The 57,671-nt window shown below is 34.1% G+C and carries 44 protein-coding genes and 2 tRNA genes (1 of these 46 running past the window's edge); 20 read left to right on the forward strand and 26 right to left on the reverse strand.

The genetic code is table 11. From position 1 onward, the window contains the following. A protein-coding gene (gene typA, locus ABTV69_RS22615) for a translational GTPase TypA (protein ID WP_091492101.1) crosses the window boundary here: on the reverse strand, positions 1–740 show its start. The gene continues 1,057 nt to the left of window position 1, outside the view; the window shows 740 of its 1,797 coding nt (coding positions 1–740); it begins with the start codon at positions 738–740; its stop codon lies beyond the left edge, outside the window. Between the two features lie 168 nt (positions 741–908). On the opposite strand from typA, the gene ABTV69_RS22620 reads away from it, so the two are divergent. Further along, positions 909–2,618: a PAS domain-containing sensor histidine kinase gene (locus ABTV69_RS22620; protein ID WP_433832927.1), complete on the forward strand. Its 1,710-nt coding sequence runs from the start codon at positions 909–911 to the stop codon at positions 2,616–2,618. A gap of 5 nt (positions 2,619–2,623) precedes the next feature. Further along, complete coding sequence (locus ABTV69_RS22625; protein WP_433832929.1) at positions 2,624–3,031, forward strand: response regulator; 408 nt, start codon at positions 2,624–2,626, stop codon at positions 3,029–3,031. A 210-nt stretch (positions 3,032–3,241) separates the two neighbouring features. Here the strand turns inward: ABTV69_RS22625 and rpsT are convergent, their stop codons facing one another. The 4 genes from rpsT to proS all read right to left on the reverse strand — a co-directional run bounded on the left by rpsT (position 3,242) and on the right by proS (position 5,391). Further along, on the reverse strand, positions 3,242–3,493 hold the full coding sequence (gene rpsT, locus ABTV69_RS22630; protein WP_073417115.1) for a 30S ribosomal protein S20: 252 nt from the start codon (positions 3,491–3,493) through the stop codon (positions 3,242–3,244). A 152-nt stretch (positions 3,494–3,645) separates the two neighbouring features. Continuing rightward, positions 3,646–3,717 (reverse strand) — tRNA-Glu (locus ABTV69_RS22635). Between the two features lie 45 nt (positions 3,718–3,762). After that, positions 3,763–3,834 (reverse strand) — tRNA-Glu (locus ABTV69_RS22640). 78 nt (positions 3,835–3,912) lie between these two features. After that, positions 3,913–5,391, reverse strand: coding sequence for a proline--tRNA ligase (gene proS, locus ABTV69_RS22645; RefSeq protein ID WP_433832931.1), 1,479 nt, complete (start codon positions 5,389–5,391; stop codon positions 3,913–3,915). 102 nt (positions 5,392–5,493) lie between these two features. On the opposite strand from proS, the gene ABTV69_RS22650 reads away from it, so the two are divergent. From ABTV69_RS22650 to ABTV69_RS22670, 5 genes are all read left to right on the forward strand, one after another. Further along, positions 5,494–6,483: a hypothetical protein gene (locus tag ABTV69_RS22650; protein WP_433832933.1), complete on the forward strand. Its 990-nt coding sequence runs from the start codon at positions 5,494–5,496 to the stop codon at positions 6,481–6,483. Positions 6,484–6,524: 41 nt separating this feature from the next. Then, a complete protein-coding gene (locus tag ABTV69_RS22655) occupies positions 6,525–8,051 on the forward strand; it encodes an OmpP1/FadL family transporter (protein WP_433832935.1) in 1,527 nt (508 codons plus the stop codon). Between the two features lie 209 nt (positions 8,052–8,260). Then, positions 8,261–9,574: a 30S ribosomal protein S12 methylthiotransferase RimO gene (rimO, locus tag ABTV69_RS22660; RefSeq protein WP_111289008.1), complete on the forward strand. Its 1,314-nt coding sequence runs from the start codon at positions 8,261–8,263 to the stop codon at positions 9,572–9,574. 41 nt (positions 9,575–9,615) lie between these two features. Further along, positions 9,616–10,173 carry a hypothetical protein gene (locus ABTV69_RS22665; protein ID WP_433832938.1) on the forward strand — a complete coding sequence of 186 codons (558 nt, stop codon included), beginning with the start codon at positions 9,616–9,618 and terminating at the stop codon, positions 10,171–10,173. A gap of 28 nt (positions 10,174–10,201) precedes the next feature. Next, on the forward strand, positions 10,202–11,107 hold the full coding sequence (locus tag ABTV69_RS22670; protein WP_433832940.1) for an N-acetylmuramoyl-L-alanine amidase: 906 nt from the start codon (positions 10,202–10,204) through the stop codon (positions 11,105–11,107). A 393-nt stretch (positions 11,108–11,500) separates the two neighbouring features. Here ABTV69_RS22670 and ABTV69_RS22675 read toward each other — a convergent pair whose 3' ends face one another. The 8 genes from ABTV69_RS22675 to ABTV69_RS22710 all read right to left on the reverse strand — a co-directional run bounded on the left by ABTV69_RS22675 (position 11,501) and on the right by ABTV69_RS22710 (position 23,855). Next, on the reverse strand, positions 11,501–12,589 hold the full coding sequence (locus ABTV69_RS22675) for an outer membrane beta-barrel protein (protein ID WP_433832942.1): 1,089 nt from the start codon (positions 12,587–12,589) through the stop codon (positions 11,501–11,503). 608 nt (positions 12,590–13,197) lie between these two features. Further along, a complete protein-coding gene (locus ABTV69_RS22680) occupies positions 13,198–14,163 on the reverse strand; it encodes a glycoside hydrolase family 5 protein (RefSeq protein WP_433832944.1) in 966 nt (321 codons plus the stop codon). 12 nt (positions 14,164–14,175) lie between these two features. Beyond that, positions 14,176–15,408 (reverse strand): glycoside hydrolase family 27 protein, encoded by a 1,233-nt coding sequence (locus ABTV69_RS22685; RefSeq protein WP_433832946.1) that lies wholly within the window; start codon positions 15,406–15,408, stop codon positions 14,176–14,178. A gap of 80 nt (positions 15,409–15,488) precedes the next feature. Beyond that, positions 15,489–16,748, reverse strand: coding sequence for a fasciclin domain-containing protein (locus ABTV69_RS22690; RefSeq protein WP_433832948.1), 1,260 nt, complete (start codon positions 16,746–16,748; stop codon positions 15,489–15,491). A gap of 82 nt (positions 16,749–16,830) precedes the next feature. Further along, positions 16,831–17,901: an IPT/TIG domain-containing protein gene (locus tag ABTV69_RS22695; protein WP_433832950.1), complete on the reverse strand. Its 1,071-nt coding sequence runs from the start codon at positions 17,899–17,901 to the stop codon at positions 16,831–16,833. Between the two features lie 20 nt (positions 17,902–17,921). Continuing rightward, positions 17,922–19,484: a RagB/SusD family nutrient uptake outer membrane protein gene (locus ABTV69_RS22700; RefSeq protein ID WP_433832952.1), complete on the reverse strand. Its 1,563-nt coding sequence runs from the start codon at positions 19,482–19,484 to the stop codon at positions 17,922–17,924. A gap of 11 nt (positions 19,485–19,495) precedes the next feature. Then, positions 19,496–22,663 (reverse strand): SusC/RagA family TonB-linked outer membrane protein, encoded by a 3,168-nt coding sequence (locus tag ABTV69_RS22705; RefSeq protein WP_433832954.1) that lies wholly within the window; start codon positions 22,661–22,663, stop codon positions 19,496–19,498. A gap of 313 nt (positions 22,664–22,976) precedes the next feature. Beyond that, positions 22,977–23,855 carry an AraC family transcriptional regulator gene (locus tag ABTV69_RS22710; protein ID WP_433832956.1) on the reverse strand — a complete coding sequence of 293 codons (879 nt, stop codon included), beginning with the start codon at positions 23,853–23,855 and terminating at the stop codon, positions 22,977–22,979. A 307-nt stretch (positions 23,856–24,162) separates the two neighbouring features. Between ABTV69_RS22710 and ABTV69_RS22715 the strand changes: the two genes are divergently transcribed. From ABTV69_RS22715 to ABTV69_RS22740, 6 genes are all read left to right on the forward strand, one after another. After that, positions 24,163–25,299: a glycoside hydrolase family 26 protein gene (locus tag ABTV69_RS22715; RefSeq protein ID WP_433832958.1), complete on the forward strand. Its 1,137-nt coding sequence runs from the start codon at positions 24,163–24,165 to the stop codon at positions 25,297–25,299. Between the two features lie 37 nt (positions 25,300–25,336). Then, positions 25,337–26,722, forward strand: coding sequence for an MFS transporter (locus ABTV69_RS22720; RefSeq protein ID WP_433832960.1), 1,386 nt, complete (start codon positions 25,337–25,339; stop codon positions 26,720–26,722). Positions 26,723–26,749: 27 nt separating this feature from the next. Next, positions 26,750–27,940: a glycoside hydrolase family 130 protein gene (locus ABTV69_RS22725; protein WP_433832962.1), complete on the forward strand. Its 1,191-nt coding sequence runs from the start codon at positions 26,750–26,752 to the stop codon at positions 27,938–27,940. A gap of 6 nt (positions 27,941–27,946) precedes the next feature. Beyond that, the gene (locus ABTV69_RS22730) at positions 27,947–29,137 is read left to right on the forward strand and encodes an AGE family epimerase/isomerase (protein WP_433832964.1); all 1,191 of its coding nucleotides are present in this window, start codon (positions 27,947–27,949) and stop codon (positions 29,135–29,137) included. Positions 29,138–29,275: 138 nt separating this feature from the next. Then, complete coding sequence (locus ABTV69_RS22735; RefSeq protein ID WP_433832966.1) at positions 29,276–30,562, forward strand: glycoside hydrolase 5 family protein; 1,287 nt, start codon at positions 29,276–29,278, stop codon at positions 30,560–30,562. Between the two features lie 139 nt (positions 30,563–30,701). Continuing rightward, the gene (locus tag ABTV69_RS22740) at positions 30,702–32,681 is read left to right on the forward strand and encodes a glycoside hydrolase family 97 protein (RefSeq protein ID WP_433832968.1); all 1,980 of its coding nucleotides are present in this window, start codon (positions 30,702–30,704) and stop codon (positions 32,679–32,681) included. 193 nt (positions 32,682–32,874) lie between these two features. Here the strand turns inward: ABTV69_RS22740 and mgrA are convergent, their stop codons facing one another. Both mgrA and ABTV69_RS22750 read right to left on the reverse strand, forming a co-directional pair. Further along, the gene (gene mgrA, locus ABTV69_RS22745) at positions 32,875–33,831 is read right to left on the reverse strand and encodes an L-glyceraldehyde 3-phosphate reductase (RefSeq protein ID WP_433832970.1); all 957 of its coding nucleotides are present in this window, start codon (positions 33,829–33,831) and stop codon (positions 32,875–32,877) included. 185 nt (positions 33,832–34,016) lie between these two features. After that, a complete protein-coding gene (locus ABTV69_RS22750; RefSeq protein ID WP_433832972.1) occupies positions 34,017–34,589 on the reverse strand; it encodes an HdeD family acid-resistance protein in 573 nt (190 codons plus the stop codon). Between the two features lie 441 nt (positions 34,590–35,030). On the opposite strand from ABTV69_RS22750, the gene ABTV69_RS22755 reads away from it, so the two are divergent. Beyond that, positions 35,031–35,261, forward strand: a complete 231-nt coding sequence (locus ABTV69_RS22755) for a DUF433 domain-containing protein (RefSeq protein WP_276381522.1) — start codon at positions 35,031–35,033, stop codon at positions 35,259–35,261. 67 nt (positions 35,262–35,328) lie between these two features. After that, positions 35,329–35,592 carry a DUF5615 family PIN-like protein gene (locus ABTV69_RS22760; protein WP_433832974.1) on the forward strand — a complete coding sequence of 88 codons (264 nt, stop codon included), beginning with the start codon at positions 35,329–35,331 and terminating at the stop codon, positions 35,590–35,592. Between the two features lie 272 nt (positions 35,593–35,864). On the opposite strand, the gene bglX is transcribed toward ABTV69_RS22760, so the two are convergent. The 3 genes from bglX to ABTV69_RS22775 form a co-directional block, all read right to left on the reverse strand. Then, positions 35,865–38,159: a beta-glucosidase BglX gene (gene bglX / locus ABTV69_RS22765; protein ID WP_433832976.1), complete on the reverse strand. Its 2,295-nt coding sequence runs from the start codon at positions 38,157–38,159 to the stop codon at positions 35,865–35,867. A gap of 173 nt (positions 38,160–38,332) precedes the next feature. Continuing rightward, a complete protein-coding gene (locus tag ABTV69_RS22770; protein WP_433832978.1) occupies positions 38,333–39,715 on the reverse strand; it encodes a sialate O-acetylesterase in 1,383 nt (460 codons plus the stop codon). Further along, positions 39,705–40,805, reverse strand: a complete 1,101-nt coding sequence (locus ABTV69_RS22775; protein WP_433832980.1) for a GDSL-type esterase/lipase family protein — start codon at positions 40,803–40,805, stop codon at positions 39,705–39,707. The genes ABTV69_RS22770 and ABTV69_RS22775 overlap by 11 nt, the downstream gene beginning before the upstream one ends. A 216-nt stretch (positions 40,806–41,021) precedes the next feature. Between ABTV69_RS22775 and ABTV69_RS22780 the strand changes: the two genes are divergently transcribed. Next, positions 41,022–41,531, forward strand: a complete 510-nt coding sequence (locus ABTV69_RS22780; protein ID WP_433832982.1) for a C40 family peptidase — start codon at positions 41,022–41,024, stop codon at positions 41,529–41,531. Between the two features lie 164 nt (positions 41,532–41,695). Here the strand turns inward: ABTV69_RS22780 and ABTV69_RS22785 are convergent, their stop codons facing one another. Together ABTV69_RS22785 and ABTV69_RS22790 are read right to left on the reverse strand one after the other, a co-directional pair. Next, positions 41,696–43,276, reverse strand: a complete 1,581-nt coding sequence (locus tag ABTV69_RS22785; protein WP_433832984.1) for a L,D-transpeptidase family protein — start codon at positions 43,274–43,276, stop codon at positions 41,696–41,698. 167 nt (positions 43,277–43,443) lie between these two features. Next, positions 43,444–43,860 carry a DUF1573 domain-containing protein gene (locus ABTV69_RS22790; protein WP_433832986.1) on the reverse strand — a complete coding sequence of 139 codons (417 nt, stop codon included), beginning with the start codon at positions 43,858–43,860 and terminating at the stop codon, positions 43,444–43,446. A 164-nt stretch (positions 43,861–44,024) separates the two neighbouring features. Here ABTV69_RS22790 and ABTV69_RS22795 point away from each other — a divergent pair, with 164 nt between their 5' ends. Both ABTV69_RS22795 and ABTV69_RS22800 read left to right on the forward strand, forming a co-directional pair. Beyond that, positions 44,025–45,290, forward strand: a complete 1,266-nt coding sequence (locus ABTV69_RS22795; RefSeq protein WP_433832988.1) for a sensor histidine kinase — start codon at positions 44,025–44,027, stop codon at positions 45,288–45,290. Next, complete coding sequence (locus tag ABTV69_RS22800) at positions 45,287–45,973, forward strand: response regulator transcription factor (protein ID WP_433832990.1); 687 nt, start codon at positions 45,287–45,289, stop codon at positions 45,971–45,973. Before ABTV69_RS22795 ends, ABTV69_RS22800 begins: the two co-directional genes overlap by 4 nt. A gap of 208 nt (positions 45,974–46,181) precedes the next feature. On the opposite strand, the gene ABTV69_RS22805 is transcribed toward ABTV69_RS22800, so the two are convergent. Beyond that, positions 46,182–46,487, reverse strand: a complete 306-nt coding sequence (locus tag ABTV69_RS22805) for a GIY-YIG nuclease family protein (protein WP_433832992.1) — start codon at positions 46,485–46,487, stop codon at positions 46,182–46,184. Between the two features lie 94 nt (positions 46,488–46,581). Between ABTV69_RS22805 and ABTV69_RS22810 the strand changes: the two genes are divergently transcribed. Beyond that, positions 46,582–47,346, forward strand: a complete 765-nt coding sequence (locus tag ABTV69_RS22810; RefSeq protein ID WP_433832994.1) for an MBL fold metallo-hydrolase — start codon at positions 46,582–46,584, stop codon at positions 47,344–47,346. Here the strand turns inward: ABTV69_RS22810 and ABTV69_RS22815 are convergent. Then, the gene (locus ABTV69_RS22815; protein WP_433832996.1) at positions 47,343–49,544 is read right to left on the reverse strand and encodes a B12-binding domain-containing radical SAM protein; all 2,202 of its coding nucleotides are present in this window, start codon (positions 49,542–49,544) and stop codon (positions 47,343–47,345) included. The two genes, ABTV69_RS22810 and ABTV69_RS22815, sit on opposite strands and share 4 nt — an antisense overlap. A gap of 135 nt (positions 49,545–49,679) precedes the next feature. Between ABTV69_RS22815 and ABTV69_RS22820 the strand changes: the two genes are divergently transcribed. After that, positions 49,680–53,735: a T9SS type B sorting domain-containing protein gene (locus ABTV69_RS22820; protein WP_433832998.1), complete on the forward strand. Its 4,056-nt coding sequence runs from the start codon at positions 49,680–49,682 to the stop codon at positions 53,733–53,735. Between the two features lie 72 nt (positions 53,736–53,807). On the opposite strand, the gene ABTV69_RS22825 is transcribed toward ABTV69_RS22820, so the two are convergent. The 4 genes from ABTV69_RS22825 to ABTV69_RS22840 form a co-directional block, all read right to left on the reverse strand. Then, entirely contained in the window at positions 53,808–55,169 is a 1,362-nt protein-coding gene (locus ABTV69_RS22825; protein WP_433833000.1) for an alpha/beta hydrolase family protein, read from the reverse strand. Between the two features lie 23 nt (positions 55,170–55,192). Beyond that, the gene (locus tag ABTV69_RS22830) at positions 55,193–55,846 is read right to left on the reverse strand and encodes an SdpI family protein (protein ID WP_433833002.1); all 654 of its coding nucleotides are present in this window, start codon (positions 55,844–55,846) and stop codon (positions 55,193–55,195) included. Between the two features lie 3 nt (positions 55,847–55,849). Then, positions 55,850–56,104, reverse strand: coding sequence for an autorepressor SdpR family transcription factor (locus tag ABTV69_RS22835; protein ID WP_111378348.1), 255 nt, complete (start codon positions 56,102–56,104; stop codon positions 55,850–55,852). A gap of 104 nt (positions 56,105–56,208) precedes the next feature. Then, positions 56,209–57,486: an MFS transporter gene (locus ABTV69_RS22840; protein WP_433833004.1), complete on the reverse strand. Its 1,278-nt coding sequence runs from the start codon at positions 57,484–57,486 to the stop codon at positions 56,209–56,211. Between the last annotated feature and the right edge of the window lie 185 nt (positions 57,487–57,671).

Consider the following 57,671-nt stretch of genomic DNA (forward strand, 5'->3'; position numbering starts at 1 on the left):
GATTTGATGATTTTTCCATCTCTTTTTACCAAAGAGATCGGCATTCCCTCTTTCAAAGTACCTCTTTCAAGACGTCCGATAGCGATACGACCTGTAAAAGAAGAGAAATCCAAAGAAGTAATCAACATTTGTGGAGTTCCTTCAGAAACTTTTGGAGCAGGAACATTAGCAATAACCATATCCAATAATGGCTCAATGTTTTGCGTTTGCACTTTCCAATCATCTGACATCCAGTTATTTTTAGCAGAACCGTAAACCGCTGGGAAATCCAACTGTTCTTCCGTAGCTCCTAATTCAAACATTAGGTCAAAAACTTTCTCGTGAACTTCTTCAGGAGTACAGTTTTCTTTATCTACTTTATTGATAACTACGCAAGGTTTCAATCCTAAATCAATCGCTTTTTGCAAAACGAAACGAGTTTGTGGCATTGGACCTTCGAAAGCATCAACTAATAAACATACACCATCGGCCATGTTCAATACACGTTCTACTTCTCCTCCAAAATCGGCGTGGCCTGGAGTATCGATAATATTGATTTTTGTTCCTTTATATTGAACAGAAACGTTCTTAGAAGTAATTGTAATACCTCTCTCACGCTCTAAATCGTTATTATCTAAGATTAAATCACCTGTATTTTCGTTTTCACGAAATAATTGACAGTGATACATAATTTTATCAACCAAAGTGGTTTTACCGTGATCGACGTGGGCAATAATTGCAATGTTTCTAATAGATTCCATCTGTGATTTTTAATGGGCGCAAAGGTACACTTTATTTTCTAAAAAAAAACGTTTCTGTCATAGTTTGCGTATATACAATCAATTAGTTAATATAAAACATCAAAATATAGGCTTCAAAATGATATTAACATACGTTTAGTTATAGTTAAATTAACTATATTTGAGGTGATGAAAAGTAAAACCCTCCAAATTACTCTTATTTATACCATCATCTCGATAATTATGGCGTTCTTATGTCATAAATTACTCACAACCTACTTTTCTTCATCAGAATATTTATATCTCTCCTTGGTAAAAGATGTTATATTTATTCTTATAACAGTAATGGTTTTCAGCTTAATACTTTCAAAGAATGAAAAAAGAAACATAACCATCTTTGAAAAATTAAACAAAACCAATGAAGAAATAAAAGAATCCAACGAGAAGTATGACATAGTAGCAAAAGCTACTAGTGATACCATTTGGGATTGGAAAATTCAAGAAGACAGCATTAATTGGAACAAAGGAATAGAAGGTGTTTTCGGTTATGACCCACAAGAAGTTGGCAAAACTTCTAAATGGTGGTTCGACAAAATTCATCCCGAGGACAGCATCCGAATGTCAATAAAGCTATATTCCTTTATTGAACAAAAAACGGAGAAATGGCAAGACCAATACCGCTTCAGATGTGCAGACGGATCCTATAAATATGTATTGGACCGAGGTTTTTTATTAAAAGATGAAAATGGAAGAGCCATCAGAATGATTGGTGCTATTCAAGACATCACAAAACAGAAAGAAGAAGAACAACGATTAAAACTTTTAGAAACAGTAATTACACAATCTAAAGATTCGATTTTAATTACCGAAGCCAATTCTACTCAGAGAAAAATACCGAAAATAGTTTACGTGAATCCTGCATTTTCCCAAATGTCTGGCTACCAATCAAACGAAATCATCGGAAAATCGCCAAATATTTTCAAAGGACCTAAATCGGATTCAGACGAGTTAAAAAAACTCTTAAGAGCTATAAAAAATGAAGAAGAATGCTTAATCGAAACCATCAGCTATACCAAAAGTAAAGAGGAGTATTGGGTGCGTTTTTCCATGATCCCTATTTTCAACAATGAAGGAGTGATCTCACATTGGATTTCGATACAAAGAGACATTACAGACGAGAAAAAACTAGAAACGGAAAAAGAACATTTAATTCGAGAATTAACACAAAACAATAAGGATTTAAAACAATTCTCCTACATAACATCACACAATCTTAGAGCTCCACTTTCCAACTTAATCGGACTATTAAATCTAATAGAAGATATCCCGATAGAAAATGAAGAGTTACAAGAAATACTTGCCGGATTTACAAAATCGACGCACTTGCTAAACGAAACCATCAATGATTTGGTAAAAGTCATTATCATTAAAGATAATCCGTCCATGCAAAAAGAAGAAGTGTCTTTAAAAGAAGTTTTTGAAAATGTTTTTAGTCAGCTTTCTTTTCAAATAGAATTACACAAGCCAATAATTAAGCTTAAATTTGACAAAGTGCCTGAACTTATTACAAATAAAGCCTACATAGAAAGCATTTTATTAAATCTGCTCACCAATTCTATAAAATACAAATCAGAAAATAGAAAACTAAAAATATCCATAATAGCCGAACAAATAGAACAAAGAACTATTCTAACTTTTAAAGACAACGGAATAGGAATCGACTTGGAAAGAAATCGCGACAAAGTGTTTGGACTTTATCAAAGATTCCATAATTACCCTGACAGCAAAGGACTAGGCTTATACCTTGTAAAATCACAGGTAGAAACAATGGGAGGAACAATCTCTATCGATAGCGAAGTCAATAAAGGAACTACATTTACAATAACATTTAAAAATTAACCATTATGCTTGAGCAGATTCTATGCATCGATGATGACCCTATCACCTTGATGTTATGCAAAAAAGTAATTTCAAAATCTTCATTTTCACATGAAGTTGTTACAGCTCAAAACGGAGAAGAAGCGCTTCATCATTTCAATATTTTAAAATACACCAACGATAAAGCAAAAAAAAGACCCGAATTAATTTTTTTAGACTTGAATATGCCTATTATGGGCGGATGGGAGTTCTTAGATCATTTCACTTCTCCAGATTATAATGAATTCAACACCGTTCCTGTAATCGTATTATCATCTACTATTGACCCAGAAGATCTCGCAAAAGCAAAAAAATACCCCATTATCATAGATTTTCTTTCCAAACCTATTACGCAACCCATGTTGGAATATCTCAAAAAGAAAATAGACCTTTAGATTAAATTCCAATATTAAAAATTCCAAATTATAAGCGAGTAGATTCAAACACTCTGGATCCCGTAAAAGCAAAATCCAAATCCCAATATCTAAAAGATTGGTATTTGGATTTTTTTTATTGGACTTTTACATTCAGAATTTCTTTAAAATTACGGCATAAAAAAAGTCCTCTAAAAAAGAGGACTTTTGTATATCTAACAAATTGTATAATTACAATTTAGCAACGTGTTTCGTTAATTTAGACTTCAAGTTAGAAGCTTTATTATCGTGAATGATGTTCTTTTTAGCTAATTTATCAATCATAGAGATTACAGTTGATAATTTTGCAGTAGCATCAGCTTTATCAGTAGCTAATCTTAACGCTTTAATAGCATTACGAGTAGTTTTATGCTGATATCTGTTAAGAACTCTTCTTTTTTCGTTACTTCTGATTCTTTTTAATGCTGACTTATGATTTGCCATTTTCTTTTAATTTTAGATGTAATAATTATTATAAATACTAGTTAAAAAAGAAAAACCTCCCACAATTATAACAATCACTTTGGTTTTAACTAATAAAACAAAAACCGAGACACCAATTTTTGTTTTACAAAACTTATTTACAACTAATTTTGTAGTCCGTAGGGGAATCGAACCCCTGTTACCAGGATGAAAACCTGGCGTCCTAACCCCTAGACGAACGGACCTTAATTCTCCTAAGTTGGAAACTTTTCAATATGTAATATAACTTGTAGTCCGTGGGGGAATCGAACCCCCCTTACCAGGATGAAAACCTGGCGTCCTAACCGATAGACGAACGGACCGTGCTTCTGTATTGCGGATGCAAAGATACATCTATTTTTTATTTGCGCAACACCTAATGCAAAAAAAACTATATTTTTTTAATAAGCCTTAGCAAAAAGCACTCTTTTAGAAGAAGGTTTCCCAGTAAATACACAGGCTCCCGCCTCTTCTACAGCATCTAAAGGAATGCAACGAATCGTTGCTTTTGTCAATTCTTTTATCTTTTCTTCTGTCTCAGCAGTTCCGTCCCAATGAGCAGATAAAAACCCTCCTTTTCCTTCTAAAACTTCTTTAAACTCCTCAAAATTATTCACTTCCGTAATATGAGTATTACGATAGTCAAGCGCTTTTGTAAATAAGTCCGTTTGAATTTTTTCTAAAAGATCATTTACGTGTTCAACGATTTTTTCGCCAGCAACAACCTCTTTTGTCAAATTATCACGTCTTGCAACCTCAAAAGTTCCATTTTCTAAATCTTTTGGACCGACAGCAATTCGAACAGGAACTCCTTTCAATTCCCATTCTGCAAATTTAAATCCTGGCTTTTGCGTTGTTCTATCATCAAACTTAACAGTGATTCTTAATTTTCTCAGTTTAGTAGTCAATTCATTAACTGCCGCCGTAATTTGAGCCAATTGTTCATCTGTCTTATATATAGGTACAATTACAACTTGTATTGGAGCTAAATTTGGAGGCAATACCAATCCTTGATCATCAGAGTGCGTCATAATTAAAGCTCCCATCAAACGGGTAGATACTCCCCAAGATGTTCCCCATACATGTTCTTGTTTTCCTTCAGCATTGGCAAATTTAACATCAAATGCTTTTGCGAAATTTTGCCCTAAGAAGTGAGACGTACCAGCTTGCAAAGCTTTTCCGTCTTGCATTAATGCTTCTATACAATACGTTTCATCAGCACCTGCAAAACGTTCTGTTTCAGTTTTAAAACCTTTCACTACCGGAATTGCCATGAAGTTTTCTGCAAAATCAGCATAAACATTCATCATTTTCTCAGATTCTTCAATAGCTTCGTCTTTTGTAGCATGAGCTGTATGCCCTTCTTGCCACAAAAATTCAGCAGTTCTTAAGAATAAACGCGTACGCATTTCCCAACGAACCACATTGGCCCATTGATTAATTAATAAAGGTAAATCTCTATAAGATTGCACCCATCCTTTATAAGTAGACCAAATAATAGCTTCACTTGTTGGACGAACAATAAGCTCCTCCTCTAATCTTGCATTTGGATCAACCATTAATTTCCCAGGTCTTTCCTCGTCATTTTTCAATCTATAATGCGTTACAACCGCACATTCTTTTGCAAATCCCTCCGCATTCTTCTCCTCTGCTTCAAACATGCTTTTCGGCACAAACAAAGGAAAATACGCATTTTGATGTCCAGTTTCTTTGAACATACGATCTAACTCAGCTTGCATTTTTTCCCAAATAGCATATCCGTATGGTTTTATTACCATACATCCTCTAACTCCTGAATTTTCAGCTAGATCTGCCTTTACAACCAGTTCGTTATACCATTTCGAATAATCTTCTGATCTTGTAGTGAGGTTCTTACTCATATTATATATTTTGGCACAAATTTTGTTTTAAATAATTTTAACTAAATAGTTTGACAAAACTAACTAATTTTGTAATGTGCAACAATAAAAAACACCACAGATATGAAAACTTCACTTTCACTCCGCCAAAACTCTAATCATTTTTACTTAATCGGATTATTGAGTTTATTGCTAGCATCATGTGGTTCTTACCAAAATTCCTCTTATTACGACAATGATGGGGTTTATGGTGGTACATCTGTTAAATATGTAACAACCGGAACAAACAACCAATACAAGGAATATTTCAGATCATTGCAAGACGACAATCAGCCAACTGAGATATTTACTGACGTTGATAATTACACCAATTATTCAGACAGCACGCAAACTGCCTCAGTAGGTTATCCTGCATGGGGAAGCAGTAGCTCTGAAGTTTCTGTAAATGTTTACTCTACTCCAGCATGGTCTTTTGGCTTTGGATGGGGTTATCCTTATTATGGCTATGGCTATTATGGATGGGGATACCCTTACTACGGTTGGGGATATCCAGGATGGGGATACCCTGGCTGGGGTTATCCAGGTTGGGGATATCCATATTATGGCTACAACTACTCTTATAACTATGGAAGAAGAGGTTCTGCAGCATATTATGGCGACAGAAACTATGCTTACAACCGAAATTACAGCACCGGTAGAGGATACACCACTAGTAGAGGTTATGCTACTGACAGAAACTACACTACCAACAGAGGAAATTATACAACAAATAGAAATTATACCACAAATAGATCTAATAGCTATACAGACTTTAGAAGAACTTCTACATTAAACAGAGGCACTACTAGCCCAACATTTACAAACAGAAGATCTTACAACACTACCTCTGACTACAGCAACAGCAATAGAAGATCTTACAATAACAGTGGTACTACCACAAATAGAACCTACACGCCAAGCAACAACAGCGGTTCATCTAGAAACTACACGCCTAGCAATAGCAGCTCATCAAGAAGCTATACTCCTAGCGGTGGCGGCGGCTCTAGATCGTACGGCGGCGGTGGCGGCGGCGGAATGAGATCTGGCGGCGGTGGCGGTGGAGGAAGAAGATAATTTTTCCTCAACTCACTAAATTCAAACTAAAACTCATCAAAATGAAAAAAATATTTTTCCTATTTATAACAGGACTAACTGTCAGCGCGTCATATTCACAAGAAGTTTCAGACGCCCTACGTTATTCTCAAGAAAATCTTACTGGAACCGCACGATACAGAGCAATGAGTGGTGCTTTTGGAGCTGTTGGAGGAGATATATCTGCCTTAAGTGTTAACCCTGCAGGATCTGCGATTTTTAATAGCAATCAAGTTGGGGTTACATTTAGTAATCAAAATATTAAAAACAATTCTAATTACTTTGGCACTCAGACTTCCGATAAAGAAAACTCTTTCATCTTAAATCAGGCTGGGGGCGTTTTCGTATTTAAAAATCATAACCCTAACGTAGGATGGAATAAAATATCAATTGGAGCAACTTACGAAAACACAAATAATTTCAACAATCAAGTTTTCTCAGCTGGAACAAATCCGACTAATTCTATCGATGGCTATTTTCTAGCTTATGCAAATGGAGAACCAGGGAAAAACAACGGAGTTCCATTGGGAGTAATAAAAAATGTCGATTATCGAGATCAATTTTATACAGAACAACAGGCATATTTTGGATACAGAGGCTATGTCATAAATCCAGTAAATCCTTTAGACGACAATAACACTGCATATACAACAAACGTTCCTGCAGGAGGAAACTATCATCAGCAAAATGAAATTTACACCAACGGATACAACAGCAAAGTAAGCTTCAATATAGCAACCTCTTACAAAGACAGGCTTTTTCTTGGAGCTAATTTAAATGTTCACGTTACAGATTACAGAAAATCTTCAAGCTTCTACGAATACAATAACAACCCTCTAGAAACGCGTGAAACAATTTCTGATGTTCGTTTCAACAATGACATTTACACCTATGGAAATGGTTTTTCTTTTCAACTTGGAGCAATTGGCAAAGTTACAGATGCTTTCAGACTTGGAATAGCATACGAATCAAATACCTGGTACGAACTTTACGATGAAGTATCGCAAAGTTTATATTCTACAACAGAAACTAGTGCAGGTGAAACTTTCAACAACTCTATAAATCCAAACGTAGTAAATGTATACCCTTCCTACACAATACAAACTCCTGATAAATGGACCTTTAGTGCCGCATATGTATTTGGAAAATCTGGCTTATTAAGTATTGACTATGGTATCAAAAACTATGGAAATAGCAAATTCAAACCTACGAGCGATCAAGGCTTCCGAGAACTTAATGACGATATAAGCAACACTTTAACCAGTACAGGCGAACTTCGTATTGGTGGAGAATACAAAATCAAACAATTGAGCTTAAGAGCTGGATACCGCTATGAAGGAAGCCCATACAAAAACGGAATTACAGTTGGAGATTTAAATAGCTATTCTGGCGGTTTAGGTTATAATTTCGGATCTACTAAATTAGATTTGGCTTATTCTTACTTAGAAAGAAAATCAAATCAAGGTTTTTTCACCAGAGGATTTACTGATGGCGCTAACATTACTTCAAAATTGAACAATGTTACCATGACCTTATTATTTGAATTGTAATTAAAAATCAAAATAGATGATTTAAAATTCCATCAGGTTTAGGCTTGGTGGATTTTTTTTATCCTTTAAAAACTATTATTTTTTTAATTCAAATTTAAGATTATTAAGACATAAGCAGTGATAGCTTCACAAAAAACAGCTAAAACAAACTGCAAACTAGTGCTGTTTGAATAAAAAAAGTGTAATTTTGCACTCCAATTTATAAAAGTATGAGAACCAAGTCTTTAAAAAAGAACAAAATTAACGTAATCACTCTTGGGTGTTCAAAAAATGTTTATGATAGTGAAGTCCTTATGGGACAGCTGCGTGCAAATGGAAAAGAAGTTGAACATGAAGCTCCAGCAGAAAAAGAAGGAAACATTATTGTAATTAACACTTGCGGATTTATTGATAATGCAAAAGCAGAATCGGTAAATATGATTTTGGAATATGCAGATAAAAAAGACAGAGGACTTGTAGACAAGGTTTTTGTAACAGGATGTTTGTCTGAGCGTTACAGACCAGATTTAGAAAAAGAAATTCCTAATGTTGACCAATACTTTGGAACAACAGAATTACCTCAATTATTAAAAGCTTTAGGAGCTGATTATAAACATGAGTTGCTTGGAGAACGCTTAACTACAACTCCAAAAAATTATGCTTATTTAAAAATTGCTGAAGGATGCGATAGGCCTTGCAGTTTTTGCGCAATCCCATTAATGAGAGGCTCTCACGTTTCTCAGCCAATTGAAAAATTAGTTAAAGAAGCTCAAGGACTTGCTAAAAACGGAGTAAAAGAATTGATCTTAATTGCTCAAGACTTAACGTATTACGGACTTGATCTTTATAAAAAAAGAAATTTAGCCGAATTGCTAGAAGCTCTTGCAGCTGTTGAAGGAATTGAGTGGATTCGTCTGCATTATGCTTACCCTACCGGTTTCCCAATGGATGTTTTAGAGTTAATGAAACGTGAACCAAAAATCTGTAATTATATAGATATTCCGTTACAGCATATTTCAGATTCTATTTTAAAATCTATGCGTCGCGGTACAACTCAAGCTAAAACAACTCAATTATTAAAAGATTTCCGCGCTGCAGTTCCAGGAATGGCCATTAGAACGACTTTAATTGTTGGTTACCCAGGTGAAACTCAGGAAGATTTTGAAATTTTGAAAGATTTTGTTCAAGAAATGAAATTTGACAGAATGGGATGTTTTGCTTATTCTCATGAAGAAAATACTCATGCTTATTTATTAGAAGACGATGTTCCAGATGATGTAAAGCAAGCAAGAGCTAATGAAATTATGGAATTACAGTCTCAAATTTCTTGGGATTTGAACCAAGAAAAAGTAGGTAAAGTTTTCAGATGTATTATTGACAGAAAAGAAGGCGCTCATTTTGTAGGACGTACAGAGTTTGATAGCCCTGATGTTGACAATGAGGTTTTAATAGACGCTTCTAAACATTATGTAAAAACTGGTGAATTTGTTAATATAAAAATAATTGAAGCAACAGAATTTGATTTATACGGAGAACCTGCTTAAATTTACACTGCACTATTGCAAACATTAGACAAAATACTTTTATGAAACCTACATTAAATTTAATTCTTTTCGTTTTTACTTTATTCTGTTTCAACACTGTTTCTGCTCAATATGGAGGATATAACAATGGTTATGGCAATGGCTATGGTGGCGGCTACGGAAGAGGTGGCGGAATGGGCATGGATAGAAGTATGATGGCCGGACAGGGTCAAGGCACACCTAGCAAACCTAAAGAAACTCCTCCTGAAGAAATTGCTGGAATGATCATAGAACAAATGAAACCACAAGTAAACTTGGATGAATTACAAGCAATTGCAATTTCAAATGTTTTAACTGAAAGCATTAGAGAACAAGGTATTTTATTAAAAAACGAAAGCAGTAGCCAAGATCAAAAAATCGAGCAGATTAAAGCTTTAAAAGAGAGTACTGATAAAAAAATTAGCGCTTTTTTAAATCCTGATCAAATTGAAAAATATAAGACTTTCATGGACACTTTCAAAGACATGAAAAAGTCTAAATCTAAAAAGAAAAAAGATAAAGACTCTAAAGAAGATTCAAAAGAAGTAAAAGACGCCCCAGATACGAAAATTTCAGAATAATCGTTATTAACTTATAAAACAACGAATTATGACAAAAAAACTTTTTTGTTACCTGATTTTAGCTATTATAATCAGCTCTTGTTCTACGAACCCTTACAAGAAAACCGAAAAAGCTTACGATCAGCAGCTGAAAACTTTAGAGAACCAAATAACCAGCAAAGAAGCTAAACCAATTCCTGCAGTCGCACCTCTTGCAATTGACACTTCTTATGCGCAACAATTGGGAATCGTAAAAGATTCTTTATCTAAAACAGGCTCTACTTATTTGGTAAACGGAATTAATACAGAATGGGTTGGTACCGTAAATTTCAATTTAAGAAAACCAAGCTTCGTTATTATTCACCATACGGCTCAAGATTCGCTGCAGCAGACAATTAACACGTTTACAAAAACCAAAACTCAAGTAAGCGCGCACTATATTATTTCTGAAAACGGAAAAGTAGTACAAATGCTTAATGACTATCTAAGAGCTTGGCATGCCGGAAATTCGACTTGGGGAAAAACAACAGATTTAAATTCTTGTTCTATTGGTATTGAATTAGACAATAATGGTTTTAAACCTTTTACAGAGGCACAAATCAGTAGCTTGGTAGCTTTATTAACCAAATTGAAAAAGGATTATAACATTCCGACGCAAAACTTTTTAGGTCATGCCGATATCGCACCGGGAAGAAAACAAGATCCTAGCGCATTGTTTCCTTGGAAAACTTTAGCAGAAAAAGGATTCGGAATTTGGCCCGATGAAGTATTAGAGCCAGCTCCATTTGATTTTAAAATCGAGCCTGCTCTGAGAATAATCGGTTACAATACCAAAAATTTAAGTGCGGCCATTCAAGCTTTTAAATTGCATTACATTCAAACTGATGCTACATCGGTTTTGGATAGAAAAACAATCGATGCGATTTATTCGATATATAAAAAACAGGTTCAATAAAACCTCATCAATTAAAACAAAATAGGCGTTTCTAAATACAGAAACGCCTATTTTATTTCTTATAAATACTGCTTGTATTTCTTGCTTTTTAATACTCGATAATCAGACGTTCCTACGGAACTTTTAATCGCGCCGCAACATAACAATATAAACCCAATTCTACCGACCGACCATTCCTAACGGATTCTACCTACCAAACATTCCTAACGGAATGACTTATTGCATCTTAAATTTTATAATGCCAAATTTCAAAACTCCCAAATATTAAAGATCAAACCTTCAAGCTCAAACTTGAAACTTGAAACCTGAAACCTGAAACAAATAAAAAAGCTGCCAAAACATTAGAATGTTTCGACAGCTCCAAAAAAAAAAAAAAAATATCAATCTTTATCTCTAGAAAGAGTATGTTGTTGCAATTAAAGCGTAGAAACTTCCGCCTGTTGGTAATGCATCTTTATCTAAGAATATATCTTCAGATGCCGCATCGTATCTTAGCTCAGGAATTATAGTCAATTTCCCAACTTTGTAGTTCAGAGAAACTGTATTAGCAAACACATTAGACCCTGCTAAAGTTCCTAAACTTGGAGCTGCATCTTTAGCATCAAAATATTCCATTCTGTAAGCTAAAAGCAATGCTGGATTAAAGGTGTAAGTAGCATATCCTACTACAGAAAACCAATCTCCGTCTAAATTACTATCAAAATCATTTGTTGTTTTAGCATAAGTCGCATTTAATCCAAGTGCAAAACTATCGCTAATTGTTTTAGATGCTGTCAAATCAAACTGCGTTTTATTTTCATCTGAAACTGGAATTATACTTCCTGGAATTGGATTAGTACTTCCTGTTGTAAAATTCAAATAAGCACTCCCTGTATCACCAATATACCCTACTTGTCCAATGAACGTTTTTTGATAAGAACCTGCATCCATAGCCGATTTAAAATCTGTTGGGTTGGTTAATCCTAACATAGCAGTAAATTTACCGGAAGTATATTGCGCTTTAACCCCAGTATTAAAAAATGGTCCGTAAGAAAACGCATAAGACATACTGTAGTTTTTGTTATCAACCGCATCTAGCACCTCATATCCGATATGAGTTCCGAAACTACCTGCTACTACTTTAAACTCTTCAGTTAAATTGTATGTAAAAAATAATTGTTTAATCATAAATTTTGCGCTTGCATCTTTATCTGGCGTCTCATTATATGAAAATTCTGCTGCTCTTTTTCCAAAACCTAAGTCTACAAAAACAGACGCTTTTCCAAAAGTATGCCCCGCTTCAATCGATGCCATTCCTAATTCGAATGAATTCTGTGAGTTGGTAAAGCTCGTTAATCCATTCATTTGTTTTGAAAAATCATATTTATAGTACGCATCTGCAGAACCTCCCCATGTGGTTGCTGGAGCAGCTGCTTCCTCTTCTTGGGCAAAGGCAAAAGAACTTGTTAACATCGCGGCTAAAATGTGAAATGCTTTTTTCATGTTTTAATTTGGTTTTTAGTTATTAAATTGATTCTGGTTAGTTAATCTTTTATATATCTACTTAATAGTATAGTCATTTCTAAAACCTCTCATGCGCCCTTCAAATCATCATCATTTTCATTAGCGAATTTATTAACTTTTGTATGAGTAGAATAATCCAAAACTGCTTTTTTGACGTTTTAGACGAAGAATTACGGATTACAAAAATTAAATCGCCAATAATCAATATTTGATATTTATAGATATTTGTTTTTGAAAATTCAACAAAACAATTTTATACAAAAATTCACTTTTAAACAGGTATTTTAGAAATACAACAGATAAAAACTACAAAACAAAACATTAAAATGCTTTTAAAAACAACATACCCCCTAAAATTTTAGGGGTACAATCAAAAATTAAAAAATTTAGTAGATTTTCAAAACTAAAAAAACACGTTACTAAAACAAGTAAAATGAGAAAAATTATTCCTACAAAATCAAACCTACTTTTCATCATAAACACTCCTTAACTATAGTTTCTTTTTTTTAGAAAAAAAAGAAAGTAAAAAACAAAAAAGCCTGCTCCTATTGGAGCAGGCTTCCTTCTATTTTAATCTAACAAACTATTTATTCTTCTTTATTGTATTTCCTTAAATATTCTCGGACTTTAATTCCCGATTCTTTTAAATCTTCGTCTTTCCATTTTCCTTCCGATTTAGCTGATTTCTTTAAAATCGAACAAGTTTCGTCTTTATCGGATACTGACCATGTAATCCAGCTTAATTTTCGAGCTTCCATCCAATCTATATATTCTTGCCAAGCTTTGTAATTTATCGGTCCATCTCCAGAGGCTTCCATTCCTGCCGATTCTGAAATAAAAACTGGCAAACCGCTTTTGATAGCTCTATCGGTTCTTTCTCTTAATTCTTTACCATGAGTTGCGGCATAAAAGTGCATCGTATACATTATATTGGTATAACCTCTTATGGGATCTTCGGCAGCAAGATCGATATCTTGATCCCAATGCGGACAGCCAACTAAAATTATATTATTAGGATCGTTTTCTCGAATGACTTTAATAACTTCTTCTGCGTAGTTTTTTACTTCCCACCAAGTTTCATAATCTGGCTCGTTAAATACTTCATATATTATATTAGGATACTTGGCATACTTTTTTGACATCTCTGCAAAGAATTCTTTTGCTTCTTTAAGGTTTATATTGTGGCTGTGCCAATCTATAATTACATAAATGTCAGATTTTATAGCTCCGTTAACAACGGCTTCTATTTTTTCTTTAGAAAACTGCGGATCTTTTATATAGGAGTATTCTCCAAGTTCGATTCCCATTGCGGCGCGAACCACATTGCAATTAAAATCTTTTTTCAACCAGCTTACTGCTTTTTCATTATAAAATCTTGGCCACATGCTATGCCACCCAAAACTGAGCCCACGGAGCACAATCGGATTGTTTTCTTTATCTACGAGCTGAGTTCCAAGAATACTTAATTGCCCATGTTTTTTCACAAATTGTGCTTTTGAAACATTTACAAATAGCAAAAGAAAAAAAGCAGCATACCAAAACTTTGATTTCATACTATATTTAATTTAAGGAATTAATTTTAAGGTAATAACATCATGAGAAGCTATTTCGGCTGTAAAAGCTTTCTTGGTATTTCCGATTTCTTTGTTTTTCCAAAGATCTTTTATTTTGAAAGTTGTTTTATTGAAATCAGCGTCGTATCCGAAATCGGCGTCTTTGATATTGTTTTTCTTCCAATCGAAATTGACTTTTTTTGAAGTTTCGGTTCTATTTACAAAACTTAAAGCCCAAACTCCATCAGAAAGTGGTTTTACCCACACTTCTACTCCGTCTAAAATTACATATTTAAACCCTTGAATTCCAAGTTTATCTTGATTAACCGCAAGCAATTCTTTATTGGTCAAAATCGCTAAAGTTTCTTTAGACATTTTACGATAGTCGTTTCCTGTGAATAAAGGCGACGAAAGCATACACCACATGGCAAAATGCGTTTTATCTTCGGTATCGTTCATTTCATTTCCAACTTCCATCATATCAAAATCATTCCAATGATCTGGACCAGAATATTTACGAATGTCTTTTCGCATATCCGCAATTTTCATAAATCCCCAAGACGACCAATTTTCTGGATGTTTGAATTCGCAGTCAAAACAAGGATAAATATCTCCAGAAATTCTCCAAAGATTTCCAATTGGTTTCCCCCATTCCCACGGCTGATTGTCTCCCCATTCACAAAGACTAAAAACAATTGGTCTTCCAGCTGTTTTTAATGCATTACTCATCGTTGTATACGCTTCCTTTGCTGTAATGCCTTCTGTATTACACCAATCATATTTTAAGAAATCTACACCCAATTTTGCATAAAATCTCGCATCTTGATATTCATAACCTCTTGTTCCTGGATAACCTGCACAGGTTTTAGTTCCTGCACAATTATACAATCCGAATTTCAGACCTTTGCTGTGCACATAATCGATAAGCGCTTTCATTCCGCTTGGAAATTTTGTCGGATCTGGAACTAAATCGCCGTTTGCATCACGCTCGTGCGTCATCCATCCATCATCTAAAACAATATAATTATAACCAGCCGCGGCTAAACCAGAAGAAACCATGATGTCAGCCGTTTCTTTTACTAATTTTTCGTCAATATTGGTTGCAAAAGTATTCCACGAATTCCACCCCATTGGCGGTGTCATCGCAAGACCATCAAATTTTCCACCTTGCTGTTTATGCGTATTTCCTTGGCTGAATACAAAACTCGAAATACTCAGCAGAGATCCTAAAATTATTTTTTTCATTCTTTATCTATTTTAAAAAAGATATTCCCTAATTTCTCAATTAGGGAATACCTCAAACTAACTCATAACAAATATTATTTTTATAAAAATCCTATATCGTCTATATAAAGAATGCTAGACGGAGTAATTGTTCCTCCAGAAAATTCTTGAATAAACACACTATCAAAATTTCCATCAGTCAAAAGTTCAGGATGCAAAGCTGAAATAGGAATTGAAATATTATTCCATTGTCCCGGCACTAAAGTAACTGTAGTACCTTTAGCAGAATCACCCGTGTCACTATTTATGGTAACCATAATTTTAGTGCTTTCTGTTGGGAATATAGACATTTTAACGAATTGATAATCTGAAGCTTTTAGGAGCAAATCTGAGTGCATAAAAAGTCCGCTCCAAGCTTCTGCCACTTTTTTAATCGCATAAGTTCCTCTGCTCACTTTTTCTGTGCTTTCCCAGGTTATATCTCCTCCCCAGCCCCAGCCCCATCCTTTCAATGAGTCTTCGTATAATAAGTATTTAAGACCAATACCGCTTGGAGCAGAAACTCCAAACTCTGTCTCTACAACAATAAGAGCATAGGAATCAAAATCTGCTGGAACAGTTGCTTTTATTTCTGTCTTAGACACTGTAGTAAATGTAGCGGCAGTAGATCCGAATTTTACGCTTTTCACCTTTACAAAGTTCTGACCTGTAATGGTGATTACATCTCCAGGAGAAGCTAAGACTTGCGACAAGCTTGTAATTGAAGGCGCTGGAGGAGTTAATTCTATCACATTACTCAAAACATTTACAAAACCATTTGTTCCGTAATAATCCAATCCAGGCGCTTCTTTATCAGATCCATTAACCTTTAAAACATTATTGGTTACATTAATGCTTAACAGATATAGATCAGGATTCAACGCATTTGCCATTGTTGCATAATCTCCGGTTGTCAAATAATCAGCTTCAACACCTTCAAGTTTAGCAACTCTTTTCTTCACGCCTTTAATAACATGGCTCAAAACCAATTGTTTCAAATCTGCTACAGGTACCAAATTAATATCTGGATATCCTAAATCGTTTACATAACCATTGGCTACCAAATAAGCATCGAAAGTAGCATCGTTTGGAACAAAATAAGTATAATTATCAGCTGTATCTAACGTCGATTCTAAACCAGCTAATTTTATTGCTTTTACAAACGTCGTTAAGTTACTATTTGCTTGAATTAAACCATATGCTGTATTGTAATTTTGCTGTGCTCCTCCAATATCTTCAATTTCGTTATCGCAGGAAGAAGCTGCAACAACCAAAAAGACACTTAGAGCAATATGTTTTACTTTATTATATATATTTTTCATAAATTCTCTTTTAGTTTTTTAATTATGGTTCAGATTAATAGACTACACTTTTGCTGCAATCTATTTTTTTGAATCCTAACAATTATTTAAGCACCAATCCGATATCATCTAGATAGATCACATTTCCGCCGAAGCCACCAAACTCTTGATATCCAATTTGAGATAATTCAGTTGGATTACCCAGTGAACTATATGGCACCTCAACATACGTCCAAGAAGTTCTGACATCAACTATCACAATATTCTTTTCAGCATCTCCATTAGCAAAAAACTTCACTTTTCCTGCTTTTTCACCTTTAGCCCAAAATCTTACCGCTTTAAATTTACCTGTATCATGATAAGACCAATTGTTAATACCAATAACATATCCGTCCCATTCTCCAGCTTTCCATTGAATACACTTAGTACCTTGCTGAACATCTTTAGCGTAAGCGGCATCAAACTCATTAGTTCCATCCCAAAGAGATTGCCAGCCCCAAATATTAGTGAAAACGTCATCATAAATTTCAGAACCTATTACTTGCGAAGCCACTGTTGTTCCCGATACATTGGTTACTGACAAGGTTTTTAGGTAACTTCCTTCAGGAACTTTAACCACAATCTCTGTTAATGTAGAAGAAATTGGCTCTACTTGAATATCTCCAAAATTCACTTTAGGACGCAAGAAATACTCACCTGTAATAGTAATAACATCTCCTGGATTTGAATTAACAGGAAATCCTGTAATATTAGGATTTGGAGGTCTTATCGCTATTTTATAACTTAAAGTTCCTTTGTTTGTAACGATTTTCATCTCATCCATTTCATTATAGTATGGTGTTTTTGCATCGACCAAGACCACAATAGCATTATCTGTTACGAATGTTGGATTAAAATAAGACTCCAATCCATTAAATGATATTGATTTTAATGTCGCAAAACCAGATCCTCTAATGATATAATAATTTCCTGCATTAATAACATCTGTAAGGACATCTACTTCTCTATCCCCATCAACCAAAGGATCATCAACAACAGATTTACTGACACTTGTTACTTCAAGCTTTCCAGAAGAACCGTTCGAATCATCATTTGAACAAGAAGTCAACAGCAAAATTGAAATCGAAGCCAAAAAACACAACTTCAATATCATTTTATTTTTTATATTTTTCATAGTGATTTACTTTTAAAAAATTATTTGAAAGTGTAAGGAACTGGCGCCTCTTTCAATTTTGGATTTTTTCTAACTTCGATATCTGGTTTTGGATAAATAAAATCTGTTGGAGTTGGCGTATAATGCATTACCCCTTGAGAATCAAAACCTCTATCTTGCTGAGAAATGATATTAATTGCTTCCTGACGTGGCAATCTTCCTAAATCGAACCAAAATTCTCCTTCAAAAGCAAATTCAACTCTACGCTCATGAAATAAAGCTGCTTTCGTTAAAGGCACATTAGCCCCTAAAATTCCAAGACCCGCTCTAAATCTCACTTTATTATAAGACTCTTTTGCTGCAGCATTAGTTGTTTCATCAGCTCCAGCCATAATTGCCTCAGCGTGAATTAATAAAAGATCAGCATAACGCATAATATAATTACAGTTATTCATTCCTCCCCATCCATCAGCCGGACCTGTCTCGCTAGTAACTTGGCCTACAACATATTTCTTAACAGCAGCTCCTGTATTACCTAATGCATCTGGATATTTTGTTTTGTCCATAACAAAACCTACGACACCATCTCCTTTAAGGTTAGGATAAGAATCTCCATAAATCATAAATGACTCTTTTCTTCTTAAATCTCCAATTTCAAAAGCATCCTGAACATCATTACTTGGAACATAAGTAGCACCGTATGAAGCATTATCATTCAAAATATCTAAACCATATTGAATATTAGAGAAGTTTCCTCCTCCGTAAGTGTTTATAGCACCAGACCATTGCCAAGAATAAATAGATTCTTCGTTGTTATTTTTACTTGTCAAAAACAAATCTGCAAAATTTGGCAGTAACCCAAACTCCCCAGAGTTAATCACTTTTTCAGCCATTGCTTTAGAGTCTGCATATTTCTTTTCATACAAATACACTTTAGCTAAAAATGCTTCAGCAGAACCTTGAGTTACAAAAATATTGTCTCCACTAGCAGATCTAGATCTTATTTTTGATTTTAGATTTGTTGCTGCATATTTCAAATCGTTTTCTATAAACGTATAAACATCCTCAATTCTGTTTGTATTCACCATTGGATCTTTTGCCAAAGCCAAATTATCTTCTATAATTGGCACTGGCCCATACAAACGAACCAAATAAAAATAGGCTATAGCTCTAAAAAAATGCGCTTCAGCAATTGTGTTTTTAATTACTGCTTTACTTACATCTCCAGTAGCATTTTTTTCAATATTATTAATTAAGTTATTGGACTGTGCCACAATTGCAAAACAAGCTCTCCAAGGATCTAGCAAAATTGGGCTGTCAGATGTCAATTTAAACTGAATCAATTCTGGTCCATCAGCATACGCTAAACAATTCCCCGATGATAGTTCCGACAATGCATAAAAGTTCTTAGTATAATAAGGAGCCCACATTGCACCATACATTCCGTACGTAGTTCTTGCAACCTGTTCATCCGTATTATAAAATTGATCACTGCTGTAACTATCTTCAGATGGGCGATCCAAAAAATCTTCACTGCAAGAAGTAGTTGCCAAACCTAGTGTTAAGAATAAAACTAAGGTCTTTATATTGATATATTTTTTCATAAGAGTAGTAATTAAAATTCTAAATTCATTCCAAAAGTGAAACTACGATTGGTTGGATAACGCCCAGAATCGATTCCTGATAATAGCGGATCTTGATTGTAAGATCCTACCTCAGGATCATATCCTGTATATTTAGTAAATGTGTAAAGATTTTGAATACCAAAATAGAATCTTAGTTTACTAATACTTGCTTTTGAAATCACGTCCGACGGCATATTATAACCTAAAGTTACCTGTTGAATTCTTAAGAACGAGCCATCTTCCACATAACGATCAGAGATTGCTATATTAGGATGTCCATCACCACCATCGGGTCTAGGATATTTGGCATCTGTATTTTCTGGTGTCCAAAAATCTGCCGCTTCTGCTAATTGATTTTCATACAAACGCTGGTTTTTAGTCCCCGCACGTCTTGTCAAGTTCATTACTTTGTTGCCATAAGATCCTTGTAAAAAGACCCCTAAATCAATATTTTTATATGTAAAAGTATTATTGAATCCGTAAGTAAATTTTGGCTGTGGATTACCAATGTACGTTAAATCCTTGTCATCAATTAGACCGTCTTTATTTTGATCTACGTATTCAACATCTCCTAATTGGCTTTTTACTGCTTTGTTTCCTGTAAAAGGGATAGGCGCATTGGCCAATTGCTCATTAGTTCTAATAATACCAACTGCCTGATAGCCGTAAAATTGACCAACTGGTTGCCCCACTATGGTTTTTGTGACTGCTTTAGTAGTATAATCATTCAGCATCACATCTTTTGTTAAATCAAAATTATCCTGTAAACTCATCAGTTTATTTTTATTGGTAGTAAAAATCACTTTTGAATTCCATGAAAAATCTTTTCCAAACTTAGTATTGTAATCCAAAGTCATCTCAAAACCTTGATTTCTTAAGCTTCCTAAATTTACACTAGGCGCTCCTAAACCTCCTTGATAAGCATCCGTACCAGTAACATAATATGGCAATGGTAAGACAAACAAAAATCCTGCGGACTGTTTTCTGTACACATCAAATGTTGCTTGAAGTTTCGAATGAAAAAGTGTAAAATCCAAACCTAAGTTGGTTTGTTCAGAAGTTTCCCAAGTCAAATCAGGATTTGCGATATTATTAACCGTAAAGAAATTACCCATTGCCGATTTTATGGCACGAACCGTACTCATATAACCGCCACCGCCAATATTTTGGTTTCCAGTCTCGCCGTAACCTCCTCTAATTTTGATGTTATCAATATATTCTCTAGTGCCTTCCATAAAACTTTCGTTTGAAAGTTTCCAATAACCTGAAATAGAAGGAAAGTAACCCCATTTTTGACCCGGTCCAAAATTAGAGCTTCCATCAGCTCTCATCGTTGCCTGCAATCCATAACGATTATTATAATCATAATTAAAAGTTCCGAAGAAAGAGTAAAAAGCAGAGCTTCCTTTATATTCTGAAGCTACAATTGTATCTGGATCACCTAAACTGATAGAATGAATATCATTACTCAACAAGCCAGAAACGGTTTGCGAATTTCCGAACCAATGACTATCATTAGCCTCTTGAGCAGCTAAAATATTAAAATGATGATTACCCGCATCAACCTTGTAAGTTAAAACGTTTTTAATATTAAGCTGATACCAATTGTTTGCTCGCTCTGTCAACTGATTTGTTTCTCTAACCGCTGCACCCCATTTATAAGTAGGCTGAAATCCTTCAAAATTGTCAATATTAGTAGATCCACCAAGATCAAATCTGTATTCAAGCCCTTTTGCTATTCTAAAATTGGCGTAAAAATTTCCAATAAAATTCTTTTTAATTAACTTATTAGTATTCATAAGAGCCGAAGCTACCGGATTGATCCAAACTCCTATTGACCCATCTGCTGGCGGTCCTGAATAATTGCCATTAGTATCTTTTACCGCAACATCTGGCGTCGATAAAATAGAAGTACTAATAATACCATTGCTAGCACCATTAATTGTAATATCTTCATTCGTTACACCTGCACCAATAGACACTCCAACAGTCAACCAATCTTTTAGCTTACTGTCAACATTCGTTTTAAAGCTATATCTTTTAAAAGCAGATCCAATAACAATTCCTTCCTGATTGGTATAACCTCCAGAAATGTAATAGTTAGTGCCATCCTTTGCCCCTGAAAACGAAATCTGATGATTATTCATTATCGCCGTTTTGTAAATCTCATCCTGCCAATTTGTTCCATTGCCCAAAACAGACGGAACAGCAAATTCATCTCTTGGAGTAACACCATATACAGCTGCCAAAGCATTTTGCTGTGCAGCGTATTGATTTAAAGTCATAGTATCTAATAAGCGAGTTACATTTTGAATGGAGAAATACGTATCATACGCGATTTTTCCCACTCCTTTTTTCCCTCTTTTTGTAGTAATAATAACAACCCCATTTGACGCTCTAGAACCATAAATAGCTGTTGCAGAAGCATCTTTCAAAATATCTAATGTTTCTATATCATTAGGATTTAAGAAAGCAATAGGACTAGAAGTTACGTTTCCTGTGTTTGTTCCCAAATAACCTGTAACGATTGAACCTCCAGTAGCAGTATTAGCAGCATCTCCCGAAATCGGAATACCATCCACAATATACAATGGCTCATTAGTTCCTGAAATAGAAGTAGTTCCACGAATTTTTACTGAGACACTACCTCCCGGCTGTCCAGAATTATTTGTAACTGTCACCCCTGCAGCACGACCTTGTAACAATTGATCTACAGACACTTGTGGAGAATCTGCAAAATCTTTAGAAGTAACAGTAGAAATAGCTCCCGTTAAATCCTTTCTCTTCACACTTCTATATCCTACGTTTACTAGAACCTCGCGCAAATCTTCAGCACTCAATTTCAGAACAACATTAATTGTTCCCCCATTTTTAACGTTGACTGTTTGCGCAACATATCCAATAAACGAGATCGTAATAGTAGAATTTGCAGGAGCATCGATAGAATATTTTCCATCAAAATCCGTTGAAGCCGTCTTTTTTGTACCTGTAACTACGATATTGGCACCTGGTATAGATAGTCCCTTCTCATCAGAAACAGTTCCCGAAACCTTTACCTGAGCCGTAATAAAATTACTTGTCAGTAACAAAATTAATATCAAAGGAACGGCTCTGTGGTCAGCCATCCAATGAATGAAGCTAGTCATTAGTTTTTTCATAATAAGTGTTTGGTTAGTTAAATTTGTTTAGTTGCACAATTCAAAAGTAAATGCCAGGGTAATTTTACTTTTAAATTATTTAACAAATCTATAACAGAGAGTGTTATCAAATCAATAGTATTATATCATTTAATGATAATATTTTTACTAGAATCGAATAAAAAAACACATATTAAAATAAAATCGCATATTTTTTAAATTATTCGCAAACACAACTCTCTAAAAAACACAAACAATGAATAAAAAACAACGAAATCGCAAAAATCAAACGTTTTCGTTAAAAATAATATTTACTTATGACAAAAAAGTATCATTACAAAATACGTTTTAAACCAGAAAATTCTTCACGATATTGGCTTGGCGTACAGTTTTTTGTCGCTTTAAAACTACGATTGAAGTTGGCTATATTATTAAAACCAGATTTAAAAGCCACTTCCGAAACACTCATATCTTTCTCTACCAGCCAACGTGCCGCATAGCCAATTCTGATATCATTGATATAATTGACAAACGTTTTTCCCGTTCTCTTTTTTATAAATCGGTTAAAAGAGATAATCGACATACTTGCCACATTAGCCACATCTTCTAACGTGATCTTTTCAGCAAAATGTTTCTGCACATACTCGTAAACCAATTTCATTTTATCGTAATCATCAAAAGTATCATAATCAACCGTATAAGTAGAAAGCAAACGTTGATTTCTGGAATTGGCTAGATCGTATAATAAAGAAGTAATTTCAAGAAAATAATCCATACCATCCAATTTAGAAAGCCTGACAAGCCTTGGCATCAATTCTTCCGCAGTTTTTTTCGAGAAAAGAATACCATGAATGGATCGGTTAAACATATCTCGAATCGGATTCATAATACGTCTTGACAGCAAAGATTCATGAAAAAGATCATTATGAAACTGAATGGTTATCTCATGTATTTTTTTACTCGTGCATTTATTCAATTCCCAACCATGATATAAATTCGGCCCAATTAAAACCAGTTCGACATTATCAATTTCTTCAATATTATCTCCCACAACCCTCTTCACTCCTTTTCCATTTTGGATAAAATTGATCTCAAATTCAGGATGGTAATGAACCGGAAAATCAAAGCTATCTTTTACGCGATCAAAAACCAGAAAGCTGTCGCTCGCCGCAAGCGGAGCAATTTCTCTATAAAAATTTTTCGTAGTACCCATCTTAAAAACTATTTCAGGAAAGTAATATATTCGTTTTTTTGATTGCAATAATATGATATATAATTGATAAAATAATATTAATTACACGATATTCATCCGTTTATCTTTGAAAAAATTAATTTATCATTTCTTTAAAAAGAATATTAATAATAAACATTAATCATTTTTTATTAAATAACTTTTTATAGTTTTAATAATTTTAACCCTAATCGCATAGAGATTTTTCGGCAGAAAAAACACTGTGATTTAAAAACTGTAAACCTTTGTTTATCTAACTTTTAGCCAAACAACCAACTCATATTTTTCGATGAAAAAACATTTTTTAACGCTTTTAACTGTCACTATAATAAGCAGTTCGTGTTTATCTCAAAAAAGCACTAGTAATACTAATTTGTCACTTTCAGATAAAAAAGCAACAACAGAAGCTAAATCTTTATACAAAGAACTCAATGCTTTAACTCAAAAAGGCTTTTTATTTGGTCATCAAGACGACTTGGCTTATGGTGTAAAATGGAAATATGAAGACGGAAGAAGCGACGTAAAAGATGTTGTTGGCGATTATCCTGCGGTTTACGGCTGGGATATTGCGGGTTTAGAAAACGATAGTCCAAATAATATTGATGGAGTTCCTTTTGCTAAAATGAAACAATACATTATTGAAGCCAATGCAAGAGGCGGAATTTCAACCATCAGCTGGCATTTTGATAATCCAGCAACAGGAAAAAATGCTTGGGACAACAGCCCAAATTCTTTAAAAACGATTTTACCTGGAGCAGAAAACCATAAAAAATTCACTTCTTGGCTGGATAAAGCAGCTGTTTTCTTTTTGTCTTTAAAAGATAAAAACGGCAAAAACATTCCAATTCTTTTTAGACCATTTCACGAATTGACTGGCGGATGGTTTTGGTGGGGAAAAGGAAATTGCACTCCAGAAGAATTCAAAACAGCTTGGAAATTTACTTTTGATTACCTTCAGAAAAAAGGCGTTCACAACTTAATTTACGTTTACAACACAGGAAGTTTTGGAAGCGAAAATGATTTCCTAACCAATTATCCTGGTGACAATTATGTTGACATGTTGAGTTTTGATACGTATCAAAACAGTAATGATTCTAATGGAGAAAAATTCATTACCGAAGTTCAAAATCAATTTAAAATATTAAACGAAATAAGCTTAAAAAAACATAAATTGATGGCTCTTGCAGAAGCAGGATATGAAGCAGTTCCAGACCCAAAATGGTGGACAGGAACTTTATTGAAAGCTATTGGAGACTATAAAATTTCTTATGTACTGCTTTGGAGAAATCACGGCTGGCAGGAAAAGGAACAAAAAATGCATTACTACGCGCCATTTTCAGGTCAAGTAAGCGAAAAGGATTTTACTGATTTTTATAATCTTGACCAAACCATCTTTGAGAAAGACATTCAAAAAAAATTAAAATAATGCCCCAAAATAAATTACAATCTTTAAAAGAAATCTAATGCACGACAAAATTAGTTTAAAAGAAAAAATTGGTTACGGACTTGGTGATGCGGCTTCATCTATGTTTTGGAAAATTTTCAGCATGTATCTGCTATTTTTCTACACCGACGTTTTCGGATTGGCGCCTGCTATAGTTGGAACCATGTTTTTAATTACTAGAATTTGGGATTCTTGCTTTGACCCAATTGTTGGAATTCTAGCCGATAGAACCAAAAGCAAATGGGGAAAATTTAGACCTTATTTACTTTGGGTAGCGATACCTTTTGCCGTGATTGGAGTTTTAACTTTTTACACTCCAGATTTTGACGAAAAAGGAAAAATCATTTATGCTTACGTAACCTATTCGCTAATGATGATGATTTATTCTTTAATCAACGTTCCTTACGCGTCACTTTTGGGTGTTATGTCTTCTGACAGAAAAGAAAGAAATACGCTTTCATCTTACCGAATGGTTTTCGCTTTTGGCGGAAGTCTTCTGGCGCTTTGGCTGATTGAGCCTTTGGTAAATTATTTTGGAGGAAATTTAAATTCAAAATCAGGTTGGTTGGCTACAATTGCCGTTTTCGGATTAATTACAACTATCTTCTTTTGGGCTTGTTTTTTATTCACTAAAGAAAGAATAAAACCAATTGAAGATGAACAAAATAATTTAAAAGAAGATTTAAAAGATCTATGGAAAAATAGACCTTGGTGGATTTTACTTGGCGCAGGAATTGGAGCTTTAGTATTTAATTCTATTCGCGATGGTGCGGCAGTATACTACTTCAAATACTATGTAAGCAGTAATGTAAACTTCGATTTTTCACTTTTTGGAACCGATTTCCACATGACGCCAACTTCAATTTATTTGGTTTTAGGACAAGCGGCAAACATCATCGGAGTCATCATTGCAACGCCAATTGCCAATAAAATTGGTAAAAAGAAAACCTTCTTTGGCGCAATGGCTTTAGCAGCAATTTTAAGTCTGATTTTCTATTTATTCGGAAAAGAAGATGTTTTCTTAATCATGAGTTTCCAAGTTTTAATCAGCATTTGTGCGGGATGCATTTTCCCATTAATCTGGTCAATGTATGCAGACAGCGCCGATTATTCGGAATGGAAACAAGGAAGAAGAGCAACTGGATTAGTATTTTCAGCTTCATCAATGTCACAAAAATTCGGATGGACCATTGGCGGTGCTGGAGCAGGATGGCTTTTAGGCTACTACGGTTTTCAGGCCAATGTTGAACAAACGGCAACCGCTCAAAACGGAATTCAATTAATGCTGAGTATTCTTCCAGCAATTGCTGCAGCAATATCAGTAGCCTTCATCGTATTTTACCCTTTATCAGAAGAAAAATTACAGATTATAGAACAGGATTTAAACGAAAAGAGAAATCATTAAAAAACAAAGACAACGAAATCTATCGATATGACAACAATAACCTCTTCAGCCCCTTTTCTAGAAAGAAAATCGGCATTAGAAAAACAACATAAAACACTGCTTGAACAAAAAAACGAACCCCAGGAAACTGTTGGAAACGGAATTTACGAGCGTTATAAAAATCCAGTTGTTACTGCAGCACATATTCCGTTAAACTGGCGTTTTGATTTCAACGAAGATTCAAATCCGTTTTTACAGGAAAGAATTGGCGTGAATGCGGCATTCAATGCGGGAGCAATGAAATGGAAGGATAAATATTTATTGGCTGTTCGTGTAGAAGGGATTGACAGAAAATCGTTTTTTGCTATCGCGGAAAGTCCAAACGGAATTGATAATTTCAAGTTTTGGGATAAACCTTGCGTGATTCCACAAACGGAAGAGCCAGATACAAACGTGTACGATATGCGTTTAGTCAACCATGAAGACGGATTTGTTTATGGGATTTTCTGTACTGAAAGAAAAGATCCGAAAGCGCCAAAAGGCGATACAAGTTCGGCTGTAGCCAATGCAGGAATCGTTCGCTCTAAAGATTTGGTAAACTGGGAAAGACTTCCAGATTTGATTTCGAATACTGGACAACAAAGAAATGTTGTTTTGCATCCAGAATTTGTAAACGGAAAATATGCTCTATACACACGTCCGCAAGATGGTTTTATTGATGTTGGATCAGGCGGTGGAATCGGTTTAGGGTATGTAGACGACATGACAAATCCTGTGGTGAAAGACGAGAAAATCATTTTTGGAAAACAATATCACACGATTTACGAATTGAAAAACGGTTTAGGTCCTGCTCCAATTAAAACATCAAAAGGCTGGTTGCATTTAGCACACGGCGTTCGAAATACAGCTGCAGGATTACGTTACACTTTATACATGTTCATGACCGATTTGAATGACATTTCTAAAGTAACTCACGTTCCAGCTGGGCATTTTATGGGACCTGAGGGAGTTGAAAGAGTTGGAGACGTTTCGAATGTTTTATTTTCTAACGGATGGATCGAAGACGAAGACGGAACGGTTTACGTTTATTACGCTTCTTCAGACACACGCATGCACGTGGCAGTTTCTTCTGTAGACAAATTAGTTGATTATGTAATCAATACACCAGCAGATACTTTTATTTCAGCTGGTTCAGTGCAAACTATCATTAATCAAATCGAAAAAAACAACGCAATTTAAAATATCGTGTCATTACAAAAAAAGCTTTTAAAATCGGAACTAACCGCAGAACTACATTCTATCTTAAAATATTGGTCGGAGCGTACTATCGATGATCAATATGGAGGTTTTGTTGGCCAAATCGATTTTAATGATCATCTGATTGCAAATGCAGAAAAAGGTTCGGTTTTAAACGCCCGAATTCTTTGGACATTCTCTGCCAGCTATCAAACCACAAAAAACGAAAACCACAAAAAACTGGCAGAAAGAGCTTTCAAATTTCTCGCAGCTTATTTTTATGACACAAAATTTGGAGGTCTTTTTTGGAGTATTAATGAGGATAAAACTCCAAAAGACACCAAAAATCAGATTTATGCTTTAGCTTTTGCGATTTATGGATTATCTGAATATTATGTAATTTCTAAAGAAGAAAAAGCTTTAGAAATAGCTAAAAACTTATATGCAAAAATTCAAGAACATAGTTACGATCCTGTAAAAAAAGGCTATTTTGAAGCTTTTACCAGAGATTGGCAGCCAATTGAAGATTTGCGTTTAAGTGCAAAAGATGCCAACGAGAAGAAAACTATGAATACGCATCTTCATATTATTGAAGGTTATGTGAATTTGTATAAAGTCTGGAAAGATGAAAAATTGTTAAAAGACATTATTGAATTATTAAAAACAATCGAGAAATATTTCATCAACACCAAAACGGGTCATTTGCGTTTGTTTTTTGATGAAAATTGGAAAGAAAAGCCAGATGTGATTTCCTATGGACATGATATTGAAGCGGCATGGCTTTTACAGCAATGCGCCGAAATTTCAGGAAATGAAAAATTAATTGCCAATTTTAAAAAATACGCTATTCAAATCGCAGAAGCCACAAAAGAAGGCCTTGATTCTGATGGCGGATTATGGTACGAATATGATCCTGAGAAAAAAGAATTAATCCTAGAAAAACATTGGTGGCCGCAGGCAGAAGCTTTAATCGGTTTCTATAACGCATACCAATTGACAGGAAAAGAAGAATATTTAGACATTGTCTACAAAATCTGGAAATTTACCAAGAAACATATGATCGACCACAAAAACGGAGAATGGTTCTGGGGTATTTATGATGATTATTATACTATAAAAAAAGACAAAGCAGGCTTTTGGAAATGCCCTTATCATAATGGTCGTGCCTGTCTCGAACTTATCAATCGAATTAAAGACTGAAAAGATTTTTAAGTTAAAATCAAGACTTCTAAAATAACGTAAAGCCCTAGCCCTAATAGAAGTGAAAATCCTTTTGTGGCGGGGTTCGCCACAAAAGATTGCAACGGATAGCAGGATTAGCTCCTTAAAATACAAATTATGAAAAACCGACTTTTTAAAACCCTTTCATTCGTTATGATTTTTACTGCAATTGCTTGTCAGGCGCAAGAAAAAATTACGGTAAAAGGAAACCAATTTTACAAAGGCGATAAGCCTTACTCGTACATAGGAACCAATTATTGGTACGGAAGTATGCTCGCTTCTAAAAAAATAGGAGACAGAAAAAGACTTTTGCGCGAATTGGATTTTATGAAGAAAAACGGAATTGATAATTTACGTATTTTGGTTGGTGCTGATGGCGGAAAATACGATTTTACCGTTCGTCCAGCCTTACAATACGAACAAGGAAAATACGACGAAGATTTATTGGACGGTTTGGATTTCTTGATTAACGAAATGGGCAAACGCAATATGTATGCAGTTTTGTATTTAACGAATAACTGGGAATGGTCGGGCGGAATGTCGCAATATTTAGAATGGAATGGCAAAGGTCCTGTTCCTGTACCAAATATTCCACCAAATACATGGCCTCAGTTTATGTCTTATACAGAGCAATTTCATAGCTGCGAACCTTGCATGGAAGCGCTAAATAATCATGTGAAGTTTATTATTGGAAGAACAAATCCCTATTCTAAAAAGAAATATACTGAGGATAATACGATTATGGCATGGCAAGTTGGAAATGAACCACGACTTTTTACAAAAGAAAACGAAGCTAAATTCACTAAATGGCTGAATAACATTGTGGATTTAATTGATAGTTTAGATAAAAATCACTTGGTTTCAACAGGTTCTGAAGGAAAAAACAGCTCGAACGACAGCATGGAAATCTTCGAAAGAACGCACCAGAATCCGAATATCGATTATTTGACGATGCACATTTGGCCTAAAAACTGGAACTGGTTTAAAGCCGATAATGCCGAAGCAACAATGCCTGCAACAATCGAAAACGCTGGAAAATACATTGACGATCATATTAAAGTTGCCAACAATTTAAAGAGACTAATTATCATTGAAGAGTTCGGACTTCCTAGAGAAAATGAAAATTTAAATGCAGGAGCTTCTTCAGTTCATCGCGATCAGTTTTATAGCTACATTTTTGGAAGAGTGGTCGAAAGCCATAAAAATGGCGGTCCGTTGCAAGCAGCCAATTTCTGGGGTTATGGAGGAGAAGGAAAAGCAATTCATCCTGACGGAAAATGGAATCCTGGCGAGCCACTAACTACAGATCCTCCGCAAGAACCGCAAGGTTTAAATTCTGTTTTTAACGGAGATAAATCGACATTGGAAATTGTAAAAGATTATAATTTGAAATTGAAAAAATAAACCTGAATCCATCCCTATTTTCTGTAGAGACGCACTGCAGTGCGTCTTACGCAAAGAATATCCTTAAAGAAAACTGAACGTAGACGCACTGCAGTGCGTCTCTACAGAATAACAAAATCGAAATTTGATAAAAAACAGCATGAAAAATACATTTATTCTTTTTTGCTTACTATCCTTAAATCTTTCTTTTTCACAGAAAAAACAGGATTTTACAGTAGCTTCTCCTAATGGAAAGATTGAAGTTAAAATTTCTGTGAATGATAAGATTTCATGGTCGATTTCTCATGAAAAAGATTTGATTTTAGCTCCATCAGAAATGTCTTTGACTTTGGATGAAAATCAAATTTTAGGAAAAAATCCAATTGTTATCAATTCTAAAAAAGAAACTGTAAATAATTCGTTTGAAACGCCACTTTACAAAAAGAAATCAGTTCAAAATCATTACAATCAGCTGACAATAAACTTTAAAAATGATTTCAGCATAGAATATCGTGTTTTTGATGATGGTGCTGCGTATCGTTTTATCACAAAAAAGAAAAAAGATATTACCATAAAATCTGAAGAAGTGGTTTTGAATTTCGATCAAGATTACAGCACTTTAATGCCGTATGTGAGAGATTTGAGGAATCCGAAAGATCAGTTTATTTCTTCTTTTGAAGCACATTACGAAAACAAGAAAATAAGTGAATTTGCAAAAGATACTTTGGCATTTCTTCCGTTTTTAATTGATTATAAAAACCATAAAAAAGCGGTTTTTCTAGAAGCTAATTTGGAAGATTATGCTGGATTATTTGTTACGAATAATACAAACAAATCGGGTTTTGAATCTCGTTTTTCTAAATATCCATTAAAAGAAACCAACGGTGGATTCAACAATATCAATAGATTAATTACAGAAAGAGCCGATTATTTAGTAAAAACAAAAGGAACAAGAACTTTTCCTTGGCGAGCAATTGTAATTTCTGAAAATGATGCCGTTTTAGCGAATAATGATATGGTTCAGAAATTAGCGGAACCTTCAAAAATCAAAGACATTTCTTGGATCAAACCTGGGAAAGTGGCGTGGGATTGGTGGAACGATTGGAATATTTACAACATCGATTTTAAAGCCGGAATCAACACGCAGACTTATAAATATTACATTGATTTTGCTTCTAAAAACAAAGTCGAATATGTGGTTTTGGATGAAGGCTGGAGTTTGGAAGAAGACATCATGAAACACAATCCGAATGTTGATTTAGAAGCTTTAATCGCTTACGGAAAAGAACGAAATGTTGGAATCATTTTATGGAGTTCTTGGATGGCTTTGACAAAAAATACAGACGGAATTTTGAAGAATTATGCTAATCTAGGAATTAAAGGTTTCAAAGTTGATTTCTTAGACCGCGACGATGCTAAAATGGTAAATTCAGTTTATGATATTTCGCAGAAAGCGGCAAATTATAAATTAGTTTTAGATTTCCACGGAATGTACAAACCAACTGGAATTCAAAGAACTTTCCCTAACATTTTAAATTTTGAAGGCGTAAAAGGTCTAGAAAATAACAAATGGACTCCAAATGATGATGTTCCGTTATACGACACTACAATTCCGTTTATCAGAATGATGGCAGGCCCAATGGATTATACGCCAGGCGCCATGCGAAATGCAACTAAAAGTGAATTTAAACCAAATCATTCCGCTCCAATGAGTCAAGGCACAAGATGTCATCAATTGGCGCTTTACACGATTTTTGAAGCTCCTTTACAAATGATGGCTGATAGCCCGACAGCTTTTATGAAGGAACAAGAAAGCACAGATTTTATCGCTAAAGTTCCAACTGTTTTTGATGAAACTATTGCTTTGGATGGAGAAGTTGGAAAATTCGTTTCTATCGCTCGTAAAAAAGACAACACTTGGTATTTAGGCGCCATTACAAACTGGGATTCCAGAGATATTACAATTGATTTTTCTTTCCTTGAAAAAGGCAAAAAATTCCAAGCCGAAATTTTCTCTGATGGTGTAAATGCCGATAAAGCAGCAGTAGATTATAAAAAAGAAATTATAACCGTTGATTCTACAACGAAATTAAAATATCATTTAGCAAGCGGTGGCGGTTTGGCGATGATTATCAAATAAAAATCTATATTCTATAAATTTCAAACCCGACAGGTTTTAAAAACCTGTCGGGTTTACGTATTTTAATCTCACAAAACTGGACTGAAGTCCAGCTCTACAATATGAATCGAGCCGAAGGCTCTTTTAAAGTTCCAAAGGAACAAATTATATTGTAGGGCTGAACTTCAGTCCAGTCTAGGTTATGTAATGCGAATTAAGCTAATATTTTCTCAATCGCATTCAATTCATCTTGAGAAAATTCCGTATTCTGCAAACAATCAATATTATTACACAATTGTTTTACCGAACTTGCACCAATTAAAACCGAAGTAATGCGTTTGTCTTTTTGCAACCAAGCCAAAGCCATTTGCGCCAAAGATTGATTTCTATTCTGGGCAATTTCATTCAGCTGAATCAATTTCTGAATGCGTTCCTGTGTAACCTCATCTTCTCTCAAATGCCCGTTCGGATTATGTGCTCTTGAGTTTTCAGGAATTCCATTTAAATATTTATCCGTCAAAAGTCCTTGTGCCAAAGGCGAAAACGCAATACAGCCTACTCCTTTTTCTTCTAAAACGTCTAGTAAACCATTTTCAACCCAACGTTCCAACATTGAATATTTTGCTTGATGAATCAAACAAGGCGTTCCCAATTGTTTCAAAACATCAACCGCAACGCGAGTTTGTTCTGCAGAGTAATTACTGATTCCGACATACAAAGCTTTTCCGCTTCTAACCGCATGATCCAAAGCCATCATCGTTTCTTCAATCGGAGTTTCTGGATCTGGACGGTGCGAATAAAAAATATCAACATAATCAACATTCATTCGTTTCAAACTCTGATCTAAACTAGACAAAAGATATTTTCTCGAACCCCAATCTCCGTAAGGACCATTCCACATGGTATAACCAGCTTTAGTAGAAATCACGATTTCATCACGCAGATTTCCCTGAAAATTATGCCATAATATTTTTCCAAAATTCTCCTCAGCAGAACCAGGAACCGGACCATAATTATTGGCTAAATCGAAGTGTGTAATTCCTTTATCAAAAGCCTCAATGGCAATGCTTTCGGCATTTTCAAAATTATCCACAGAACCGAAATTATGCCATAATCCTAAAGAAATCTCAGGCAATAATAATCCGCTTCTGCCGCATCTGTTATATTTCATGTTTGTAATTTAAAAGTTGGAGTTTTAATAGCTTTTAAAGGTAAAAAAATATCAAAAGTTATTAATTCAAAAAGCTTCTTTTTTTAATCCAAATTTGCTTTTCCTCAAATTCTTAAAAAAAATAAACCCTGCAGATTTCATAAATCTGCAGGGTTTATTCTATTTTATAAAATCAAAAACAAATTTTATTCTTTATTTAAATCGTGTATTTTTTTCAATTTGATAGAAAAATAAATATAAAAAATACCAAGAGAAATAAAAGCAAAAGCAGTCCAATAAACCAGTGAAAGTCCCGCAAAAATGGGATTCCATAATAAGACAAATGAAAACAGTGTACCTAATATTCCCAGTATTAAAAGATTTGCCCAATCAGAAACGGCGTAACTCTTCAAATCAAAAGCAATAACTATTGCCATAATAGAACGGAATAAAACCACAAATCCAACATAAAGTGGCAGTATAGTAATTGAAATTAATGGATTGATAATAAGCAGAAATCCAACGACAAAGCCTAAAATTCCAGATGCTAAGGTCCATCCCCAATTATCAATTTTCTTTCTATTTGAAAGTGCAAAAATGATTTCAAAAATTCCGCTTCCTAAAAACGAAACACTAAAGATAAATGCAAGAGTTAAATAAGCTGCTACGGGTGTGATAAAAGACCAAATTCCGATTCCAATAAACAGTAATCCCACCAACAATGGAATATACCAGTAATCAATAGCTTTTTTTACTTTCTTAAATAAAGAATTTTCCATAAGTATACTTTTAAAATCATGCTTACTCTATAAAGTTTTCAGCTTACCTTAATTACCAATAAAAAATATTTTAAATGGCTGTGTATCAAAGATAAGGCAAAAGAACCGATTGAAATGCTTTTTTTTACATAAAATACTTACAATTACAGAAAAAGAAAATAATAATCACTACGAATTCAGAATCTAAAAAGTTTAATTTTTTAAATATTTAAGATTGACTTGCGTCCAGCTTTAGCTGGATGTAAAAAAAAACAAACGGAAAAAGGCTTTAGCCAAACTGTCGCTAGTTTGGCTAAAGCCCTTTTCTTATCCAAATCTTTCCCCTAGCTGAAGCTAGGGGCTATTCAAAAATCTTTGCGACTTAGCGTCTTCGCGGCAAATAAAACTTCATATCTTAATTCATATTTTAATTTTGTAAATTTGTTTTAAATACAAAAAAGCATGGAAAATAATTGGCAAAACTTAATTTCAATAGATCCTGATATCAGATTTGGAAAACCTGTTATTACAGGAACACGTATTTGCGTTTCTGATATTCTGTCTTGGTTATCCACAGGAATGTCCTTCGAAGAAATTATTGAAGATTTTCCAGAACTAAAAAGAGAACATATTCTTGCTGCTTTATCTTTTGCTGCAAATAGAGAAAATATTACAAAAATAATTGCAGCATAATGAAGTTGCTATTAGATGCTAATATTTCGTGGAGAATTGCAAAGCTTGTTGAAAATGATTTCTCAAATTGTTTTCACTCAAAAGACAAGTAAAGCAACCCGCGAAAGATATTGAAATCTGGGAATTTGCAAGAAAAAATGATTTCACTATTCTTACCCATAATGATGATTTCGAAAAATTATTACTTCTAAAAGGAGTTCCTCCAAAAGTCATAATTCTAAAGACATTCAATAAAAACACAAAACAATTAGCCGAATTACTCATTTCAAAAAAAGAAATTATAGAATCCTTTATTTCTAACGATCAATTAATGATTTTAGAAATTTATTGATTATGTTTTTAATCTCGCAAAGGCGCGAAGGCGCAAAGTTTAATTTTAAAATATAAGTTTGAATTGCGTCCAGCTTTAGCTGGATGTAAAATAGCAAGCGACAAAAAAAGGCTTTAGCCAAACTAACGACAGTTTGGCTAAAGCCTTTTTTCAATTCAACTCTTAATCCCCCAGCTGAAGCTAGGGGCTATTCAAAAATCTTTGCGACTCTGCGACTTTGCGAGATTAAAACTTTGAATCTTGGTTACTTTGTTACTCTGTCCCTTTGAAACTTAAAGAATTTCAAAACCACTCTGCAATCCTTTATCAGAGCTTCCTCCAACCATGATTTTAAAAGTTCCTGGTTCTACCAAATATTTCCCTTCGTTATCATAAAAACCAAGTTCTTTATCCGTTAAAGTAAACTTTACCGTTTTAGTTTCTCCCTTTTTCAAGTTTATCAATTCAAAACCTTTTAATTCTTTAATTGGGCGAATGATACTTGCAAACTCATCATGAATATACAATTGAACCACTTCTTTTCCATCATAATTTCCTGAGTTGGTCACTTCAACACTCACCTCAACTTTTTCTCCTTTTGCAAAAGAAGTTTTATTCAGTTTTAAGTTTTTATAACCGAAAGTTGTGTAGCTTAATCCAAAACCAAACGGAAATTGCGGCGTTTTTTCCACATCCATATAATGCGACCAGAAAACGTTTTTATCGCTGTCTATTGGTCTTCCTGTACTGTATTTGTTGTAATAAATCGGCACCTGACCCACATTTCTCGGGAAAGACATTGGCAATTTTCCACTCGGATTATAATCTCCGTATAAAACCTGAGCAATTGCGTTTCCTGCCTGAGTTCCTAAATGCCAAGCTTCAACAATAGCTGGAACATTTTCTGCAGCCCACGGAATACTCAACGGACGACCGTTATTTAAAACCAAAACTACATTCGGATTTACTTTGTAGATTTCTTCTAGTAGTTCTTGTTGTAAACCAGGCAAATTCAAATCCGTTCTACTTCTTCCCTCACCGCTTTGGAAACCGTATTCACCTAAAACCATTACCACAACATCAGCGTTTTTTGCGGCTGTTTTTGCTCCTTCAAAACCACTTTTATCTGTAGTATTAAAAACAGTTTCTGTCAAGAAAGTAGCTTTTTGTTTTAGTAAATCAGCACCTTTTTCAAAAGTCAGCTGATTGTCTTTGTATTGCTGCATTCCTTCCAAAACAGAGACAGCAGTATCGTCTGAAGCCGCAATTCTCCAACTTCCTAATGGGCTGTTTTTATCGTTTGCCAAAGCACCAATCAAAGCAATTTTCTGTCCAGATTTCTTTAGTGGCAATAAATTCTTTTCGTTCTTTAATAAAACGATCGATTTCTTTGCCATGTCCAAAACGCCTTCATTATTGGCTTTGCTTCCAACAACTTCTTTTTCACGTTTTTCATCACAGTAACGGTAAGGATCATCAAATAATCCCAATTCAAATTTCACGCGCAGAATTCGGCGAACCGCATCATCAACCAAAGATTCTTTTACTTTACCTGATTTCACCAAATCAACCAGTTTTGCAACATATAAATACGATTCCATATCCATATCAGAACCTGCAATTACGGCTTTTGCTGTTGCATCAGCTTCATCTTTTGCATATCCGTGCGCAATCATTTCACGAATTGAAGCATAATCAGAAATTACAAATCCGTCAAACTTCCATTTCCCTTTTAAAATATCTCTTTGCAAAAAGGCATTTCCAGTTGCCGGAACGCCATTCAAAGTATTAAACGAATTCATAAACGTACGAACTCCCGCTTCAACCGTCGCTTCAAAAGGAGGTAAAACCGAATTGTATAATTTAGAATTACTGATATCCACAATATTATATTCCAATCCCGCTTCAACATAACCATAAGCGGCAAAGTGTTTCGCGCAAGCTGCGATCGTATTCACTTTTTGCAAATCTGCAACCGTTTCTCCTTGAAAACCCTTCACACGCGCATAGCCCACTTTACTTCCCAAATACGGATCTTCTCCTGCGCCTTCCATCACACGCCCCCAACGAGCGTCGTTTGCAACGTCAACATTAGGTCCAAAAGTCCAGTTAATTCCAGATGCCGAAGCCTCATCAGCAGCAATCGCTGCCGATTTTTTAATCGCTTCTAAATCCCAACTTGCCGCTTCTGCCAACGGTATCGGACTTAACGTTTTATAACCATGAATTACGTCAAAACCAATAATTAACGGAATTCCTAATCTCGTTTCTTCAACCGCAATTTTCTGCACCGCACGAACTTCTTTCACACCACGAACTGTTAGCATCGATCCGACCAATCCTTTTCTTAAATGTTCGTATTTTAATTCGGCTGTTCCGCCTTTTGGCGCGGGTCCAGTAACATCCCAAAAACCATTATATTGGTTCATCTGTCCCACTTTTTCCTCCAACGTCATTAACGGTAAAAGCAAATCAATGCGTTGCTCAACAGTTTTATTTTTATCCAGATACGGCTTTTTTTGTGCACTCATATTTCCAACAGTAAACAGGGATAAAACCCCGATAATAATTATTTTTTTATTTTTCATGATGGTTTAGTTAGTTTCTTTTTTTAAAGGCGCTAAGGTTCTAAGATACTGAGATACTAAGTTTTAAAAACTTTGCGTCTCTGCGAGATTCAAATTATGTATTGCGGACTTCGACTTAGCTCAGCCTGACAAATTGGTTAAAATCTAAAATCTACACTCTAAAATCTAAAATCTCATTCCTCAGATATAAAACAAGAAGCAGGCAAATTCGCTTTATTAAACAAATCTGATTGCGTTGTATTTCCCCAAGCAAATCTCACTTTTGCTGGATTTACAACTTTTTTACTTGTCAAAATCACCTGATTATTTTGTATTGAAGCTTCGGCAGGATAGAAAACACCATCAGTTCCTGCTACTTCAAATTGATTCGATTTTTTTTCTTTAAAATAAAGTCCGTCAGCATAATCAAAAGAAACGATTGCTTTGTTTTTTTCAATTTTAATATCTTTAAACAATGGACCATTTACCAAATTAGAATTGGTTTTATACGTTTCAGCCAAAGCTAAATTCGCCAAACGAATTCCGACTGATTTTTTATTTTTTGGATGAATATCAATCGTATCCGAAATATCACTTATCACGACCATTCCCGATTTAGAAACTTCTTTCAATAATTTTCTCTGCGAATTTCTAACTGTTACATTTGAGAAATTATTAGAACCTGTTTTAAAAGGTGCAATCTGAACATAATAAAACGGAAAATTATCATTCCATTCTTTTCTCCAAGAAGTAATTAGTGCTCCAAGAGTTTTATCATAAACCAACGAACCAACATTCGATTCTCCTTGATACCAAAGCGTTCCTGCAATCTTAAATCCTACAATCGGATAAATCATAGCATTGTAAGCGCGTCCAGGTTGTCTTGGTCCGTATTCTTGCTCATTTAGTTTTTTGGCATTTTCTAACAAAAGCGGATCATTATTTACGACTTCTTCTGGCATCCAGATTTCGGCAGGAGTTCCTCCCCAATTCGAAGAAATCAATCCGATTGGAACATTTTTCAAATCTTCGCGAAGGCGTTTGGCAAAAAAGTAACCAATTGCACTGAAATATTTCATGGTTTCTGGAGTCGATTCCGTCCAATTTCCTAACAAATTATTCTGTGGACTCGTAGCCGTTAATTTAGTAACGGTAAAAAAACGAATATTCGGATTCGTGGCATTTTTCATTTCCTCTTCTCCGTCGTCAATTCCCCAACTTACAGACATTTCCATATTCGATTGACCCGAACAAAGCCACACTTCACCAATTAAAATATTTTTCAAAACCACTTCGTTGTAGCCTTTTATGGAAATTGTAAAAGGTCCGCCCGCTTCTGGAGTTTTGATCGTTAATTCCCATTTTGCCTGATTATTGGCTACAGTTTTATATTCCTGATTGTTCCAACTCGAAATCAGTTTTATTTCCTCTTTTGGATTTGCCCAACCCCAAATTTTCACTTCAGAGTTGCGTTGTAAAACCATATTATCACTAAAAATATTCGGAAGCGAAACATTTGCCATCATAGTACTGGAAATCAATAAAAAGAAAACAAACTTATAGATATTATTTTTCATTTAGCAACTTCTTTAAAAATGGTGCATATTCGTCTGCCAAAACTTTATGTTCTGCCACATTTGGGTGTCCAGTGCATCCGCTTGGAGTCATTGGTTTGAATTTGAAAATCTGAATGGGTTTGTGCGCTTTATCATTCGCGAAAGCGTTTTTAACTTTATTCAGACAATCTTCAAAAACAACTCCTCTTTCTCCTCCAACCATTGGACTGTTCGTAATTACAATTTGCACTTTCGGATTATGTTCGTACAACATCTTTATAAAATTGACATAATTCGAAATGTATTTTTCAGGATTAAAAGGCAAACGTTCTTTCTTTCCGTCTCCGCCAGAAAAGTCATTTGTTCCTAAAGCAATACTGATAATATCAGGCTGAAAAGCAAAATCATATTTAGGTTTTGAAGCATCTTTTGTCAGATACAAATTCTGATAAACATCTGGCATGATCGCTTCGTCTTTGTGTTCGTCGTTCCAATTGCGATACATTCCAATTCCAGAAACACAGCTCATTAAATAATCAGCTCCAATTGCTCTAGAAAGTGTTGGGCCGTAAGCATAATAACTATTGTGATGATCGTAATATTCTCCTTTATCGCAAGGAATATCAGAACCATCGCTCGCTGCGCCACAAGTAATCGAATCACCGATAAACTCGATTTTCTTTTTCTTTTTAAATGAAATAGAAGTCAGCCTAGCAGTGGTTCCGGCAAATAAAATGCCGCCCGTATGGGCTTCTGTATTTTTATAAATTTCTAAACGATGCTCTTTTTGAATTGAAGTCACTTTTATTGGAAAAGTTTGAACAGCGCCTTTTTCAACTTTGATTTTCCCAATATATTTATCGTCTAAAACCAAAGAAACATAATTATGGTGTTCGTAAGAATCTACGCTTTGAAGTGAAATCGAGCATTCATTTCCCGTAAAATTGAAAGAAACAGACGAAGCCGTACCAATTAAAATGACGTTATCATTTTGCAGTTTTTCTACACGCCCTTGATATAAGAATGTCTTACTTGAATTTTGAATTTGCGAGTTCGAAATAACCGAAATCAGCAAAAACAAAATTAAAAGTGCTATTTTTTTGGGAAACATAATTTATTTGTTAAAATCTAAATATGATTCACAAATATATTAGAAAGAGAATATCTAGAAAGATACTAAAATGTCAAAAAGCAATAAAAAAACACCACATAAACACATCATTTGTAGCGTAACAGTACTCATTTGTACTTTTTAGGTGCTTTTTGTTCTTTTAAAAATAAAATAACCATTTATATTTAGCGTTTTATTTACTTAAGACTTAAAAAAATGAGACCGCTCCAACTATTATTTTTACTGCCTATTATTTTTCTTTTTTCTTTTAATCTAAAAAATAAAGAACCACAAATAATAGTTCAAAATCCTAAAAGTCAAACAGAAATCAATCGTGATTCTTTAATTGCTTTTGCAAAAAAACATGTGGGAATTCCTTATGTGTACGCGAGCAGCAATCCGAAAAAAGGTTTTGACTGTTCGGGTTTTGTGAGTTATGTTTTTGGAAAATATGGTTTAACCTTACCACGAAGCTCAAGCGGCTATAAAAACATCGGTAAAAATTTAAAACCAGAAGATTTTAAAGTGGGAGATATTTTAGTTTTTTATGGTTATAAAGACAGAACCATAATTGGTCACCTTGGCATTATCTGTGAAGCTAACGGAATGCACTCAAAATTTATCCATGCTTCATCTGGAAAAGCGCAACAAGTTACAATAACAGCGCTTGATACAGAACATTATACCAAACGTTTTTATAAATGTGTGGATGTTTTATCGGAATAAGTTTTTTTTAGCCATGAATTCACGAATTTATTTTTTAGCCACAGATTAAAGGGATTAGCACAGATTTTTTATAATCATTTTTAATCCTATAATCTGTGGCTTTATTTTTTTTTAACATGAATTCAAATTGGTGGAAATTTGTGTAATTCGTGGCAAACTTTAAACTATTCCTCAGTCAGTAATTTAATTAGACTTTCGTCTCTTCCGTAAATATCTTTGTAGAAGTTTAAATTTCCTTCGCGGTCTACCCAAGCGGTGAAATATCCGATGTAAACTGGAACTTTTTTCTTAAGTGTATACCAGTTTTCTTTTCCAGAGTGCATGGCTTTATCGATTCTTGCTGGATTCCATTGCGGATCTACTTTTAATAATTCGATTGCCAATTCACGAGGTTTTGCCACACGCACACAACCGTGGCTGAATGCTCTACTCTCTCTTTCGAATAAACTTTTTGAAGGCGTATCGTGCAAATAAATATTGCTTGAATTTGGGAACAAGAACTTCACTAAACCTAAAGAGTTATTTTTTCCAGGAAGCTGACGAACAGCACCATTGTTCCACTCCAAATTTTTCTTTTGCAGATAGTTTTTATCTCTCGCCATGCCGGGTTTAATCTCCGAATTAATAATGCTTGTCGGCACATTCCAATACGGGCTGAAAACAATATTGCTCATCATTCCGCTGAAAATTACGGTTTTCGTCATCGCTTTCCCTACTACAACTGGTGATACAAAAGCAATTTTTCCGTCTTCGATAATATACAATCGAAATTCTGGAATATTCACTTCTATATATTTTTGCCCTTTTTCCAATTCTGGATCAATCCAGCGGCAACGTTCCATATTAACAATAATGGTTTTAATGCGTTCCGAAACTGGAATGTTTAGATCATTTATGTGTTCTAATAAAATAGTATTTTTAGGAGTGTATCCGTGACGAGCTTCATAAAATTTAAGTGCTTTCATTAAAGTAGTATCGCAAACTGAACTTTTATTATCTTCCTTAAGATCTTTTGTCACAAAAAGCCTTTCTCTAATTTGAGCTACCACATCAGAAGAATCACCAACTTTTAAAGGCTTATAATCTTCTTCAACTTCAATTGTTTTCCACCCACCGTTTTTCTCAATTTCTCTGTATTCCTTTAAAGCATCACGAAGTTTGTAATATTGGCTGAACATCTTCTTTTTCTTATCATCCAAAATGGTTGATTTTTTGAAAATGGAATCTGAAAGCACCTGATAATTGAACTTTTTTCTTGGTAAAAGCCATTCCAACGAAATACTAGTTTTTTCATCAAAACCTGCATATACTTTCTCAGCATAATAGTAATACAAATTTGATAACAGTAAATCGGTATCTTCCTTAGATATTTTTTTAGTTGGATTATTCTCGAAAACCGAATTGAGTTCTTCCTTATAAGGATAATTGGCTTTTAATCCTTCTTGATCTAAATTTTTGTATTGATTAAATAACGTGCTTCCAAACTCCACAACTCCTTTATTGTCTTGCCATAATTGAGTAGATTTATTTTTTAGATATAAAGAAGTTACATCACTTTTAAATTTTTCCAATTTCGGATAATTTTCATAAAACTTAGCTATGCGGACAGTATCAATTGTAAGTTTCAATTCCGGGATTTTTTCGACTTTCTTTATCGAATTTTCCTCTTTCTTATCGGCTTTCGAATTACATGAAAAAACAATTAAAAAAACAGCAGCAATAATAGGCGTATACCAAATTTTCATAACTTAAAATTTTTGATTAAAAGTAGAAAAAATTCTGTTAAATCAAAGAAGTCCGAACTAAATCTTATTCCTTATTTTTTTGAAGCTTAAACGGTTAATAAAAAATAAAAGCTCCAAACAATTTACATGTCTGGAGCTTTCGCCATATAACCAACCTATTAAAAATCTTAAATAACTGTACCTTTCAAAGTAAGTACTTTTGGAGTTGTATCTGCACTAGTTGTTACAGTAACTGTTTTTGTAAAAGCTCCTTTGTTTGCAGCGTTGTATGTCGCAGTAACTTTTCCAGATTTTCCAGCCTGAATTGGCTCTTTTGTATAATCTGTTGCTGTACATCCGCAAGATCCTTGAACGTTTGTAATCACTACAGCTGTTTTTCCTGTATTTTTAAATTCGTACACAATTGCTTTTGGAGTTCCTTGTGGAATTTGTCCAACATCAATTGTTTCTGCTTTCCAAACAATTGTAGAAGGCCCCATTTCTGAAACTTCAGTCTCTGAAACTAAAGATTGTACTGGTGCAATTGCCGAAAAAGACATTAAACCTAATGCCAATGCCAACATAGAAATTTTTATCGTTTTCATAACTGATATATTTAAAATGGTTTGTAGTTCATTTTTATATTTCAAAGGTAATTCAGACAAAATCAAATCGCTGTTAACCGCTTTCAAACGTTTGTTAATGACTTGTTAATCGCTTATTTTCAGGTCAAAATTGATTAATATTACACTCTCAAAATCCAATATTCTTGAAAATTAACAAACTCAACAGCATCATTATCTTAGGATTGGTAGCCATCATTAGCATTTTGGTGGCGCAATTGTTATGGACCAAAGAAGCTTTTACAATTGAGCAAAAAAAACTGAGTCAGAAAGCACATATTGCTTTGTTGGAGGTCGCTAAAAAATTATACGAAGGAACGAATCACGAACTGCCTGTTCAGAATCCTGTACAGAAAATTGCGAATGACTATTATATCGTCAATGTCGACAACGAATTTGAACCTGATATTTTAGAATTTTATCTAAAGACAGAATTCAAAAAAATGAACATCACAACCGATTTCGAATACGCGATGTACAACTGCCAAAGCGACGAAATGATTTATGGTGATTATATTTCGCTTTCGAAGAAAAAAGCAGATTGCAAAAAAACGGTCTACTTCCCTAAACATAAAAATCTGGTTTATTATTTTGCGGTTCGTTTTCCAAATGAAACCACTTATTTATTTAGTTCGATGCGTTTTTGGTTTATTCTTTCAACTGCATTAATTCTGATTCTGCTAATTTACGTTTATTCTATATTTACGCTTTTACAGCATAAAAAATATTCAGAACTACAGCGTGATTTTATCAATAATATGACGCATGAATTTAAAACCCCACTGGCTTCTATTCTTATTGCATCAAAATATTTAATTGAACAAAAACCAATTAAAGAAGACAAGAAACTGTATACCTACACCGATATTATTATCAATCAAGGGAATAAATTAAACGGCCATATCGAAAAGATTCTGGATATTGCAAAGTCTGATTATGCTCCTTTAGAACTAAAAAAAGAAAGTATTTTAATTGTTCCCATTATTGAAGAAGCAATAGAAAATATCAAATTAAAATATCCTGAAGCTTCTATTAAAATTGAAACGGTTTCAAGAGAATATGTGATAGAAACCGATACTTTCCATTTTGCCAATTTGGTTTATAATTTACTGGATAATGCGATAAAATACTGTAACGAAAACCCAGAAGTTATCATAAAAATTACCGAAGAAAATAATTGTTTGAAATTGGAATTTATTGATAATGGAATTGGAATTAATCCTAAAAAAATATCTTTTATCTTTGATAAGTTTTATCGCGTTCAAAACGAAAAAAGTAACGAAGTTAACGGGTTTGGACTTGGTTTATACTATGTAAAAGAAATCTGCAGTTTGCAAAATTGGAAAATAAAAGCCGAAAATAATCAAGAAAAGGGTGTTACCTTAACTTTATCAATTCCGTACAAAAAATGAGAAATTTCAAAATACTATATGCCGAAGACGACGAAACTCTTGCGTTTTTAACCAAAGACAATTTGGAGCAAAATAATTATGAAGTAATTCATTGTTCTGATGGAAAATCGGCGCTGAAAATTTTTGAGGAAGACGAATTTGACATCTGCATTTTTGATATTATGATGCCAAAGATGGATGGTTTTGAACTTGCTGAAGCCATTAGAAAAATCGATGTTGACATTCCGATTATTTTCCTTTCTGCTAAAACTTTAAAAGAAGACCGTATTAAAGGACTGCGACTTGGTGCAGATGATTATTTGGTAAAGCCTTTCAGCATCGAAGAATTGCTATTAAAAATTGAAATTTTCTTAAAACGTTCGCAAAAAAATATTCCGCTAGCAAAAACAATTTATGAAGTAGGAAAATATCAATTTGACACCAAAAACTTCATTCTTTTTAACGACGAAGAAAAAGTTGGATTGACGCAACGTGAAGCCGAATTATTGAAACTTTTTCTAGATCATAAAAATTCTGTTTTAAAAAGAGAACAAATCTTAACCTCTTTGTGGGGAACTGACGACTATTTTATGGGAAGAAGTTTAGATGTTTTCATTTCTCGTCTTCGAAAAATCTTAGCCAACGAAGAAGGTATTTCGATTGAAAACCTGCACGGAATTGGATTTAGGTTTTCGATTGGGTAAATCACAGTATTTTATTGCTAAAACATAAAGCAACCACACGTTTTGTCATTCCGAGGAACGAGGAATCTCCGCGGAGTTTTTCCGTAAAGTTTTTCCGTAAAGTTTTTCCGTAAAGTTTTTCCAATCTTTGTCGAGCTACTTGCGGAGATTCCTCGTTCCTCGGAATGACAAACTAGACGTTGATTCTCAGCCGACAAAAACTTTGTCTTTAATATTCTAAAAACTCCAAATCTGGATTCATGGTTTTAATTAACGCGATTTTCTTCTCTCTTCTCCAGCCTTTCAATTCTTTTTCTCTTGCAATTGCTTCTTGAATCCATGTGAATTTTTCGTAATAAACTAAAAACTCAATATTGTATTTTGCGACAAAAGTTTTGCTCTCAGATAAAATATTTTCTTTATGCTTTAATAATCTGCTTTTAAGATTATTTGTAACGCCAATATAAAATACAGATTTCGCTTTATTGGTTAAAATATAGATCAAATAAGTATGAAAACCCTCTTGTAGATACATAAATTTAATAATAACAATTCTGCTAAAAATAAAGAAAAATCTGTAAACTCATTTTCGAAAAACTTTGTATTTTTAATATCTAATTTTCTTGGATATGAAATTACATCATTTGCGAAATGCCTCCTTGGTAATTGAAACAGAAAAGCATGTCATTTTAATTGACCCAATGTTAGGTAAAAGAAAAACAATTCCTCCTTTTACTATTTTCAGATACAAACCGAAAAGAAATCCGCTAGTAGCGTTGCCAAAAAACAGTCGTGACATATTAAGTCGTGTTACGCATTGCTTGATTACGCATTTGCATCCAGATCATATTGACAAAGCGGGCGAGGTTTTTTTAAGAAGAAAAAGCATTCCCGTTATTTGCAGTTCTAAAGATGAAAAAGCTTTGATTCAAAGAGGATTAAGTGTAATTCAGACTTTAGAATATTGGGAACCGCAAAAGTTTCTAGACGGAAAAATTACTGGAATTCCTGCTATTCACGGTTATGGTTTTATTGCTAAATTGATGGGAAATGTAATGGGTTTTCTTATAGAATTAGCCGATCAAAAATCAGTTTACATTAGTTCTGATACTATTTTTACAGAACACGTTGAAAAAGTTCTCACGCAATTTAAACCAGATATTTCTGTTGTTGCTTGCGGAACTGCAAGATTAGATATAGGGCAACCTTTGTTAATGCGAATGGATGATATTTTGAAATTTACAACTCTTGCCCCAGGAAAAGTTCTAGCCAATCACTTAGAAGCTTTAAATCATTGTCCGACAACGAGACTGCAACTAAGAACTGCACTTTCAGATCATGGTCTTTTGACTAAAACTTCTATTCCGAATGACGGAGAATGTATTGAATATTAAAGCACTAACAATCCAAATTCACGCAAAGTATTCACTGGTTTAGAATACCAAAACAATTCAAAATCTTCTAATGAAGTTTCAAAATCATTTTTGACTTCTTGAAAAGTGTAATTTTTAGAACCCGAAACGGCTATTTTTGACAGAATCGAGACAAGCCACTCGCCTTCTTCTTTACTCGTTTGAATATCGAAACTTTCTTTTTTGTCGTGAAAAGTTAGCGACATCATTTCCCAACTTCTTCCTTTTTTTGATTTTGTAAAGATTGATGCTGAAGGTTTTCCGCCCAACCAAACCACTTTTGCATTTGGTTTTGTATTGAAATCATTTTGTTCTTCTAAAGCATTAAAAATAAAATCGGGATGAATTTTTGTTTTCGGAATTTTAAAATCGAACCAATCTTGCAACTCATAATCAAAACAGATTCCGTGCATGAAATTGAAAAGTGATTTCTTTAATCCGAAACTAAATTTATCGTGATTGATTCCTGTAGAATCTGTGTATTCTATATCATTATTCGCAAAAGTTCCAATCGCTTCTGTTTTTTTGGTCACACCAAATTGCTCTGGATACAATCCGACTGGACTATGAGCTGTCAAAGCAAATTGATGCCAAAATCCAGATTGCAAAACTCCAGCTTCAAACAATTGTCGAACCATTTCTAAACTATCAACCGTTTCCTGAATAGTTTGCGTCGGATATCCGTACATTAAATATGCATGGACCATAATGCCTGCTTCGGTAAAATTTCGGGTTACTTTTGCCACTTGCTCTACTGTAACGCCTTTATCAATCAATTTCAGTAATCGATCTGAAGCTACTTCTAAACCACCAGAAACGGCAATACAACCCGAGGCTTTCAGCAACAAACATAAATCTTTTGAAAAACTTTTCTCAAAACGAATGTTCGTCCACCAAGTTACAGCCAATTTCCTTTTTAAAATTTCAAGTGCTACGGCACGCATTAAAGCTGGCGGCGCGGCTTCATCAACAAAATGGAATCCGTTTTGACCTGTTTTTTCGATCAATTCTTCCATTCGATCACAAAGCAAACTTGCCGCAACAGGTTCGTAGACTTTTATATAATCCAAAGAAATATCACAGAAAGTACATTTTCCCCAATAACAGCCATGGGCCATTGTGAGTTTGTTCCATCTTCCATCGCTCCACATTCTATGCATTGGATTTACAATTTCGATTACCGAAATGTATTTATCCAAAGGTAAATCTGAATAATCTGGAGTTCCAACTTGCGATTGTTTGTAATCGTGTTTTAGCGAATTGTTTTTGTAAACAACTTCTCCTTTTTCTAGTAAAAATGTTCTCTTGAAAGAATCAGAGTTTGGGTTTTCTAAATGGAAAATCAATTCCTCTATTGGAACTTCTCCATCATCTAAAGTGATAAAATCGAAAAACTCAAAAACACGTTTATCCGAAAGCGAACGCAATTCGGTATTTGGAAAACCTCCGCCCATTGAAATCTTTATTTCAGGATGATTTTCTTTTACCCATTGCGCACATCTGAAAGCACTATATAAATTCCCTGGAAAGGGAACAGAAATTAGAAACAAAGTTGGTTTTACAACTTCAATTTTAGCTTTTAAAAGCGAAATTAAAATCGAATCGACATAAGTTGGTCCTTGCTGTAAAGCTTCGTACAATTCATCAAAAGAATTGGCACTTCGTCCTAAACGTTCGGCATATCGGCTAAAACCAAAATTTTCGTCAACACATTCTACAATAAAATCGGAAATGTCTTCCAAATATAAAGTTGCCAAATGTTTTGCTTTATCCTGAGTTCCCATTGTTCCAAAGGCCCAATCGAGTTCTTCCAATTGTGCAAAACGAGAAGCTTCTGGCAAGAAATCTTCCTGACAAATCTGCAAAGCCAGAGTTGGATTTTTTCCTTGCAAAAACTGAATTACAGAATCGATTGTTTTGATGTATTCGACTTGAAGAGCAAAAATACGTTTAGAATTATCTGAGATTTCAGAATCAACTTGAAACTTAGAACTTGACACTTCAAACAAATCAATAAGTCCTTTTTTCGAAAACAATTCCAAAATCACATCAATACCCAAATCTGCCTGAACCGATTCAATATTTTTAGTATTTAAAAAACCTTTTATATACGCCGTTGCCGGATACGGCGTATTCAGTTGGGTAAAAGGCGGCGTAATTACAAAAAGTTTCGTTTTCAAAAGGGATTTATTTTTTTGCAAAAATACGGGTTATTGTGGACTTTTTAATGAAAAGATTTTATTCACTAAGCTGCTAACTTTTTAATTTGGTTTTGTAGATATTTAATTACATTTGAAGCGACTAAATTTTCTTTAATGAAACAAAAATTACTTTTTCTATTTTTATTGATTACGGCCCAACTGATTTCTCAGAATCAAAATCAATCTATTGGATTTAAAGAGAATAAAGGACAGATTCTAGATCAAAATGGCAAACAAAATAATGCTGTAAAATACTTATTGAGTTCAAATGGTTTAAATGTTCAGTTAAAGAAAAATGGATTTTCTTATGATGTATATGAAATAAAAAAGACACCTATAACTAGTTCTACAACAGCAAAAACTCTTCCTTATTTAACTCCGGAAAAAGGCAATGAGCAAAAAGAAGAATTTAATATAGAATATAAATTTCATAGAGTTGATATTGATTTTGTGAATTCCAATCCTAAAGTTGAATTAATTACGGAACAAAAATCATCTGATTTTGACAATTACTATAACATTCCAAACAAACCAGAAGGAGTTCTGGAAGTACATCAATACAAACAGATTACTTATAAAAACATCTATCCAAACATTGATGTCTTATTTACAATTCCTAAAGATCCGCAAAAAACGGTTGAATATAATTTTGTTATTCATCCAAAAGGAAAAATCTCTGATATTCAATTAAAATTTAATGGTGCCGAAACCAATTTGGTTGATAACAAAATCCAAATGAATGTTCGTTTTGGAAAGATGGAAGAAACACTTCCCGCAAGTTGGATTGAAGAGAAAGGGCACAAAAAAGAGATTATTGTTGGATATCAAAAAATAAAAAAGAATGTTTATGGATTTCGCTCTGCAAACTTTTTAGCTGGAAAGACTGTCGTTATAGATCCCGTACCGACTAGACTTTGGGGGACTTATTTTGGAGGCGAAGAATATGATTATGCTTCTTCGATTTTTGCAAAAGATGATTTTGCTTATATGGCCGGAGTTACTTACAGTAAGAATAATATTGCCTCTACTGGATCTTTTCAAACATCGCTAATTGTAGGAATTGACTATGATGCTTTTTTTACCAAATTTAATGCTAACGGTAGTAAGGTGTGGAGTACCTATTACGGAGGAAACAGCACTGATCAAATTTTAAAAATTAAAGTTTCAAATAATAACAATATTTTTATTGCTGGTAAAACTTTAAGCACAACAAATATTTCAACCTCGCAAGTTCATCAACCTGTCAAAAGTGGCTCTTTTGATGGATTTATTGCAAAATTTGATTCAGATGGTGTGCGAATATGGGGAACATATTACGGAGGTCTATTAAATGATGCTGTAAACAGTATTATAATCGACAACAATGAAAACTTTTATATTTCTGGCGAAACATCTAGTAAAAATAATATTTCTACCAGTGGATCACATCAAAGCACAGCAGGTAATCAAATTGATGATACAAGTGATGGCTTTATAGTGAAATTTGATTTTAATGGAATACGCCAATGGGCAACATATTATGGAGGCAGCAATTTAGATGTTATAAATGATTCTGAATTTGACTCAGATGGGAATATTATTTTTCTTGGATTTTCACGAAGCAGTAACAATATAGCGACACAAAATTCTCATCAAGAAACAAACGTAAAAGATGATGGTTTTTTAACTAAATTCACTTCTGATGGAAATCGTTTATGGGGAACATATTTTGGTGGAGAAAATAACGATTATTTCTTTAATTTAGGTTTAGATGCAAACCAAAATATTTATTGTTTTGGAAGAACTAATAGTGTCAGCAATATTAGTACACCGAACGTGTTTCAAGAAATTTACATTCAAAATTCACAAAACTATGGCAGCGGATGCATCTTTAAATTTGATCCTAACGGAAAAAAAACATGGGGCTCTTATTTTTTCCCAGAAACTCTAGGTGGATCTGTTTCTAATAGTGGCTATATTTATTTTACAGGAAGGGCAGAAAATGGTTTTACATCAACTAACAATGTTTTTCAAGAAGTCAAAAATCCTGGAACTGAGTCTTACTTAGTAAAATTCAATACCGATGGGCAAAGAGAATGGGCAACCTATTTTGGTGGTGAGATGGCTGATAATGCACTTTTAACTTACGTTGACAACAGCTCTAATATTTACTTAGCTGGACTTACAAATAGTAAAACAAATATTGCTACTACTGGAACTTTTCAAGAAAACCTTTACCCCGACAGAAACACCTATCAGCCTAATACTGGCGATGCCTTTTTAGTTAAATTCAGAGATTATCAGTCAAACTCCAGTGTTTCTAGCAATTCACCTATCTGTATTGGCCAGAAATTAGAATTGAAAGCTACGGGAGGAACCAATTATTTATGGAGCGGGCCAAATGGCTTTACATCTACCGAGCAGAACCCAACGATTACAAATGTAGATGTAAATAATGGTGGCGAATACAGCTGTTTAATTACAGGAACCGGTGATTTTGATGGCATTAAAAAAGTCAACGTTCTAGTTGGAGATAATTTACCTCCAATTCCTAATTTAGCAACTCTTCCAACCATAACAGGAGATTGTAATACTACAATAACTATAATTCCAACGGCTACTGATGATTGTGCAGGGCAAATTACTGGTGTCACAACAAATCCACTTTCCTATAGTTTACCTGGAACTTACACGATTGTATGGAATTATAATGATGGAAATGGAAATAATTCAACACAAAATCAAACTGTTATAATCTCTAGTCAGCCTTTGGCAATTGCAAATTCTCCACAAAAATTCTGCACCCAACAGAATGCAACTTTAGGAAGCATTCTAATTACTGGTCAAAATATAAAATGGTACGACGCACAAACAGCTGGAACGCTTTTACCTAATAACACTCCACTTCAAAATGGAGTAACTTATTATGCGTCTCAAACTGTAAACGGATGTGAAAGCGAAAGAGCAGCTGTTTTAGTTAATATTCAAAATATTTTGGTTCCAACAGCAAACGCAAACCAACCCTTTTGTACAGCACAAAATCCGACAATTGCCAATATTGAAATTACAGGAACTTCTATAAAATGGTACGATGCGCCAACAAATGGGTCTTTATTATCTGAAACTACAGTGCTACAAGATGGCAAAACCTATTACGCTTCTCAAACAATAAATGATTGTGAAAGCCCAAGATTTGGCATTACTGCCTCAATTGTGAATACACCAACTGTTCCAATTGGCACTCCAGAACAATCATTCTGTAAAAAAGAAAATAAAACGCTTAATGATATTCAAGTAACAGGACAAAATATCAAATGGTTTGATACCATGATGTCTGCATCAACATTGCCGAATACAACTTTATTAGAAAACAACAGAACTTATTATGTTTCTCAAACTATCGGATGCGAAAGTGATAGGATACCTATTTTAGTTCATGTTTATAATACTCCTTTACCAACAGGAAGTAATAATCGACAATTTTGCATTGATGAACTTGCAACAATTGAAGATTTAAGAATAACTGGAAGTGCTCTTAAATGGTATGATGCCACAGTAAATGGAAATGCTTTACAAGAAACCGATTTATTGCGTACTGGAATTTATTATGTTTCGCAAACACAAAACAATTGTGAAAGCGAAAGAATGACAATTACTGTAAAAATACTAGACAACCAAATTCCAAGTGCAGATTCTCCACAACAATTCTGCAGTCAGAAAAATGCAAAAATTAATGATATTGCAATTGATGGACGGGATATCAAATGGTATGAAAGTTCTTCTTCGACCAATAATTTATCTGAATCTACTTTGCTTGAGAACGGAATCACTTATTTTGCTTCTCAAACAATTAACACTTGCGAAAGTGACAGAATTCCAGTTACAATCACTATTTTAGAAGCAACTTCTAAGGATTGTATTAATTTAGTAAATGAACTTCCATATCCAAAATTCTTTACGCCAAATGGTGATGGTTTTAATGATACTTGGACAATTGATCCCGATTATCTAGCTCCTAATTCGTCTATTAGAATTTTTAATCGTTATGGAAAATTAATTAAAGAATTGGCACTAAATACCTCTTGGAACGGGACTTATCTGGGCAATCAGGAGCCCGCATCAGATTATTGGTTTACAGCAGTTCGTTTTGATGGAAAAGAATTTCGAGGTCATTTTTCTTTAAAAAGGTAAAAATAAAACGCAAAGATTTATGCTCAAAAAACATTTTTTGAATCACATAAATCTTTGCGTTTTTAGATCATTTTACTTTGTTTGCAACAAAACCCAGCTAGACATTTCTTCTAATGCTGTAGGAGATATTGTTTGCTCAATTACTCCATATTCTGTTGGTAATCCTGTTTTACATTCTTGAAATAAATGATTCAAATTGGGTAATTCTTTAATTGTTGTCTTTTTATTTCCTCCTTTAGTCAAAGCCTTTTGAATACCCTGAAGATTTTCTTCTGCGGGAACTTGTAAATCTTTACTTCCATTAATCGCTAAAACTGGGCATTTTACTTTTTCTAAAAAAGGCTCCGGATCGAGTTTTAAGAAATCATACATCCACGGATTTATAACCTGAACGGTGTAAACAGTTGCTTTTTCTTCATTTAAACTAAGTTTAGATTTAAAAATGTCCTTGATATTTTTATGAAGCTTTTCATCATTTACAGAACTAGAAATTACAAGCTTATAAATTTCTTTATAAGTTTCCTGTCCTTTTTTTACTTCTTCTTCAGAAACTCCCATTTGTCTTTCGATATGTTCCTTTTGCATAAGAAGCAATTTATCTCCACGGACTCCCGTTCCTGCCATTAAAATAATAAATGCAATATCTTTAGATTTTCCAGCAACAATTGGCGCTATTATTCCTCCTTCGCTATGCCCAATTAGTCCAATTTTATTTTTATCAATTTCCTTTCTAGTTTTCAAATAGTCAACTGCAGACTGTACATCTTTAACAAAATCCATCGTCGTAGCACTTTTAAAGTCACCTGTAGATGCACCAAAACCTCGATCATCGAAACGCAAAACAGCAATTCCTTTTTTGGTAAGATAATCTGCTAAAACTAAAAAGGGTTTATGTCCTAATGCCTCTTCATCTCGATTCTGTGCTCCACTTCCAGTAATTAAAATTACGGCTGGAAAATTACCTTCTTTTTTAGGTAAAGATAAAGTTCCTGCTAGAGTTAAGTGATCTGTCTTATTTTCAAACTTCACCTCCTCTGTATAATAAGAAAATGGCTCTTTAGGCTCCTGAGGTCTCAAAATTTCAGCATTCCCTTTTGATAAATTAAGATCTAAAGTATGTCCGTTTTGAGTTATTTTTCCAATAAAAACATTATCAGCATTCAATTTTCCTTCGTAAGAACCACCTAAAACAGGCATATTTAATTTTAATACCGAATTTTCAAAAGTAGTAGATTGAACTGGAATTCCTTTTGCTCCTTGATCTGGACTATCTGTCGTAGAAGTATACCCGTCTTGTGTTTTAGTAATATTAAAAACAACTCTTAATTGATTGTTTGAAAGTTTGAGAACGCCATTCCAAGCTCCTGAAATATCTTGTGCGAACGAATTTAAAAAGCTAAAAAGTAAAAGTACAAAAAGTATTATTTTTTTCATTTTAGTGATTAATTAGTTAAAGATTACCTTCTTTTTTCTAGGCTTTTAAATTTAAAATAAGAATAAATCATGGGAACAATAGCAATAGTAATTCCTATGCCAACAAAAATTTTAGAAAAATTAAATCCCGAAAATATCAACCCGCCTAATAGTATTGCAAAACCACCTGCAAGCCATAATTTTCCAGCAAAAGCATGTGTCGCTTTCCAAACTTGTTGATTTTCTAACGTCCATGGAGTACGAATTCCTATAAAATAATTGGGTTGAATAACTTTAAAATAGTTCCCAAATATGATTAACAGTACTCCAACTGCTGCATACATTAAACCAGGACTAGAAAAAGATTGATTTTTAGTTATATAAATAATGAATGAAGCCAGCACTGACATAAATAAAACCAAGAAAAATTTCAGCTGATAAAACTTCCTTCCCATTAATGATATTCTTTTCTTCGGATCAATTTTCGACGCAGCAGTCATTAAACCGTACATTAAAACTGGAAGCATAAAAAGTAGAAATATTAAGCTAAACTTATCTCCCCATTTATCAATTTCGCCTTTGTAATTCCAATGCATAGGAACTCTTTCAGGAAGTGTGTTCCAAATTATTGCCAAATAAATAAAAGGAATCAAAACAATTCCGATTAAAGGAAGCTCTTTTTTAAATTCTAAATTCATTTTTTATTGTTTAAAGGTTAGTATCCATTGCAAAACATCTTCCATTATGGTGGTATTGATGGAGTAAATGATGAATTGCCCGTTTTTTTCTGATGTAATTAAATCGGCTCGTTTTAAAATATCTAAATGATGCGAAATACTTGGTTTAGAAATATTAAAAGCGTCCGCAATTTCACCTGCCGACATATCTTTCTGCTTTAAAAGATCCAGAATCTCTCTTCTCGTTGCATCATTTAATGCTTTAAAAATGTCATTCATTGCATTTATATATTTAGACAAATATCTAAATACTTTTTAAACAAACAAAAAAAAGCAGTAATTTTTTACATTACTGCTTTTAAATATTTTAAAACGAAGCTTATTTAAAATTTATGCTCGTCTTTGCTAATAGCCAAAAATGAAACTAAAGAGATCAATGCCGCAGCAATTAAATAGTAACCTACGTAGCTAACATCGTAGGTCTTAGCCAACCAAATTGCAATCATCGGTGCAAAAGCCGCTCCTAGAATTCCAGCCATATTAAAAGTTAGTGAAGCTCCAGAGTAACGAACATTCGTCGGAAATAATTCGGATAAAAAAGTTCCCAAAGGTCCGTACGTAAAGCCCATCAAAGACATTCCGATACAAGCAAAAATGGCAACCTGAATAATATTTCCTTCACTTAAAAAGTATGAGAAGAAAAACCCGAAAACCGCAATCGCTGCAGTCGCTGCAATAAGCATTTTACGACGACCAATTTTATCTGCTACTACAGCCGAAACGGGGATGAAAATCGCAAAAAACAACACAGAGAATAGTTGTATCAATAGTCCGTCACGCTTAACAATTCCTAAATCTGAAGTTGCCCAACTTAGTGTAAATACAGTCATTAAATAGAAAACCAAGAATGTTGTGATTGCCGCAAATGTTCCAAAAATCAATTGATTTTTATACGATTTCACCAATTCTAAAAATGGCACTTTTACCTCTTCTTCGTGTTTTTTAGCATTTTCAAACGAAGGTGTTTCGGTAATTTTAGTTCTAATATAAAACCCAACTATAACCAAAAGTGCGCTCGCAATAAAGGGAATTCTCCATCCATATCTCATAAAATCTTCATTGCTCATAGAATCTGTCAACAGCAAGAAAGTTCCTCCAGAAAGCAACAATCCAATTGGAGCGCCTAATTGCGGAAACATTCCGTACCAAGCGCGTTTGTTTGGCGGTGCATTTTCTATCGCCAATAAAACAGCTCCTCCCCACTCGCCTCCTAAACCAACGCCTTGTCCAAATCGGCAAAGCATTAATAATAATGGCGCAGCTACGCCAATACTCTCATAACTTGGTAAAAATCCAATTGTTACTGTCGAAATTCCCATAGTCAATAAAGCGGCAACAAGCGTAAACTTACGACCAATCTTATCTCCATAATGCCCAAAAAAAGCAGAACCTAGCGGACGCGATAAAAAGGCAATAGAAAAAGTGGCTAAAGATTCCAGAGTCGCCATTGTAGAATCTGAACTAGGAAAAAATAATTGAGGAAAAACCAATACGGCAGCATTGGCATAAATATAGAAATCAAAAAATTCGATTGTGGTGCCAATAAGGCTTCCAAAAAGAACGTGTTTTAAAGAGTTCTTTTTATTGGGGATAGTCTTCATGTAAAATAGATATAACTTTTTTTTGATTACAAAAATATAGTTTCATTGTTAATAATTCATCGATAGACAAATTAGTTTTACAACAGTACCTATTTTTTAACAAATTCAATATATTTTCCATTTAAAAACAACGAATTTCACTCAATAATAAAAACTTGATTTTAGGCGTTTTAAAGCAAAAATCA

Origin of the sequence: Flavobacterium anhuiense (genome assembly GCF_050990855.1) — a bacterium.
GTDB classification, from domain to species: Bacteria; Bacteroidota; Bacteroidia; order Flavobacteriales; family Flavobacteriaceae; genus Flavobacterium; species Flavobacterium anhuiense_C.

Bases quoted from the DNA above. Each gene is read 5' to 3' on its own strand.
- ABTV69_RS22620 (WP_433832927.1), top strand. From the start codon at position 909: ATGAAAAGTAAAACCCTCCAAATTACTCTTATTTATACCATCATCTCG.
- ABTV69_RS22625 (WP_433832929.1), top strand. From the start codon at position 2,624: ATGCTTGAGCAGATTCTATGCATCGATGATGACCCTATCACCTTGATG.
- rpsT (WP_073417115.1), bottom strand. From the start codon at position 3,493: ATGGCAAATCATAAGTCAGCATTAAAAAGAATCAGAAGTAACGAAAAA.
- proS (WP_433832931.1), bottom strand. From the start codon at position 5,391: ATGAGTAAGAACCTCACTACAAGATCAGAAGATTATTCGAAATGGTAT.
- ABTV69_RS22650 (WP_433832933.1), top strand. From the start codon at position 5,494: ATGAAAACTTCACTTTCACTCCGCCAAAACTCTAATCATTTTTACTTA.
- ABTV69_RS22655 (WP_433832935.1), top strand. From the start codon at position 6,525: ATGAAAAAAATATTTTTCCTATTTATAACAGGACTAACTGTCAGCGCG.
- rimO (WP_111289008.1), top strand. From the start codon at position 8,261: ATGAGAACCAAGTCTTTAAAAAAGAACAAAATTAACGTAATCACTCTT.
- ABTV69_RS22665 (WP_433832938.1), top strand. From the start codon at position 9,616: ATGAAACCTACATTAAATTTAATTCTTTTCGTTTTTACTTTATTCTGT.
- ABTV69_RS22670 (WP_433832940.1), top strand. From the start codon at position 10,202: ATGACAAAAAAACTTTTTTGTTACCTGATTTTAGCTATTATAATCAGC.
- ABTV69_RS22675 (WP_433832942.1), bottom strand. From the start codon at position 12,589: ATGAAAAAAGCATTTCACATTTTAGCCGCGATGTTAACAAGTTCTTTT.
- ABTV69_RS22680 (WP_433832944.1), bottom strand. From the start codon at position 14,163: ATGAAATCAAAGTTTTGGTATGCTGCTTTTTTTCTTTTGCTATTTGTA.
- ABTV69_RS22685 (WP_433832946.1), bottom strand. From the start codon at position 15,408: ATGAAAAAAATAATTTTAGGATCTCTGCTGAGTATTTCGAGTTTTGTA.
- ABTV69_RS22690 (WP_433832948.1), bottom strand. From the start codon at position 16,748: ATGAAAAATATATATAATAAAGTAAAACATATTGCTCTAAGTGTCTTT.
- ABTV69_RS22695 (WP_433832950.1), bottom strand. From the start codon at position 17,901: ATGAAAAATATAAAAAATAAAATGATATTGAAGTTGTGTTTTTTGGCT.
- ABTV69_RS22700 (WP_433832952.1), bottom strand. From the start codon at position 19,484: ATGAAAAAATATATCAATATAAAGACCTTAGTTTTATTCTTAACACTA.
- ABTV69_RS22705 (WP_433832954.1), bottom strand. From the start codon at position 22,663: ATGAAAAAACTAATGACTAGCTTCATTCATTGGATGGCTGACCACAGA.
- ABTV69_RS22710 (WP_433832956.1), bottom strand. From the start codon at position 23,855: ATGGGTACTACGAAAAATTTTTATAGAGAAATTGCTCCGCTTGCGGCG.
- ABTV69_RS22715 (WP_433832958.1), top strand. From the start codon at position 24,163: ATGAAAAAACATTTTTTAACGCTTTTAACTGTCACTATAATAAGCAGT.
- ABTV69_RS22720 (WP_433832960.1), top strand. From the start codon at position 25,337: ATGCACGACAAAATTAGTTTAAAAGAAAAAATTGGTTACGGACTTGGT.
- ABTV69_RS22725 (WP_433832962.1), top strand. From the start codon at position 26,750: ATGACAACAATAACCTCTTCAGCCCCTTTTCTAGAAAGAAAATCGGCA.
- ABTV69_RS22735 (WP_433832966.1), top strand. From the start codon at position 29,276: ATGAAAAACCGACTTTTTAAAACCCTTTCATTCGTTATGATTTTTACT.
- ABTV69_RS22740 (WP_433832968.1), top strand. From the start codon at position 30,702: ATGAAAAATACATTTATTCTTTTTTGCTTACTATCCTTAAATCTTTCT.
- mgrA (WP_433832970.1), bottom strand. From the start codon at position 33,831: ATGAAATATAACAGATGCGGCAGAAGCGGATTATTATTGCCTGAGATT.
- ABTV69_RS22750 (WP_433832972.1), bottom strand. From the start codon at position 34,589: ATGGAAAATTCTTTATTTAAGAAAGTAAAAAAAGCTATTGATTACTGG.
- ABTV69_RS22755 (WP_276381522.1), top strand. From the start codon at position 35,031: ATGGAAAATAATTGGCAAAACTTAATTTCAATAGATCCTGATATCAGA.
- bglX (WP_433832976.1), bottom strand. From the start codon at position 38,159: ATGAAAAATAAAAAAATAATTATTATCGGGGTTTTATCCCTGTTTACT.
- ABTV69_RS22770 (WP_433832978.1), bottom strand. From the start codon at position 39,715: ATGAAAAATAATATCTATAAGTTTGTTTTCTTTTTATTGATTTCCAGT.
- ABTV69_RS22775 (WP_433832980.1), bottom strand. From the start codon at position 40,805: ATGTTTCCCAAAAAAATAGCACTTTTAATTTTGTTTTTGCTGATTTCG.
- ABTV69_RS22780 (WP_433832982.1), top strand. From the start codon at position 41,022: ATGAGACCGCTCCAACTATTATTTTTACTGCCTATTATTTTTCTTTTT.
- ABTV69_RS22785 (WP_433832984.1), bottom strand. From the start codon at position 43,276: ATGAAAATTTGGTATACGCCTATTATTGCTGCTGTTTTTTTAATTGTT.
- ABTV69_RS22790 (WP_433832986.1), bottom strand. From the start codon at position 43,860: ATGAAAACGATAAAAATTTCTATGTTGGCATTGGCATTAGGTTTAATG.
- ABTV69_RS22800 (WP_433832990.1), top strand. From the start codon at position 45,287: ATGAGAAATTTCAAAATACTATATGCCGAAGACGACGAAACTCTTGCG.
- ABTV69_RS22805 (WP_433832992.1), bottom strand. From the start codon at position 46,487: ATGTATCTACAAGAGGGTTTTCATACTTATTTGATCTATATTTTAACC.
- ABTV69_RS22810 (WP_433832994.1), top strand. From the start codon at position 46,582: ATGAAATTACATCATTTGCGAAATGCCTCCTTGGTAATTGAAACAGAA.
- ABTV69_RS22820 (WP_433832998.1), top strand. From the start codon at position 49,680: ATGAAACAAAAATTACTTTTTCTATTTTTATTGATTACGGCCCAACTG.
- ABTV69_RS22825 (WP_433833000.1), bottom strand. From the start codon at position 55,169: ATGAAAAAAATAATACTTTTTGTACTTTTACTTTTTAGCTTTTTAAAT.
- ABTV69_RS22830 (WP_433833002.1), bottom strand. From the start codon at position 55,846: ATGAATTTAGAATTTAAAAAAGAGCTTCCTTTAATCGGAATTGTTTTG.
- ABTV69_RS22835 (WP_111378348.1), bottom strand. From the start codon at position 56,104: ATGAATGACATTTTTAAAGCATTAAATGATGCAACGAGAAGAGAGATT.
- ABTV69_RS22840 (WP_433833004.1), bottom strand. From the start codon at position 57,486: ATGAAGACTATCCCCAATAAAAAGAACTCTTTAAAACACGTTCTTTTT.